The sequence below is a fragment of the Pseudomonas sp. PDM26 genome (assembly GCF_019219185.1).
Taxonomy (GTDB): domain Bacteria; phylum Pseudomonadota; class Gammaproteobacteria; order Pseudomonadales; family Pseudomonadaceae; genus Aquipseudomonas.
Map to the genome: position 1 here is coordinate 1 of NZ_JAHUWC010000022.1, position 57,671 is coordinate 57,671.

Below are 57,671 nucleotides of genomic sequence, written 5' to 3' on the forward strand. Positions count from 1 at the left end.
GATCAAACTCTTCAGTTCAAACATCTTTGGGTTTTGAGAAAACCCTAAACTTGGCTCAGCAATCGTTGGTTACATCTTTGATTTCTCGCGGAGTAACTTGTGATGCTGATAATCTGTTGACTAGCAGTCTGACTCCACAAGCACCCACACGAATTGCTTGATTCAGTTGTTAAAGAGCGGTTGGTTAAGAGCTTTCGTCTCAACCGAGGCGCGCATTCTACAGCAGCCTCATTTGCTGTCAAGTGATTATTTTCTGAAGTTTTCCAAGTTTCCTTTTCAACTTCAACCACTTGCGCTTCAGATCTCTCTTCAGCGGGAGGCGAATTCTACAGCGTTACACGCTGCTGTCAACACCTCTTTTTCAACTTCCTTTTGGCTTCGATGACCTGAAGCAACCTGCTGTCAAAACTGCGTAACTCGTTGTTTACCAAGGAGTTTTCCGTTTCGACTGCGCCGGAAGTGGGGCGAATTATAGACATCTATAATCTGCCGTCAAGCACTGATTCGGGTTTTCTATCAACAACCTGCAAATCGCCCCAAAGGACGCCTATATAGAAGGACCAGAACGCCCTTCTATATAGAAGAGCTTCCTCATAGGCAGCCACAGCCCATGTCATAGCCAAAAAACAAAAAAGCACCCAAGGTGCTTTTTTGTTATCGCTATCAGCTGTACAAAGCCGCCACCCTCGCCCGCGCCATGTGCAGCTTCTTGTAGCTGTCGATCAGACGAAGGTGCCTGTCGAGCCCTTCCAGTTTCATGCTCGTCGGCGTCAGACCGTAGAAACGTACGCTGCCATCCACGGACCCTATCGCTGCGTCCATCCGCTCGTTACCGAACATCCGGCGGAAGTTGACCTCGTAGTCGCTCAGTTCCAGATCGTCGTCCAGCTGCATTTCCAGCACGACGTTCACGGCTTGATAAAACAAGCCGCGTTCGACGGTGTTGTCGTTGTATTGCAAGAAGGCTTCCACCAGATCCTTGGCCTGATCAAACTTCTGCAAGGCGAGATAAATCAGCAGCCTCAGCTCCAGGATCGTCAACTTGCCCCAAGGCGTGTTGTCGTCGAACTCGATGCCGATCAAGGTGGTGATGTCGGTGTAATCATCCAGCTCGCTGTTTTCCAGACCCTGGGCCAGCGTTCTCAGGCCGACCTTGCTCAGACTGTGCAGATTGAGGATGTCGGCGCGGAACTGCAGCGCTTTGTTGGTGTTATCCCAGATCAAATCTTCTACCGGATAAATTTCCGAGTAATCCGGCACCAGAATGCGGCAGGCCTTGGCGCCGATGTGCTCATAGACCGCCATGTACACTTCTTTGCCCATGTCTTCGAGAATGCCGAACAAGGTCGCGGCCTCTTCGGCATTGGAGTTTTCGCCTTGACCGGAGAAATCCCACTCAACGAATTCGAAATCCGGTTTGGCACTGAAGAAGCGCCACGAGACCACACCGCTGGAATCGATGAAGTGCTCGACGAAGTTGTTCGGCTCAGTCACCGCCTGACCTTCGAAGGTCGGCTGGGGCAGATCGTTCAGTCCTTCGAAACTGCGCCCTTGCAGCAGTTCCGTCAGGCTGCGCTCCAGCGCCACTTCCAGGCTTGGGTGCGCGCCGAACGAGGCAAACACGCCACCGGTACGCGGGTTCATCAAGGTGACACACATCACCGGGAACTCCCCGCCCAGCGATGCATCCTTGACCAGCACCGGGAAGCCCTGCTCTTCCAGGGCCTGGATACCCGCCAGAATGCCCGGGTATTTCGCCAGCACTTGCTGCGGCACATCCGGCAGGGCCATTTCGCCTTCGAGGATTTCGCGCTTGACCGCTCGCTCGAAAATCTCGGACAGGCATTGCACCTGAGCTTCGGCCAGCGTGTTACCGGCGCTCATCCCGTTACTCAGGAACAGGTTTTCGATCAGGTTGGACGGGAAGTACACCACCTCATTGTCCGACTGGCGCACAAACGGCAGTGAACAAATGCCACGCTGGGTGTTGCCGGAGTTCGTGTCGTACAGATGCGAGCCACGCAACTCGCCATCCCGGTCGTAAACCTTCAGGCAGTACTCGTCGAGGATTTCAGTCGGCAGTTCATCCTTCGAGCCAGGCTTGAACCAGCGCTCGTCCGGGTAATGCACAAACGCCGCATTGGCGATGTCTTCGCCCCAGAACTGATCGTTGTAGAAGAAGTTGCAGTTGAGCCGCTCGATAAACTCGCCCAGCGCCGATGCCAGCGCGCCTTCCTTGGTCGCGCCCTTGCCGTTGGTAAAACACATTGGCGAGTGTGCATCGCGGATGTGCAGCGACCACACATGGGGGACGATATTGCGCCACGAAGCGATTTCAATCTTCATGCCCAGGTCGGCCAGGATGCCCGACATGTTGGCGATGGTTTGTTCCAGCGGCAGGTCCTTGCCCACAATGTAGGTGCCCGCTTCGCCAGTCGAATGCGGCATCAGCAACGCCTGGGCATCGGCGTCGAGGTTTTCGACCTCTTCAATCACGAACTCAGGCCCGGTTTGCACCACCTTCTTTACCGTACAGCGGTCGATGGAGCGCAAGATCCCCTGTCGGTCCTTGGCGGAGATGTCCGCCGGCAATTCGACCTGAATCTTGAAAATCTGGTTGTAGCGGTTTTCCGGATCAACAATGTTGTTCTGCGACAGGCGGATATTTTCGGTGGGGATATTGCGAGTCTCGCAATACAACTTCACGAAGTACGCCGCGCACAACGCTGACGAAGCCAGGAAGTAATCGAACGGCCCCGGTGCCGAGCCATCGCCCTTGTAGCGAATGGGTTGATCGGCAATCACCGTGAAGTCGTCGAACTTGGCCTCAAGTCGAAGGTTGTCGAGAAAGTTGACCTTGATTTCCATGCGTGCTTACCAGAATAACGAGCTAAACGATTTGGCCGCCATTATCCGGTTTTTCAGCGCAGACCGTTAACTTTCCACTATTTTTCGACCAACACCACCCCACGCTCCTCAAGCAAACGCACAAACATCGTCAGGCTCTGCGACACCGTCCCCCTGCGCCACACCAGCCAGGTGCGCAGATAGCGGAACGACTCCGACAACGGCCAGACGCTGACCGTCGTGCATCCAGGCATGCTTTCGAGCATGCTGCGGGGCATCAGCGCCAGGCCGGCACCGGCGCTGACGCAGGCCAGCATGCCGTGATAGGACTCCATTTCGAAAATCTTGCCGGGCACCGCCGCGCCATTGGCGAACCAGCTTTCGAAATGATGGCGATAGGAGCAGTTGGAGCGAAAGGCATAGATGTTTTCGCCATTCACATCCTTGGCCTGATGAATCGGCTCATGGTTGAGCGGTGCGATCAGGACCATTTCCTCTTCGAATGCCGGCACGCCCTCCAGTGCCGGATGCAACACCGGGCCATCGACAAATGCCGCGGCCAGCCGCCCTGACAGCACCCCATCGATCATCGTCCCGGAGGGGCCGGTGGACAGGTCCAGCTCGACCTTTGCGTGCTTCTGGTTATAGGCGGCCAATAGCTCTGGAATGCGTACCGCTGCAGTACTTTCCAGCGAGCCCAGGGCGAAGGCTCCTTGCGGTTCTTCACCTGCCACGGTGGCCCGCGCCTCCTGAACCAGGTCGAGAATACGCCGAGCGTAATCCAGAAAGCTCCAGCCAGCCGGCGACAGGCGCAGACGACTCTTCTCGCGGATAAACAGGTCCACCCCCAAGTCCAGCTCGAGCTGCTTGATCCGGGTCGTGAGATTCGATGGCACCCGGTGGATATGCTGGGCGGCCACGCTGATGCTGCCGTGCTCGGCGACAGCCTTGAAAATTTCGAGCTGAACCAGATCCAATTCATTCTCCAAACGTGAACGTTATGCTCAGTATTATTCAGTTTCCATAAAACATATACCCCCATAACCTGAGCACATTCCCACCCCGCAGGACGGTGCCATGACCAACGTTTCCAGCCTCACCCATGCCATTTCGATCAACCCGACCACCGGCGAGCAGATCGGCCATTACCCTTTCGAATCCGATTCGGCATTACAGGCCGCGCTGACGCGGGCCGCTACCGGGTTTCGTGCCTGGCGCAGCAAGCCGGTTGAGCAGCGCGCGCAGCTGTTGATCAACCTCGGCCAGGCCTTGCGCAACAATGCGCAGGCCATGGCGAACATGATCACCCAGGAAATGGGCAAGCCGATTACTCAGGCCCGCGGTGAAATTGAAAAATGTGCGCAGCTCTGCGAGTGGTACGCCGAACACGGCCCCGCCATGCTGAGTTCAGAACCGACCTTGGTTGAAGGCGACAAGGCACGCATTGAATATCGCCCGCTCGGCCCGATTCTCGCCGTCATGCCGTGGAACTTCCCCATCTGGCAAGTCCTGCGCGGCGCGGTCCCCGCCTTGCTCGCCGGCAACACCTACGTGCTCAAACACGCGCCAAACGTCATGGGTAGCGCCTACCTGCTGCTGGAAGCCTTCCAGCAAGCGGACTTTCCTGAAGGTGTTTTCGAGGTCATCAATGTCACGCCGGAGGGTGTATCCAGGGCGATCGCCGATCCACGTATCGCGGCAGTCACCCTCACCGGTAGCGTCCGTGCAGGCATGGCCATCGGCGCTCAGGCCGGAGCCGCACTGAAGAAGTGTGTATTGGAACTGGGCGGCTCCGACCCATTCATTGTGCTCGACGACGCAGACCTCGATGAGGCGGTAAAAGCCGCGGTGATCGGGCGCTTTCAAAACACCGGACAAGTCTGCGCCGCCGCCAAACGCCTGATTGTCGAGCAAGGCATCGTCGAGGAATTTACCCGCAAGTTCGTCGAGGCCACCCAGCAACTGGTCGGCGGTGATCCACTCGCCACCAACACCTACATCGGCCCGATGGCTCGCTTCGATCTGCGCGACGAGCTGGATCAACAGGTGCGCGACACACTGGAAGAAGGCGCGACGCTGCTGATGGGTGGAAAGAAGGCTGAAGGCCCCGGCAACTACTATGAGCCCACGGTACTCGGCGACGTGACCGATCAGATGACATCGTTCAAACAGGAGTTGTTTGGTCCTGTGGCCTCAATCATCACGGCCCGAGACGCAGCCCATGCGCTGGAGCTGGCCAATGACAGCGAGTTCGGCCTCACCGCCACTATCTTCACGCGCAATGTCGAACTCGCCCGGCAGATGGCCGGCGAACTTGAAACCGGCGGCGTGTTCATCAACGGCTATAGCGCCAGCGATCCCCGTGTCAGTTTTGGTGGCGTGAAGAAGAGTGGCTTTGGCCGTGAGCTCTCGCACTTCGGGGTGCGCGAGTTCTGTAATGCGCAAACGGTTTGGCTGGATCGACGCTAAGGACAGCGCAGTACTGCGAACTGGCTCAGTTTCCGACTGCGCAAAAACCTTGATACCGGAATAAAAAAACGGGCGCCTTATCGGCGCCCGTTTTTTTTGCTCAAAGGATTGATGACACAGGTGAGGTCAGTCCACCAGTGCCCTGCGTGCAGCCTTGCTCTGATATGCTTATTTTCATTAAGTTGATTTGTGAATTATTTTATGTCATTTATACCCTCGCAAATCATCAGGACAGTCCACCTCGCCAGACCGGACGGTAACCCCGTATCACCCCAACGCCCCATCCAAGGAGTCAACAATATGTACAAGACAGAACTTCTAGGTGCTCTGGCACTGTGCGCCGCAAGCTTGCTGGCACACGCCGACGACGACAGCCTGCGTATCGGTATCGAAGCCGCCTACCCGCCCTTCTCCTTCAAGACGCCAGAGGGCAACGTCAGTGGTTTCGATTACGACATTGGCAACGCGCTGTGCGAAGAGATGAAGGTCAAATGCGAGTGGGTCATCCAGGAATTCGACGGCATGATCCCGTCGCTGAAAGTGCGCAAGATCGATGCTGTGCTGTCGTCGATGTCGATCACTGAAGACCGTATGAAGTCGGTCGATTTCAGCAAAAAGTACTACCACACGCCGGGCAAGTTCGCGATGAAGACCGGTAGCGTGATCAACGACCCGCTGGTCGATCTCAAAGGCAAGAAACTGGGCGTGCAACGCTCCTCGACCTATGACCGTTTCGCCACCGAGCAGCTTGAGAAAGCCGGCGCCCTGGTGGTGCGCTACTCCTCGCAAAATGAAGCCTTCCTCGATTTGGCAGCGGGTCGCCTGGACGCCACGCTTGCAGACATCGTCAACACCGATGAGAGCTTTATCAAAACACCATTGGGCAAGGGTTTCGCACTGACAGGGCCGGACATCAACGACCCGAAATACTTCGGCAGAGGCGCCGGGATCGCGGTGCGCAAAGGCGACAGCGCGAACGTCGCCCGCCTGAGTGCAGCAATTGACGCGATCCGCGCCAATGGCAAGTACCAGCAAGTGATGGGCAAGTACTTCGCCTTCGATATCTACGGCGAATAAGCCTTTATCCGAAACCCTGGCGCCGGCCCCTTGCGGGCGCCGCTTTTGGCTTGTCTTGCGCGCCTCCCGGCGCTCGCTTGAGGAATTTCATCATGCTTCACGGCTACGGATCGAGCATTCTCGATGGCGCCTGGCTGACCATCAATCTGGCCCTGACCTCCATGACCATGGCCATTTCCCTGGGCCTGATCGGCGCAGCCTTTCGTTTATCGCCGTTCAAATGGCTGGCGGTGCTGGGCGAAGGTTACACAACCCTGATTCGCGGTATTCCTGACCTGGTGTTGATCCTGCTGATCTTCTACGGCGGCCAGGATCTGATGAACCGCATTGCCCTCGCACTCGGTTACACCCGGTACATCGACATCAATCCCTTCATCGCCGGTGTCTGCACCATGGGCTTAATTTTCGGTGCCTATCTCTCGGAGACCTTTCGTGGCGCCTTCATGGCGATCCCTAAAGGTCAGGGTGAGGCTGGCGCGGCCTACGGCATGAGTGGCACTCAGGTGTTCTGGCGGATTCTGGTGCCGCAGATGATTCGTTTCGCCATTCCCGGGTTCACCAACAACTGGTTGGTACTGACCAAATCCACCGCGCTGATCTCGGTGATCGGTTTGCAGGACATGATGTTCAAAGCCAAAAACGCAGCGGACGCCACCCATGAGCCGTTCACGTTTTTCCTCGCGGTTGCCGCGCTCTACTTGATGCTGACCAGCGTGTCATTGCTGGTGCTGCGCTATCTGGAAAAACACTACTCGGTCGGCATCAAAGCCGCCGAACTGTGACTGGGAGCCCCCCATGATTCTCGACTACAACCTGATCTTGGAAAACCTGCCGCTGTATTTCAACGGCGCTTTGGTGACCCTGAAAGTGCTGCTGATTTCCCTGGCCGTTGGCCTGGTGCTTGCGGTTCCGATAGCGCTGATGCGCGTCTCCCGATCACCGCTGATCAACCTCCCGGCCTGGCTCTACACCTACGTGATTCGCGGCACCCCGATGCTGGTGCAATTGTTCCTGATCTACTACGGGTTGGCGCAGTTCGAAGCGGTACGTCAAAGCGCGCTCTGGCCTTACCTGTCCAGCGCGACCTTTTGTGCCTGCCTGGCCTTCGCAATCAATACCAGCGCCTATAGCGCGGAACTCCTGGCCGGCAGTTTGAAGGCCACGGCCCACGGCGAGATCGAAGCCGCCAAGGCAGTGGGCATGTCGCGCCTGACCTTGTACCGCCGCATCCTCCTGCCGTCGGCCTTGCGCCGGGCGCTGCCGCAGTACAGCAACGAAGTGCTGATGATGCTGCAGACCACCAGCCTGGCGTCCATCGTCACGCTGGTGGATATCACCGGTGCCGCGCGAACCGTCAGTTCGCGCTTTTATCTGCCGTTCGAGGCATTCATCACTGCCGGCCTCATCTACCTGGCCCTGACCTTCCTCCTGGTTCGTCTGTTCAAGCTGGCCGAGCGCCGCTGGCTGGCCTATCTGGCACCGCGCAAGCACTAAGGAGCGTTATGAAGCACATTCAATACCTTTTGCCGTGGAGTGCCTCGGGCACAGAACGAAAGTTGTCGCTGTTTCGTTTTGGCAGCGGGCCGCGCAAGGCCTACATCCAGGCCTCCCTGCATGCCGACGAGCTGCCGGGGATGCGCGTTGCCGTCGAACTCAAGCGCCGTCTGCAAGAACTGGAAGATCAAGGTCGCCTGACCGGGGTGATCGAACTGGTGCCGATGGCCAATCCGATTGGTATCGCACAGATGTTCCAGGCCACCCATCAGGGGCGCTTTGAGTTCTCCAGCGGGAAGAACTTCAATCGCGACTTCCCGGAACTCGCCGAAGCCGTGGCGCAGCAACTGGAAGGTCAACTGGGCAACGATGCCAGCGTCAACATCACACTGATCCGCCGCGCCATGGGCGATGCCCTGACCAACATGCCGGCACCGACATCGGAACTCGATGGCTTGCGGCGCCTGTTGCTGCAGCATGCTTGTGATGCCGATGTGGTGCTGGACCTGCACTGCGACTTCGAGTCGATCATGCTGCTGTATGCCATGCCGCAAAACTGGTCCCGCTTGTGCTCATTGGCCGCCCGCCTCGGCGCTGGCGTGGCCCTGCTGGCCGAGGCGGCGGGAGGCAACGCCTTCGATGAAGCCTGCGCAATTCCCTGGCTACGCCTGGCCGAGCGCTTTCCTGAAGCGAATATTCCGCTGGCGTGCGTGGCCACCACGATTGAATTGCGTGGCATGGCTGACACCGAGCCCGAGCAATGTGTCGACAGTGCCCAGGCCATTCTCGGCTATCTCGCCGAGCAAGGCCTGATCAGCGGTGACTGGCCTGTAGCGCCGCCGAGTCGTTGTGAAGCGATGCCTTTCGCTGGCGCGCAGTATGCCTATGCGCCGCACCCGGGGGTGGTGAGTTATCTGCAACCGTTGGGTGCCCACGTCAAGGTCGGCGATCCGCTCTTCGAAGTGATTGATCCACTGACCGATCACCACAGCGTGGTGCACGCCAGCACCGACGGCATCCTGTATGCCCGTGAACGCCTGCGCTTTGCCCAGCCCGGTTTGTGGTTGGCCAAAGTGGCCGGTAACGCCCCTATTCGCCAAGGCCGTTTGCTCAGCGACTGATTCCAGAGAGTTGAAACCATGTACAAACTTGAAATTCAGGATCTTCACAAAAGCTACGGCGCCCACGAAGTGCTCAAGGGCGTGTCCCTGGAAGCGAAAGCCGGTGACGTCATCAGCATTATCGGCTCCAGCGGCTCCGGCAAAAGCACCTTCCTGCGTTGCATCAACCTGCTGGAGCAACCCAACGCCGGCAACATCGTGCTCAATGGCGAACAGCTCAAGCTGGTGACCAATAAACTCGGCGGGCTCAAGGCTGCCGAACCCAGGCAGTTGCAGCGCATGCGTTCGCGGCTATCGATGGTGTTTCAGCACTTCAATCTCTGGTCGCACATGAGTGCCCTTGAAAACGTCATGGAAGCTCCGGTGCATGTGCTTGGCATGAACAAGCGAGAAGCCCGGGAAAAAGCCGAACACTACCTGAACAAAGTCGGCGTGGCACACCGCATGGACGCCTGGCCGGCGCATATGTCCGGTGGAGAGCAACAGCGCGTGGCGATTGCCCGTGCACTGGCCATGGAACCTGAAGTGATGCTGTTCGATGAACCGACTTCGGCACTCGACCCCGAGCTGGTCGGCGAAGTACTTAAAGTCATGCAGGATCTCGCACTCGAAGGACGCACCATGGTGGTCGTGACCCACGAAATGGGCTTTGCCCGCGAGGTTTCCAATCAACTGGTGTTCCTGCACAAGGGGCGGGTCGAAGAGCGCGGCAATCCGCGTGAAGTGCTGGCCAATCCACGGTCCGAGCGTCTGCGGCAATTTCTGTCCGGGAGTTTGAAGTAAGACCGCCGCCCACCCATCCACTGCTCGGCGCTGCCCTGACAGGGTTGGCTTCGGATACACTCCAGCCAATCTTGTCAGGGCATCAGGCACAGCCCTTCTCTCACCTTCAGGAAATGTTGAGCTGGATATGCCAACCCCATCGAAAGACACCACTGTCTATGCCGCACCGGTCATGCGCAAACTGACGGAAATCGTTTCCGAACTGCCGCCGTCACTGCGCAAGGTGGCGGACTTTATCCTGCGTCACCCGCTCAAAGCCGCGACGCTGACCATTGAGGAGATGGCACACGAGACATTGACCTCTCCCGCCGCCGTCAACCGTCTGGCCAAAGCGCTGAACCTCGGTGGTTACACCGGCATGAAGGCCGAGCTGGTGGCGACTTTGCAGCAGATGGTGTCGCCGGTCGACAAGCTTCGCAATGAACTGGCGCATCGACCGGGTGGCGCATTTGGCCTGCATGAGCAAATCCAGAGCGCCACCAGCAACCTCGCCACGGCAGCGACCAACAACCATGAAGATGCCTTTGAAGCGTTCGTCACCCGCCTGACCGAGGCACGTAAAATCTACATCCTCGGCTTTGGCAACAGCGTCTACTTCGCCGGTCTGGCCGCCTCGACCCTGATGCCCTTCTGTGCGGACGCCACCGCCATCAGCATGGAAGGCGGCAACGAAAACGCCGCTTACCGCCTGGCCGCCATCACCGATCAGGACGTACTGCTGGCGATCTCCCTGCCGCGTTATTCCCTCGACACCCTGCAACTCGCGCGTTTTGCCAATGAGCGCGGCGCCTCGGTGCTGGCAATCACCGACTCACCCGCATCGCCTCTCACCAGCATTGCCGAACACGTGCTATTTGCCCCCGCCGACCATCCGGTCATGACCAGCTCCAACATCGCCGTGCTCGCCTTGATCGAAGGATTGGTGGCGGGTGTGATGGCCCGCAATAAAGAAGCCGTCAAGTTGGCGACAGAGCTGACCGAAAGCGTAATGTCTTACCTGCATATTCCTTCCAGCAGTAAATCGCCGAAAAAGTGATGGTTCTTGGGGGTAGATGTCCCTGCAGTTGGGCGGAAACTGACGGGGCGAACGATCAACGTTAGCCGAACGGCATCTCCCGCCCCTCCCACTTATTTTTATTTGTTTCATAATTGACCTGCCAGCCTGCCGGTGAACGGCAAGCGGAGGACTTTGCATGCTCCAGACGACCGAGGTATCGCGCGTGAAGCGCTTCGCCGCAAACACGGCGGGTCGGGATTTCGCTGTCGGCGATATTCACGGACACTTCACCCGACTGCAGTCTGCGCTAGACAAGGCCGGCTTCGAACCGTCGGCAGACCGACTGTTCAGCGTCGGAGACCTGATTGACCGAGGCCCTGAATCTCTGGACGTCGATGAATGGCTTTTACGCAAGCCCTGGTTTCATGCTGTGCGCGGCAATCATGAGCAGATGAGCGTCGATTCGTACGCCGCTGGCTGCACCGGCGCTCAAAGCTACATGCACTTGATCAATGGTGGAGCTTGGTTCTACGGCCTCTCCAGCATTGAGCAGGACTGCTACGCGAACATTCTCCAGGACTTGCCGCTGGTGATCGAGGTCGAGACGGCGCAAGGCCTGATAGGCATCGTGCACGCCGATGTACCTCAGGGCAGCTGGGGAGAAATGATCTGTGCACTATCCGGATCGGAATTCGAAGCGGATCACATAGCCGCAACGCTCCTGTGGTCGCGCAAGCGGATCACTGAAGAAAACCCATCAGGCGTGGAGGGTATTCGGGCAGTGATCGTGGGCCACACGCGTCTGAGTCAGCCTGCCGTACTCGGGAACGTGTATCACATCGACACTGGCGGCTGGATGGATGGCCACTTCACGCTGCTGGATCTCGCCACCTTGCAATGCATCCCACCCATCAACCCAAAGCTCAGTCACGACTGGGATTAACCACCTTCTGCCGCCACGAACGGCATGGAACATCACAATCGATGACCTGATCGGTGAGATCATCAGCTTTCAAGGCGAATTCAGCGAAGACCTCATGGCCGATCCAGCGCCCCCTGGTCGCGGCGCTGCGAGGCCGAACCTGCCTGGATACGCAGCGTTCAGTCCAGCGCCGGGGCATCAGCTGGGCTACAACGAGTTGAAGACGCTGGAAGTGCATGAGCTGATCATGGCCTTGGCCGGACACGGGCAAGCCGGCACTGATTTCGAGCAAGCCCTGGAAGTGGAGCGACTGGCGGCGGCGGTTCGATTGGCGGCACGGGAACAGCGCTGGGTCAACATCAGCGAGGTTTGATCGCGGATAACGCCGCCAATCGGCGGCAATGACGCTATTGCCCTCGGACATACTGTCGATGGGGCCGCCGGCGTGTTCAAACCGGACCTCTAACAGGTGATAAAAGAACAGGCATCTACGAGACCAGCGAAAAGGTCTCGTGAGCATTTAAGGATAAGAGCTTGGCGCAGTTAAAGCGCGATCCCGGAAACCTACCGAGCGATACTCGGTGATTGTTTTGTCCAGAGGAGGTTTATGGCATCTGTTTCAAGCCTCAGGTTGTTACCGACCCTGAGCCAGAACAGTACGTCGTTAGGCGTCAATACGCTGAAAAAGATCCAGTGCCCCGAGCCGTCAGCCTTTTCCTCTACGTCTGCAACGTACAACGCGACCTCGCTTTCGCTAAGTTCCAAGGCATCGGAGATTTCTCGCTGTGTCGGCTTTCTTACGCTGCTCATAGTGAAATCCATTTCTTGAACAAAGTGCTGAAAGCATAGCTGAACACCGAAACCTGGAATCTCCACCTGTCGCTTCCGGTCACGCAATGGCAGGAGACTGCGTCAACGCTCCTGATCACCCTCGCCACGGTGCCGGCCGAAGAGTCCGCCCGCATTGCGAGCATGTCGCGACCTGAAATCGCAGTTACGGAAAAGTAATCGCGACAGTTTGAAGCGTTTGCCAGAACGGGTATTGAAACCTGAAACTTCAATTACTGCGGGGGCATGGTGTCCAATGCCTGCGCATGAGCATCAATCATCACCTGAAGGGCGTTTGACACATGCGGATGCCCAACCCAGCGGTACGAAGCACTTCCAAGTAAGCCGGCTGCCGCGTTGTCCATCAGGCTTTTGACATCAAACCCGCTGGCGATGGCCTCTCCAATAATTGCTACAAGGGCCTGCTCAAGTGCAATTTCGCGATCAGTGACCATTTCATCTCCTTGAACCGGCTCCATGCCGGCCATAGAGATAAATAGCTCAAAAGAAATCAAAATGCCACTACCTCTGTCGCATCCAGTCACGGAGGGCGGCGCATGCAATGGGGGCATCAGGGCATCGCTTTGGGTGGATGCCCAAGACCTGCTCGGGGCGGTGACTTCATGATTATCTTACTGATGGCAGCGCTGCTCTACATGCCCTGGCTCATCTACAAGGGACCACGACGCCAAGGGTTCACCCCGCCAGTCACCTCAGGGGAGAGTGTGTGTAACGCGACTGGCGAGGCGAACGATTGAACGTTAGCTGAATGTCTCAGCCTGTCGCCTGCACCTTGTCTGAATGGGTGCCCACCCTGACCAGTTGCTGGCCATTCAGTAATCCGTCTGAAACACACCAGGCCGGGCGAGCGAGCGATCATGACTTTACCCAGCGCAGCGCCAAGTGTCCCGAACACAACCCTGAACAAAATTAACATTGAGCCTGCCGGTGAACGGCGGGCCAGGAATCGCCATGTCCGTTTTTCAAATGGGTCGCTTGATAAGGCGTGTTGATGTTCAGTCGCTGTAGCCAGACGGGAAGTTTCTTTGCGATTTTACGTTGCCCGACATCCGCGACACCCGGCGCCTTATCCGCACAAGTATATTTTGAAGTCGCCACTACTCCTTCAGATACATCAGTCAACTTCTTTAAATATATAACCCGGCATCAAACCATCGAAGGCGATCAATACTCGCCTCCCATCGCGCTAATATACCCATTACCTACCATCACATTACACCGCATTGAACAGTAATTATTGGGCGCATTCCAATACGTATACTTCCCACGAATAACGCAACGCTTTGATAAAAGCTCAGCCCAACACCAACAAGCCTCACTGACTTCTTATAACATTCATTGACACCAGGACGCAGGCACCCTAGATTAGTGGCACTCTGCCAACATCCAGACTACGCATCAACTTTGTCAAGTTAATGGAATGCTGAGTTCCTGAGCTATTTCATTCCTGGTACAACGCATGAAATATGTAGACGACATTACGAAACTCTTTACACGTTTTGGCGCCAATGCGGAAAGCTACCAGGAAATACAACCGAACTATAAAGACTTCAAAGAAGACCCGGTTACACCTGCGCTGACTGAGCCAGAGCCGTCAGTGGCATTGCCTCCCCCAACACCAACGCCCCCCGTGTTTCTACTGGACGAGCCACAGCCTGCTTTATTGATTGGCGCGCCGGTCGAGCCCGTGAAGAATGCTGCCCTCTCGCTACCTTCGCCAAAATCCTCTTTCCTGACCGAGCCACCTGCGAGTTCTGCTACAGGTGACCGTCAGCGATTGAGCGACCTGTTGCGTGAACTCAAACAGGTTCGTCGAGACGGTCTGCCAGAAACGACTCGCAAGCGAACCAGGGCGAAGGTCATCGCTATCGTTTCGGCGAATGGTGGGGTGGGTAAAAGCACCGTCGCCGCCGGCCTCGCGAAAACACTTCGGCGCCCTGGCGGGCGAACCATCGCAATTGATCTGGACCCTCAGAACGCGCTGTCCAGCCACTTGGGTGTCACCAGGCAGGTTCCCGGGCTGATCCAGCTCAAAGAGCAGGGCGCAGACTGGAGCGCTCATCGCCAGCCGGGCTTTGGCGACAGCGAGTGCCTGCCCTTCGGCACTGGCGAGGTGAACGATCGCCGATTGCTCAAGCAATTGATGCTTGAAGATTCTGACTGGTTGAATCAGCACCTTGCGTCAATGGACCTCAGCGAAAACGATACCGTGATCCTGGACACGCCTTCGGGTGCGACCGTGTATTCGCAACAGGCACTCGATGCAGCCGATCTGGTGCTGGTGATGACGGTGGCCGACGCGGCTTCCTACCTGGCGCTGGATACCATGACCCAGTGGCTGGAAACCAGTCGGCGACGCGCGCAGCGACAACGGTATGTACTCAACCAACGGGATGACTCGCGTTCGTTCTGCAGGGACATGGGCGTGCTGTTTCGGCGGCGACTCGGTGCCAACCTGATCGGGACGATTCGCCTCGATCACCAGTTCAACGAGTCGCTGGCCTATGGTCGGGACCTGTTGCAGTACGCACCTGAGAGCATTGGCTGTCAGGACATTCTTTCGTTGTCAGGCGCGGTCCATGCCCTGCTTTGGGCGGATGCTTCAAGTCAGCAGGACACGCCATGACCGCCCGGCTCAATCAGCTGCCTGCAAAGACATGGTGGTTGCAGCAGCTACTGGATTCTTTCCAGGCTCGCGTCAGTCGCTGGCCCCTGCGTTGGCGCCAAGGCCTGAAGATCTCGGCCGGGCTGATCGCTGCAATGTTGGTGCTGGGTATCCTCACTGCGCCGCTGAACCTGTATTCCCAGGCCGCGTTTGCCGCCGTCTGTTTTGCCGCCAGCCTGATCATCCGCAAGCAAGCCGGGCGTCTGGCGATCCTGACCCTGATCACCCTCTCGCTGATCGCTTCGCTGCGCTACATGTACTGGCGCCTGACCGACACCCTGGGCTTCGACAACTGGCAGGATGCCGTATTTGGCTACGGGCTGGTGCTGGCCGAACTGTATGCCTTGCTCGTCCTCGTCTTCGGCTATGTACAGACCGCCTGGCCGCTGCACCGCACACCGCAGTTTCTGCAACAACCGCCCGCTGAATGGCCGACGGTAGATGTCTTCATCCCCACCTACAACGAAGCGTTGGGCATCGTCAAACTGGTAGTGCTTGCGGCTCAGGCCATCGACTGGCCCGAGGGCAAACTGCGGGTGCACATGCTCGATGACGGACGCCGGGAGGAATTCAAGGTTTTCTGTGAGCAGATTGGTGTCAACTACATCACCCGCGACAACAATCAACATGCCAAGGCCGGCAACCTCAACGAGGCACTCAAGGTCACCGATGGCGAATTCATCGCCATATTCGACGCCGACCACGTGCCCACCCGCTCCTTCCTGCAGATCACCATGGGCTGGTTCTTAAAGGACCCGAACCTGGCGTTGCTGCAAACGCCGCACTTTTTCTATTCACCGGATCCGTTCGAAAAGAACCTCGATACCTTTCGCTCGGTACCCAACGAAGGTGAACTGTTCTACGGCCTGGTGCAAGACGGCAACGACCTGTGGAACGCAGCATTCTTCTGTGGCTCCTGCGCGGTCATCCGGCGCACTCACTTGCTGGAAGTCGGCGGCATCGCCACCGAAACCGTGACGGAGGATGCGCACACGGCGCTCAAGCTCAATCGCCGTGGTTTCAACACCGCCTACCTCGCCATTCCACAAGCGGCGGGCCTGGCCACCGAAAGCCTTTCCCGGCACATCAGCCAGCGCATACGCTGGGCACGGGGCATGGCGCAGATTTTTCGCACCGACAATCCGCTGTTTGGCAAAGGTCTGAACCTGGGGCAGCGCATCTGCTACCTCAACGCCATGATGCACTTTTTCTACAGCCTGCCTCGCCTGGTGTTCTTGACCGCACCCCTGGCCTACCTGATGTTCGACGCGCAGATTTTCCATGCCTCGGCGCTGATGGTCACGGTCTATGTGCTGCCGCATATTTTCCATTCCAGCCTGACCAACTCCGCCATCCAGGGGCGCTTCCGCCATTCCTTCTGGAACGAAGTCTATGAGTCGGTGTTGGCCTGGTACATCATGCGACCGGTACTGTTGGCCCTGATCAGCCCTTCGCTGGGCAAGTTCAACGTGACCGACAAGGGCGGCACCATCGAAAAGGACTATTTCGACTGGAAGCTCGCGCGGCCTTACATCGTCCTGCTGACCTTGAACATGATCGGTCTGGTGATCGGCGTGGTGAAACTGATCGGGAGTGATTCGGCCCAGGTCACGACCCTGCTGATCAACCTGGCCTGGACGGTGTACAACATCATCATCGTCAGCACCGCCGTGGCGGTGGCCACCGAGTCCTCTCAGGTGCGTACCGAACCCAGGGTGCCCGCAGATCTGCCTGTGCGCGTCTATCGCGAAGACGGCACCTCGTTCGATTGCAGAACCCAGGACTTCTCACAAAACGGCGTGGGCCTGGCACTGCCACCGCAGGTTCAGCTCAGCGTCGATGAGAAAGTGCGGCTGTGCATTCTGCGCACACCGCCCTCAAGCCTCTTTCCCGCCACAACGATCTTCAGCAACGACAACGTGACGGGCGTGCAATTCGAGGCGTTGACCCTGCGCCAGCAAAGTGAACTGGTGCGACTGACCTTTTCACGGGCCGACACCTGGGCCAACACCTGGGGTAACGGCCGCCTGGACGCGCCCATGTCGGCATTGCGCGAGGTCAGCAGCATTGGCTTGCGCGCCATCCTGCGCCTGTTCGTTGCGACCCTGAAGGACAGCCACGCGCTACTGCGCAAACACCCGGTCGCTCCATCACCTATCGACTCCACCGCGGACACGCAACGATCTTGAAGCCTTCCACTCGCCGGACCTTTCTTCCTCGCCGCACACTCATGCTGATCGCCTGCTCGCTAGTGGGCTGGACCGGTTATGCCTTGAGTGCTGCCGCCCCAATCAGCGCCACGGACACGGCGGTGATGCCGGTCACGTCGTTGCCCGGGACCGATGCCCCGGGCAACAGCTATACCCGCACCCTCAAGGAGCTGGGCAAAAGCTATTCGATGACCCTTAAAGGCGTGGAGGCTACCGACAGTGTGAATTTCGATGTGCGCGCCGATGAAGTCGTCACGGCTGCGCAGGTCACGCTGCAGTACAGCTACTCACCGGCGCTGCTGGCCGATCTTTCGCAAATCAACGTGCTGATCAACGATCAAGTGGCCGCCAGCCTGCCCCTCCCGAAGGAAGAGGCCGGTAAAGTGCAGACCCGGACCGTGCAGATTCCGCCGCAGACCATCACCGAATTCAACCGGCTCAGCCTGCAGTTCATCGGTCATTACACGATGCAATGTGAAGACCCTTTGCACTCCAGCCTGTGGGCCAGGATCGGCAACGAGAGCCAGCTGAGCCTCCAGGTGTCCTCGATTAAGCAGCCCAACGACCTGTCCGCTCTGCCGCAGCCTCTGTTCGATCGTCGAGACGCCTCGCCCCTGAAGCTGCCCTTCGTGTTCGCCGCGCGCCCAAGCGGTCCGGAGCTTGAAGCCGCCGGCATCCTGTCTTCCTGGTTCGGCGCACTGGCCAGCTACCGCGGCGCCACCTTTCCAGCCAGCCTCAGCAGCCTGCCGGCCAAAGGCAACGCGGTGGTGTTTATCAGCGCCAGCGAGTCAACGACCTTGAGTGGTTTGCCGATCAAAGAGGCCACCGGGCCGACATTGACCCTCGTGAGCAACCCCAATGATGCTCAGGGCAAACTGTTGATCGTCTCCGGGCGCGATGGCGCCGATCTCAAAGTCGCCGCGACAGCGCTGGTCCTCGGCGGCTCGGCCTTTTCCGGGCAGAGCGTGGTGATCGACCGGATCGATTCGCTCAAGCCACGCCAACCGTACGACGCGCCAAACTGGTTGCCCTCCGATCGCCCGGTTCGTCTGGGTGAACTGGCGAAACCCGCAGAACTCAATGTGTCGGGTTATAACCCGGGACAAATGACCGTTGCCCTGCGCTTGCCACCCGATCTGTTCAACTGGCGTGAGCCCGGTGCGCAACTTGACCTGAAATACCGCTATACGCCGCAACCGGTCTCCACCAACTCTTCGTTGCTGATCAGTTTCAACGACACCTTCATCAAGTCGATCGACCTGCCTTCGATCGAGAAACTCGGCAGCAGCGACAGCCTGCTGTCGATGCTCAAAACCGACGACAGCCTGGCCCGCACGTCGCGCATGCTGTTGCCGCTCAATTCAGTCGCGCTGCAATCGCGCCTGCAATTTCGTTTCATGTATGACTACATCAAACAGGGCGAATGCCGCGACATCATCATCGACAACATGCGCGGTGTGATCGACCCGGACTCGACCCTGGACCTCAGCCAATACGAACATTTCATGGCGATGCCCAACCTCGGGGTGTTCAAGGACAGTGGCTTCCCGTTCACCCGCATGGCCGACTTGTCTGAAACATCGGTGATCCTGCCCAACGAGCCAGGCCCGGCCGATCTGAGCGCCTATCTGACCCTGCTGGGCCGCTTCGGCGATTCCACCGGTTATCCGGCCACCGGTGTGAAGGTGGTCCACGCCGACCAGATGGCCGAGCAAAGCGACCGGGATTTGCTGGTGCTCGCCTCGGGTAACAATCAGCCGCTGCTGGATCAATGGCAGCACCTTCTGCCGGCCAGGGGCGAAGACGCTGCTCAGTACTTTGAACTGTCTGACCTGCCCTTGCGTCTGCGCAACTGGATCAGCCCGGATACGCAAACCAATCGGCGTGAAGCGCGCAGCAGCTTCAGGTTCAGCGCCGAGGACGGCAGTGCTTATCTGACCGGATTCGAATCGCCGCTCAAGAGTGGGCGCAGCGTGGTGTTTATCGCCGGCACAAGGCCCGGCGGCCTGGCCGACGTGACCAGTGCCCTGCTCAGCAGCGAAGAAAATGCCCGGCAATTGCAAGGCAGTCTGGTCGTGGTCAAGGGCAAGCAGGTCGAATCGCTGGTTGCCGAGCAGGATTACTACGTCGGGCGCCTGGGTCCGTTGCGTTATCTGCAGTGGTACCTCTCGCAGAACGTCATTGCGCTCATGCTGTTCACGCTTCTCGGGGTCCTGCTGCTTGCGTCCATGGCCTACCTGGCCCTGCGCTTACGGGCCAAACGTCGTCTTGGCCAATGAGCCGCGCGGGCCAGTGTCGTTCATGCCTGTGCCGTCCATGAGCAGCCGGGGTGCTTCACTTCGCCAGGGCCTGCGCGGTAACGCGCGCAGGTTGAGCGCTGTGCTCGCGCTCGCCCTGTTGGCGCCGGCGATGGCGGCCGCAAGCTCCTGCGAGCCGCCGGCCTGGCCACTTTGGCAAACCTATGCAACACGCTTCGTCCAGGCCGACGGCCGGGTTCTGGAATCGAGCCTTGAGAACAATCACAGCACCTCTGAAGGGCAGTCCTACGGCATGCTCTTCGCACTGATCGGCAACGATCAGCCACGCTTTGACAAACTCTGGCGCTGGACCTCGGCCAACCTCGCAGGCGCAGACACCGCCACACGCCTGCCGGGCTGGTTATGGGGGCAAGGCAAAGACGGTCAGTGGCGCCTGCAAGACGTCAATTCGGCCGCCGACGCCGACCTGTGGATCGCCTACGCCCTGCTCGAAGCCGCGCGCCTGTGGCATCGGCCGGACTATCACCGGGACGCCCTGCAGCTGATGGCGACGATCGAAGCGCAATTGGTCGTCAATTTGCCCGGGCTGGGCCCAATGGTTTTGCCTGGACCACAGGGCTTCGTCCAGCCGGACGCGCTCTGGCGCCTGAACCCCAGCTACCTGCCACTGCCGCTGTTACGGCGGCTGGCCAAGGAAGCACCCTCCGGGCCCTGGCAAGCGATTGCCGATAACACCGCGACGATGATTGCCCAATCCAGCCGCCACGGTTTCATCGCGGACTGGGTCGGTTATCAAGGCACTTCAGCACAATCGGGGGTCTTCGTGAGCGACCCGGTCAACGGCGACACGGGCAGCTACGACGCCATTCGCGTGTACCTCTGGCTGGGCATGAGTGATACCTCCGAACCGCTGGCAGCGCTGCTGCTCAAACGGCTGGACGGTATGGCCCGCAGCACTGTCGCGACGGGCTCCCCCCCGGAAACGGTCCAGGTTCTGCACGGCAGTGTCCAGGGTCAGAGCCCTTTCGGCTTCCGGGCTGCACTGATTCCCTACCTTCAGGCCAAGGGGCAACCCAGGTTGGCCGATCAGCAACGAGACCGCGTGGAAGTCGCCTTGCGCGAAGCGCTGGCGAGGCCCAATACCGACGCCGGTCCGCCGCGTTACTACAACTTCATGCTCAGCCTGTTCGCGCTCGGCTGGGCAGATAAACATTATCGATTCCGGGAAGACGGAACGCTGAAACTCTCCTGGGAGACCGCATGCACGCGCACCACCGCACGCTAGCCATCGCCGTCATGAGCGCATGGACGGCCGCTGCTGCCCACGCTCAAAGTCCGACGCCACAGACATTGCTCGTCGAGCAAGGGCAGTACTGGCAGTCGCACAAAAACCCTCAACGCGCGGCGGAAGTCTGGCTGAAAGTCCTGTTGCTGGACCCGGTCCAGGTTGACGCCCTGTATGGACTGGGCTTGATCGGCGTGCAACAGGACAAGCCACAACAGGCGCAGCAATACCTCGCCCGCTTGCAGGCCATCGAGCCTTTGCCTCGGCAGGCACTGCAATTGGCGCAGGACATCGCCCTGGCACAACCGCAGAACCAGCAGCGCCTGGAAGAGGCTCGGCGCCTCGTCGATGCCGGTGAGCGTGACAAGGCGACCGTGGTGTTTCGCTCGCTGTTCGATGGCCGTCCACCTCAAGGTACGATCGGCCGCGAGTATTACAACAACCTTGCCTTCAATCAGGCTGACTGGGTTGAAGCGCGTGGCGGATTTCAGCGCCTGCAACGTGAAATGCCCAACGACTCGATCGTCGCGCTGTTTTACGCCAAGCATCTGGTGCGCCATGAGGACAGCCGTGCCGAGGGCATCCGCGCCCTGGCCGCGCTGACCCAACGTACCGACATTGCCGGTGATGCCGACGAAAGCTGGCGCCTGGCGCTGACCTGGATCGGTCAGCCCGATCCGGCACAAGTGCCGTTGTTCGAGGCGTACCTCAAGACGCATCCGGATGACGTGGAAATCCGCGCGCAGATGAACAAGGGCAAGCAACAGGCAGCGACGACGGCCAGCAAGGAATGGCAACCGCCCGCCGAAGTCGCGCGCGGCCTGAAGGCGCTCAAGGAAGGCGATCAGGCCACCGCAGAACAGGCTTTTCAGGCGCGCTTGAAAACCCGGCCCGACGATGCCGACGCGCTGGGTGGCCTTGGGGTTGTTCGCCAGCAGCAACACCGACTGGACGAAGCGCAAAAGCTCCTGGGTCAGGCCACGCGACAACAAGGCGGCAGCCACTGGCAAGTTGCGCTGAACGAAGTGCGCTACTGGTCTGCGTTGCAACAGGCCCGCGACGCCCAGGCCAAAGGCCAGACAGCCCAGGCACAGGACTTGGTCAACCAGGCGCTGCGGCTCAACCCAAACGGGTTGGACGCTCGCCTCGCCCTGGCGGACATTCAGACCGGCGCGGGCCAGTTCGATGACGCCCAGCGCAACTATCGCCAGGTGCTCAGCCTGCGCCGCGACGACCCTCAAGCACAGGAAGGCCTGGTCAACGTGCTGCTCAAGAGCGGCAAGAACGATCAAGCCCTGCAACTGATCAACAGCCTGCCCGCCACCGGACAGGCAAAGATCGGCCAGTCCGCACGCCTGCAAGCCTTGCGCGCGACGCAACTGGCCGCCCTCGCCGAACAACGCAACGACTTGCCCGCTGCGCGTAACGCCTTGCAAGACGCGCTGCGCGTTGAGCCGGACAACATCTGGACGCGTTTCGCCCTGGCCCGCCTTAATCTGGCGATGGGCGAACCCCAGAAGGCTCGGGACCTGATCAATGCCATGCTCCAGGCCCACCCCGACAATGCCGATGCGCTTTACGTCAGCGCCTTGCTGTCGGTCCAGATGGGTGAGTGGAAAGCCGCCCAGACAACCTTGGGACGCTTGCGCCCCAACCAGCGCACCCCGGACATGCAAGCGCTGGCCGCTGACGTCAGCCTCAACCTGCAACTCAACCAGGTGATCGAGTTGGGCAAGCGCGGACAGCGCCAGGAAGCCCTGACCTTGCTCGAGCGCATTCAGCCGACGGCCAACGACAGTCCAGACCGCACGGCCAGCCTGGCCTCGGCCTACGTCGACATCGGCGAGCCGGGCCGTGCGCTGGCCCTCATGCGCGGCCGGTTGCAACAGACCACAGCGCCCTCGGCGGACTTCATCCTGCAATACGCCGCTGTCCTGCTTAAAACCGGAGAAGACACGCAGGTCAACCAGATTCTGCGCGACCTTCAGAACAAGCCCTTGAACGCGCCGGCCCGCAAGCGATTCGACGACCTGCTCTATCTCTATCGCATCCGCCAGGCGGACCAGCTGCGTGAGCGAGGCGATCTGGCCAACGCCTATGACACGCTGGCGCCCGCACTGGCGCAACGTCCCGGTGACAGCGCGGCCATCGCGGCCCTGGCGCGGATGTACTCGGCAAACGGCGATACGGCAAAAGCCCTCGAACTCTACAAACCGCTGTTACAGCGCCAGCCAAACGACCCGCAACTGCTGCTGGGTGCTGCCGACGCGGCGGTGCTGGCACATGACGCGACCTTTGCCGAACAGGCGCTGCAACAGCTGCTCAAGACCGAATCCGGTAACCCTCAAACGCTGACCGAGGCCGCGCGCCTCTACCAGAACATGGGCAAGACCGGCACGGCGGCTGATCTGCTGCGCAAAGCCGTGGCCATCGAACAGAGCGAGAAACGCAGAAGCCAAGGCGGCCAACTGGCCGGTTCTACGATGGCGCCCAACCCTTTTGCCGGGGTGTCGGGTTCACGTAACGAAGTCAGTCGCGACACCTTGCTGGCAGCCATCCCGCCACCGGTTCAGGAGATGCCGGGCAGCGCCCCTTTTGCCATCGACGCCCCGCCAAGGCCGCAGCAGGCGAGCAACCCATTCGAGTCGCAGTTGCCCCGTGCAGCACTGGTGAGCGAGGACATCAGCCCCGCGCAATTGGCGCTCAATAAAATCCTTCAGGAGCGCAGTGCCTACGTCACCCAGGGCGTGAGCATTCGCAGCAACAACAGTGAAAAGGGACTGAGCAAACTCACCGATATTGAAACACCGCTGGAAATCAATATCCCGCTGGATGAGAGCCGCGTTGCGCTACGCGTGACGCCCGTCTCGCTGAACGCCGGCAGTGCCAACAGCGAGGCGCTGTCGCGTTTTGGCAACGGTGCGCAGAGCGGCAGCGTCGGTTCGCAGAAAGCCGAGGGCGTCGGCCTTTCCGTCGCCCTTCAACGGCCCGCGGATGGGCTCAAAGCCGATCTCGGTACCACCCCGCTCGGTTTCAAATACACCACTGCCACGGGCGGCATCAGCATTGATCGCCCCATCAGCGACACCTCTAATGTCCGCTACGGCGTGAGCGTTTCCCGGCGTCCGGTGACTGACAGCCTCACCTCGTTTGCCGGCACCACGGACAAACGCAGCGGGCAGTCCTGGGGCGGTGTGACCGCCAACGGCGGGCGTGGTCAGTTGAGCTTTGACGACAGCGAAGTCGGCGCCTATGGCTACGCCTCCTGGCACCAGCTATTGGGCAACCATGTCGAGTCCAACAGCCGCAGTGAATTGGGCAGCGGTGTGTACTGGTACCTGCAAAATGCAACGGACAGCAAACTGACCGTCGGCTTGAGCATGACCGGCATCAGCTACGCCAACAACCAGGACTTTTTCACCTACGGACACGGCGGCTATTTCAGCCCGCAGACGTTCTTCGCCCTGGGCATTCCGGTGACCTGGGCACAACGCACCGGGCGCTTGACGTATCAAGTCAAGGGCTCGGTCGGCGTGCAGCATTTCGAGCAGGACAGCGTCGACTATTTCCCCAACGACAAAGCCCTGCAAGCAGCCTCGGGCCTGCGCTACGAAGGGCAAAACAAAACCGGGATCGGCTACAGCGTCGCCGCGGCGGCTGAATACAAGGTCGCTGCGAACTTCCTGCTGGGCGCCAATCTGGGCCTGGACAACGCCCGCGACTACCAACAAATCAGCGGTGCCCTGTCCTTGCGCTACCAGTTCGAGGAGATCAGCGGCCCCATGAGCCTGCCGGTCAGCCCGTACACCTCGCCTTATTCCAACTGATCATTCTGGAGCTTTCGATGCCCACTTCTGCCCTTGCCGGTCTGACTCTCCTTGTCCTTGGGGAGAGCCATATGAGCCTCGCGGACCATTTGCTGGAGCCGCTGCACGACAACCTGACTCGCCAAGGCGCCCAGGTCCACTCCATCGGTGCCTGCGGCGCCAGCGCCGGTGACTGGCTGATCAGCAAGAAGGTCGACTGCGGCGCCGAGCGCAAAGGCAACGACAAGATCGTGATCAAGGGGCGCGAGGCAACCACCACACCGATCCAGGACCTGATCGCCGCCGACAAGCCCGACCTGGTGGTAGTGGTCATCGGCGACACCATGGCGTCCTATGACAAACCGGTGTTTCCGAAGGCCTGGGCATGGCAAAGCGTCACCGGCCTGGCCAAGGCCATTGCCGCTACCGGAACCCGCTGCGCCTGGGTGGGTCCGGCCTGGGGCAAAGCCGGTGGCATGTACCAGAAGAATGATGCCCGCACCCAATTGATGTCGCAGTTTCTGGCCGCGAACGTGGCGCCTTGCACCTACATCGATTCGCTGACGTTCTCCAAACCCGGGCAGTGGATCACCACCGATGGGCAGCACTTCACCGTCGCCGGTTATCAATCCTGGGGCAATGCGATTGGTGGCGCGTTGGCCAAACTGCCTGCCGACACTGTCAGCAGCACGGGAGCCGGCAAATGACCCGGTCCACCTGTGGCTGGGCGCTGTTCGTGCCCTTGATGCTGAGCCTGCACGCCCAGGCCGCCGACATTGCCCTGTACCCGACGGGCCCGGATCAGGACTCGGCCTTCCTGCGCTTTATCAACGCCGCCGACCAACCGCTGCAGCTGCTGGCCGAAGGCTCGCGCGCAAGCCTCAAACTGGAAGGCTCGAATGCCGTGTCCGACTACCTGCCCGTGCCCGCCAATCAGCCGATCAAGGGCACCCTGCAACGCAACGGCAAAAGCCAGCCGCTGGACATCCAGGTGGCAGCAGGCGAATTCGCCAGTGTGATCGCCTTGCCAGACAGCGCTCAAGGTATCCGCCAGGTCGTCATCCGTGAGCAACCCGACGACTTCAATAGCCTGAGAGCCTCGCTGGCGTTTATCAGCGCCGATCCAGCGTGCACCCAGGCCGGTTTGCGCGCGGCGGGGAAGAACGCCGACCTGTTCAAGGCGGTGGCCGACGGCAGCGTGCAACGCCGAGCGATCAACCCGGTCAACCTGTCGGTGCAATTGGTCTGCGCCCAAACCAACGTTGGTGCCCCGCTGGACCTGGGCCAGCTCAAGGCTGGCGAGCGCTATAGCGTTGTGCTGCTACCTGGCGCAAATGGCCCTCACCTGTTGCTCGCGACTGACGTCCTGGCCCACTGATCGGATCGCGCCACCACCATGGTTTTTGCCTCTCTCGAGTTTCTGACGTTGTTCCTGTCGCTGTTCCTGGCGGCCTATGCCGTGTGCCCGGCCGCCTGGCGCAACGTCACGTTACTGATCGGCAGCTGGCTGTTCTATGGCTGGTTGAGCCCACGGTTCCTCGCGGTGCATGTGGTGCTGACGATCACGGCGTGGGTCGGCGGCTTGCTGATTGACGCCTTGCGCGAAGATGGCAAGGGCCGCGTGCGGCTACTCGCGACGCTGATCGTGCTCAACACGGCGGTGCTGTGCTGGTACAAGTACGCCAACATCGTTGCCGGCACCTTGATCGATACCTTCACCGGGTACGGCGCCATGCCCCCGGACTGGGAGCGGGTCATCATGCCGGCGGGGCTGTCGTTTATCGTCTTGCAGGCGATTTCCTATCTGGTGGATGTGCATCGCCGTACCGTGCCGGTTGAACGCAGCTTCACTCACTACGCCACCTATATTTCGATGTTCGGCCATTCGGTCGCCGGCCCCATCATTCGCTATGACTGGGTTCGGCGTGAGCTGAATCAACGTTACTTCAACCTGCAGAATTTCTCGCTGGGCGCACGCCGATTCATGGTCGGGATGTGCATGAAGGTCCTGGTGGCCGACACCCTGTCGCCGGTAGTCGACGTGGCGTTCAGTGTGCCGAACCCCAGCTTCTCCGACGCCTGGGTTGGCTGCCTTGCCTATTCCTTGCAACTGTTCTTCGACTTCGCCGGCTACAGTGCCATGGCCATCGGGCTGGGGCTGATGCTGGGATTTCACTTTCCCGAGAACTTCGATCGTCCGTATCTGGCCAACAGCATCCAGGACTTCTGGCGCCGCTGGCATCTGTCGCTGTCCAGCTGGTTACGCGACTATCTGTATATTTCGCTGGGCGGCAATCGCAACGGCACCTGGAAAACCTACCGCAACCTGTTCCTGATCATGGCCATCGCCGGCCTCTGGCACGGTGGCGATAGCTGGAATTATCTGCTGTGGGGCAGCGCCCATGGCATTGCGTTGTGTGTGAATCGTGCCTGGAACAGCTCTTCCCTGCCCGCGGTGCCACCGGTGCTTTCCCATGGCCTGACACTGCTGTTCGTGTGCCTGGCCTGGACACTGTTCCGCGCCCCCGACTTTCATAGCGCGCTGAGCTTGTATGCCGGACAGTTCGGTCTGCAGGGCATCGCCCTCGGTGACGAACTGTCCACGACCCTGCGCCCGGTGCACGGCCTTGCGGGTTTGCTCGGAGTGTTCGGTGTCGTCGCACCGCTGCTGCGCCCTTACTGTGAGAAACAACTGGGCGGCCTTTCGCTCTACACCGCCGCCCTTTGGCCCATCGCCGGTTTCATGCTGTCGTTCGCATTGATCGCCAGTCGCGAAACCGTACCCTTCCTGTATTTCCAATTCTGATGACGAGCTTAAAGCACACCCCGCCCCCCACTCAGCCAGATGATCTGGCGACACGCAGCAGTCGGTTGGCCGGCGTGGCGCTGCTGATATTCCTGGTCGTCGGCCTGCTGTCCTCTGGCCGTCTGATCGTTTCAGGGCAGATCTCGCTGCTACCCGATAAAGTGCTGACCGCGCAGATTCTCGATGGCGATATCACCCATCGGATCGCCAAGGAACTGTCCAACGCTTACCTCCCCACGACCTTCGCCGAGCTGGAGCGCGGTGTCAGTTGGCTGCTCCTGCGCGACACGGGGCCGAGGGTTCGCTCGGGTTGTCCTGACTGGTTGTTTTTGGCCGATGAACTCAAGGTCAATCATCAGGCACAGCGCAATGCCGATGCCAAAGTCCAGGCAGTGATTGATCTGAAGCAGCAGCTCTCCCAACGTGACATCGGCCTGCTGGTGGTCATCGTTCCAGACAAGAGCCGCATCGCTGCCGGGCAGCGTTGCGCACTGCACCGCCCGGCCGCTTTCGAAGGGCGCATCCTGGCCTGGACCTCGAAGCTGGATGCGGGGGGCGTGTCGAATCTGGACCTCACCGGTGCGCTGATGCCGCTGGGGGCCAGTGCCTGGTTGCGCACCGATACGCACTGGAGCGAATCCGGTGCGAAGGCGGCGGCCGAGGCCATCGCGCAGCGCCTGAAGACCCTGGGCATCAGCGCAACGCCACGCAGGTCGTTCAACGAAAGTCATGCCCCGCTCGCGGTGCGACCTGGCGACCTGGTCCATCTGGCGGGCATCGACTGGCTGCCGCTCAAATGGCAACCCACACCCGAAATGCTCGCCGAGACCCGCACCCACGAACTTCCCGTTGCGTCAGCCGCCAGCCCTGATACTGAGGCAGACCTGTTTGGCGATGCCGACCTCCCCAATACCGTGCTCATCGGCACTTCATTCTCACGCAACTCCAACTTCGCAGGGTTTCTGCAACAGGCACTGGGCGCCCCCATAGGTAACTTCGCCAAAGACGGCGGAGCGTTCTCTGGTGCTGCAAACAGCTACCTCAACAACCCGGCCTCCAAAGAAACGCCGCCAAGGCAAATCATCTGGGAGATCCCGGAGCGCGACCTGCAGTCGGCTTACATCGACCCCATTGCCTATCGCTCGTTGCGGTAGGCCAATCGCAGCCGGTCGAACCGCCGTCGGGTACGAGAAGCCCCTACCCAAAGCGGTCGGTGAAAAAGGGCCGCGGCTATCTCCATAAATGGGGCATTTCACCCACCCTACCGGGCGTTTACCACCTGATTTGAGGAATATTCCCCCCTTCCCCTTTTCTCTCGCGTCAAACACTCAGAGCCTGTTCATTCATTTTAATTTTTCCTTTGCGCTATTGAAGTGGCTCATTAGTTGCAGCCCCCCTGGTACCCGCAACAGCTGTCGTCCCGGACATCATGGAGACGGCGGGCCCGGCATGATGCGAGGAGTGAAAAATGAATCGTGCGACACCACCATGCAACGCCATCGCCTTGCTGCTCAGGTCAAGCCCGCCCTGTGCGATGCGCCTTACCCTGACTACCGCCAACGCCGTGCCGCTGGATGATTTCGGCCCGCCATCCGTCAGCCTGCGGGCGGCGGCATCACCGGCCACCCGTCGGCTGTCCGCCCTGATCGGCGCGCAGTTCATCCTGCCGGTGATCCTGCTGTACTCCTTCTGGAGCGATAACGTATTGGGCGGAAAAGGGAGAACGGGTGATGGCTTCCTCTAATAAATCAATTGCACGAGTCACGAAAAGGCCGATTGCCCTTTATAAGCAGGTCGCCGAGTTGAGCCTGATGTTTATCGCGTTGCTGATTATGCTGGCGTTGTCCGCTGTACTGGCGATGGAGTTGACCTTTGGAACGCTCTGACGAGTCCGGTAAAAAACAAATCATCCTTCGCTTCCAAAGCTAGCTGAACGGCATGGAAGGACACACTGCAACGGACACTGGATTTCAGAACTCTTAAGGTTTGCTTAAGGACTTTAAATGTCTCCGGCGGACAGACTTTCCTGAACGATCAGGAGAGCCGCCATGAACCCGCAATCGGTGATTTCAAACCATCCATGCACCCTTGCCCGGCCGCTGGGTGCCCTGTCCGGCTGGCAGGAGCGCCGCGCCAAGGAGCTGATGCTGCGTGACATGGGCAGTTGCGTTCGCATCAGCGAGATTGCCGAACACTGCAACCTGTCCCGTAGCCATTTTTCCCGGGCGTTCAAAAAGGTTACCGGCCACTCGCCGCAAGGCTGGCTAGTGATGATGAAAATCGAAAAAGCCAAAAGCCTGCTGATCACCTCGATGCCGATCACCGATGTCGTCTATGAATGCGGTTTCGCAGACCACTCGCATTTCACCCGCACCTTCAGCCGCCTGGAAGGGATGACACCCAAGGCATGGCGACGGGCCTTTGATCATGAAGCGAGCCACCCTGGCCAGCCACCCGTGATTGATCGGGACATACCCGAATGGAGAATTCGCGAAAGCCTGGTCGACGGCGTGGGACAGTCGCGCGCGCAAGAGCTGCACGCGTGAACTGATCGAGATCGACAAAACGAACTCCTCCCCTTTGGCCGCTCATGCGGCCCTTTTTTAGGTTCTTCACGCAATCCCGGGGGAACACCGATACCTGTAGAAACGGGCTTGCCAGCGATGGCGGCCTGATAGCCGACCAATTTCTTTCGAATGTACCCAGCCCAACTGTAGGAGCTGCCGAAGGCTGCGATCTTTTGATCTTGTTTGTCAGTAATAAAGCCAAAAGATCGCAGCCTCGTTGCACTCGACAGCTCCTACGGGGAAATGCGCACGCATGAAGAACCAGGCCGGCCAACCGACCTGATTTCGCGGATGTATCACGCCGTAGGAGCTGCCGAAGGCTGCGATCTTTTGATCTTGCTTTTGCGATCTGGGGATTGCTGAAGATCAAGATCAAAAAGATCGTCCGAACGCGGCCCGAACCTTCGGCAGCCCCTACAGATATTTTGTTATATGTGTTCCCCCGGAATTCCGTGAAGAGCCTTTTTTTATCCGGCGCCGGCCGGTGCCAGTGGCAGGTAGAAGCAAATCCGGGCGCCCTGCTCGCTATCCTCGACCACCAGCGTCCCGCCGTGCGCGCCGATCACCGACCTGCAGATGGCCAGGCCCATTCCCATGCCGCTGCCTTTGGTGGTGTAGAACGCATCGAAGATCTGCTCGCGCTGGTGCGCGTCAATTCCGGGGCCGTTGTCCTGGAAGCAGACCTGAACATGAGCGTCCTTCACCGCTGAGCCAATGATGATGCATCCATTGGGCAACCCTGCTCCGGCGATGGCCTCCAGCGCATTGGTGATCAGGTTGAACACCACCTGCTGGATCTGTACCGCGTCGACCGACACCGGGCATTGCGCATCGAGCCGGGTTTCCAGGCTCACGTTGCGGTTCGCAAGGTCAGTGGCGGTCAGGCGTACGACCTCACCGATCAAGTGATCGATTTGCACCGGCAACCGTTGCAACGGCACCTGTTTGGCGAGTACGCGAAGCGCCTGGACAATGTCGGCGGCGCGGGCGCTGTCCGAGCGAATGTCTTCCAGTCCCTGAATCGCCTCTTCCAGATCGGGTCGATCACGCTTGAGCCAGCGCAGGCTGGCCGAGGCATTGGACACGATGCCCAGTAGCGGTTGGCTGATTTCATGGGCAATCGAAGCAGAAAGCTCGCCCATGACCTTGAGGTGCGAGCTACGCGCCAGTTCCGCCCGGGAACTGCGCAAGTCCGCTTCCATCTGCGCGCGCAGCTGGTTGTCCTCGACCAGCTGTTCATACAGCTTGGCGGTTTGCAGTGACACCGCAGCTTGAGAGGCGAGAATTTCCAGCATGGTCAGGCGTTGGGCGCTGAACAATTTGGGGACCAGGCTGTTTTCCAGATACACAAGGCCAATCAACGTGCCTTGTTTGAGCAACGGCAGGCACAACACCGACCGAGCCTGACGCTGTTGCAGATCGGCGCTGTAGGCCTCGGGACAATCGGCCCGGGCATCGTCGAGCACCAGGGGCGTGCGCGTGCGCATCGTAGCGTTGAGCACCGAGGTCGGCGCCATCCGTTCGAGCGGTTGCCCGGCGTCCAGAGCGACCCGTACATTGCCGGCTTCGACCGAAGCCGTCGCCGCCAGTTGCAGTTCGGCGCCGCTGACGATCATCAGCACGCCATTGTCGGCGCCGGCCTGAATCATCAAGTGATTCATCAGGGTTTCGACCAGTCGGTCGAGCAGAACCTCCTGCGACAGTGCACGCGCCGCTTCGATCCCCACTTCAAGATCGAGGCGGACCTGGGTCACAGGCCGGACCGGCTCGAACGACGGCTGCGCACTCAGAAACGGGTGCAAGGTTTCCAATTGACGTGCCTTGCCTTCGGCACCCCACAGGTTGTAGCAGTCGCGCGCGACACGCAGGTGGTGGCTGGCACCCGACACCAGCCCGTTGGGTAGGCAGATACCGGCCAGCTGTTCATGGGCCAGCGCCTGCTCATGGATGAAACCGGCCGCTGCCGCCGCGATCTGCGACTGATCGAAACAGCGGATGGCTACCAGTTCCTGACCGCGCAAACGGGCGATGACGCCCTCGATCAGCAGCAATTTGTTGCGGAAGGTTATCGGGTTGAGTTCGACCCACGACAGGAACCGCTGGCGTTGCCGCTCGAGTTTTTCCAGTTTTTCCGCCACCTCGCCCGGCGCTTGCGCACTGCCCAGCGCCAGGCTGTAGAACAGGTAGTAATCGGCGAGATTGATATGCGCCGGAATGGACCAGGCCAGCGCGGCGGCTTCTTCGAAACGTCGCAATGCGTAAGGGATATCGCCGAAATAAAACGCCGACATACCGGAATACAGCCACGAACAGAACAGTGTCGGTTGTGACACGCTGCGGCGATCGATGGGGCCGAACCTGTCATGTTCCGTGCCGTCCAGTTCGGCCAATGGCCGATGCGGGCGCCCGTCGCGCAGGTCGGTGGCGAATGCCTGTTGCGCCAGCAGGATGCGCTCGATATCGATGTAATGAAATTGCCGCACCCACGCCAACCCATGCTCCAGTTCGTTCAACACTCCTTGCAAGGGTTCGCCCATGAACAGCAGATCGGATCCGATGTGGTTGCAGGCATAACAGGACATGCCCAGGTCGCCACCGGCCTGGCCGCATTCGAATGCGGCGAACGCCTTCTGTCGAGCGTAGGCCATCGGTCGGGTCCACGGGCTGACTTGATCGAGCGCTACCAGCGTGCCTGTGCGCCCTGCTTCATAGCCATGCTTGTCGGTGAGCTCAAGCGCTAATTCAGCAAAGGCTTGTCCGTCCACATATTCGCCATAGCGTTCGGCAATCATCACGCCATACCAGGCAAACCCGTAACCGCTGCCCGGCGTCGTGCCATGCAGCAGCGTAAGTTCAACCATTTTCGCCAGATGCAACAAACCAATATCGTCGTTGACGAAGAACGAGGACGTCAGCGTGCTGAGCAATTCCATGGCCGCTTCGACAGACGGGTCATTCGCTTTGGGTAAATGCACCAGATCAGCGATCTGACGTGTGCCGACGAGTGCGCGTACCTGGGAAAACGCCAGGGTCAACTGTTCCTGCGAAGGCTTGCGCTGCAGGGAAATATCCAGCAAGGCCAGACCGTTCAGCGCCTCGGTGATCGCCCCCTCGTAATCGGAGTGCAGCGTGCGCAAGGTGGCCCGTAACCGATAGGTCTTCGCGCGGTCGAGCACTGTGGTGGCGTGGGTCAGGCAATCGTCGAGGCGGCGCTGGGCGCCTTCCAGGTCGGCCATGAGCATGTCGCACTCGGCAGCCAGCCATTGGGTGGCAAACGTCTGGCTGTAGAGGCTCGACCAACCCGTCTGGCCGAGCAGACTCTCGGCCATGCGCAGATAGCCCACGGCCTGCTCGACAGCGGCGGTGCCCCGGGCGCGCTCGGCGGCTTCGACCAACAGCTCGACGAACGCGGCGCGGCGATGCGCCTCCAGTTCATCGGCGTCAATGCGCTGGATCTGACTGGCGATTTCGAACACACGCTCATGGATCTGCTCGCCCCAATGATCAAGCATGGCGCCAGCGATACGCGCATGCTCGGCGGCGCGTCCCGCTGGCGCCGCAAGCTGACAGGCCGCCTCAAGCACACGGTCATGGGGAAACACCAGCTGCTCGCGCTCACGCAGCAGAAAACCTGCATCGACCAGGCTTTGCACATCATGGATGATTTGTTGCGGCTCACACGGCAACAGCCGATGCAGCAGTGATTCATCACAGCGCCCGCCGACATAGCCGGCCGTGCGCAGCACTTCGCGCTCCATCGGTGACAGGCGTTCGAGTCGCAGTACCATCAAGTCCGCGACGTTGTCGGCGTAGCGATAACCATCCACCTCCTGTTGATTCCAGATCCAGCGGCGACCCTGCACGTCAAAGCACACCAGACATTCATCGATCAATGCGCGCAACACCTGGCTGACAAACAGAGGATTGCCGGCCGTCTTGTAATGCACGACTTGCGCGAGCGCCTCAATCTCCTTGGGGTCGGCGTCCAGTTCAGCGGCGATCAGCTGCGCGACCGCGGGCACCGACAATGGCCCCAGCATGACGCTTGCACAAGGCAACGATTGCTCGCGGCCCAGCACCTCCAGCACTCCCCCCTCGCGCTCGAGGGCCTGCGACTCGGCCTCGCGATACGCCAGGATCAGCGCCAGATGCCGAGGCCGCCGGGCGACGAAGGCCTGCAAAAACGACAGCGTCGAATCGTCCGCCCATTGCACGTCATCTACGAACAGCACCAGGGGGCGTCCCGGCTGAGCGAAGACTTCCAGTACATCGAGCAGGGTCCGGTTGGCGTGATCGAGCGCATGTCGGGCCGGCATGTTCGGCAGCTCAGGTGTGACCCCGATGACCAGCTCGGCCTCGGGCGCCAACTCCACCAGAAGCCTGCCCCGCCCCTTGAGCCGTTCGACCAGTTGCTCGCCCAGCGTCTGCAACTCCAGAGCCGGCTTGCCCAGCAACTGGGTCATCAGCGACTTGAAGATTTCTGCCAAGGGTGCAAATGGAATTTCCTGCTGCAACAGATTGCTCTTGCCACTGGCCCAGTAGCCGGACGCCAGGGGCCGGACACCCTGATGGATCAGCGTCGACTTGCCGGCACCCGGCGCGCCACCGACCAGCAGAACCCGGGCAATGCCATCGCTGCCCACCTGATGCATCAGCTCGACCAACTGCGTACGTTCGGCCTCTCGACCAAACAGCACATCGCTGCGGGCCAAGGAAGGCAACGCATCGAAAGCGCCCAGGCGGAACGCGTCGATACGCTCATGTTCCAGCCACTGCCGTTGGCACCAGGCCAGATCCGCGGCCATTGATTCGGCACTCTGGTAGCGCGCACCCGGTTCTTTCGCCAGGCCTTTGAGCAGCACTCGGCAAATGCCTTCCGGCAGATCGGCGATATGAATCGCCGGTGATTGCGGCTGGACAGCGGCGTGCACATGCAGCCATTGGGACGGGTCGCGGGCGGTGAGCGGCAGTCGGCCGGACAGTGCCTGATAAAGAATCGCGGACAGCGCGTAGACATCGCTGCGCGCATCAAAACTGGCGGCATCGCGTCGTACCTGCTCGGGGGCCAGATAAGGCCATTGCTCCAGGCCGGGCAGTTCAACGGCGGGCGCTTCCCCGGCATGGCGGTGAAAATTCAGTAGTCTGACCGAGTCAGCCATATCCACCACCAAGTGGTGGGGTAGCAGGCTGGCATGTCGTACACCCATCTTCTGGGCGCTCGCCAGCGCGTTAGCCGCGGCTACGGCGATGGCCAGCAAGCGCGCCAGTGGCAGCCCTGTGTCACTGATCAAATCAGTCAGCGGCACCCCGGACACGGGATAGATCAACAGAGGCCCCTCGGCCGAGCGGATGAACGCGACAGGGGCAATCGCCCAGGCCGGATCCAGCCTCAGGTGAAAATCGCGCTCCAGCCGCTGGCATAGAGCAGGCCGTTGAATCGGCGCCCGGGCGGCGAGCCAGCGTGTGCCCGATGCCCGATCCTGGAGCGTGAACCAGGTCAGGTCGTTTTCCCGGCGCAGTATGGTGAAGGTGCAACGCTCCAGCCAGGCTTCATCGTGTACGACATCAAGACTGTGGGAACCGGATGCTGAGAGAGGGCTGCTGGGCATGAACAATCACCGCTGAAGATTCGTTTCGGGCTGAGCCTGAGAGTATACGCAAGGCTCTGGCCCGGGGGCTGCACTCAAGCAATCCTGTCCGTCTTCGGCACCAGAATGGCCGTTGAGGGCCCCCGCCGCCTGTGGTTTTTGCGCTCTGAAATCACCGCGTGTTATCCCTCGGGATAATTGCATTATGCGAGGCCGTCCCCTAGCGTGTAGCCCTGATGAAACGACGTTCCGGCGTCACGCCCCGTCAACGCAGAGCAGAGGAACGTATGATCCGACTCGGCCAAGCCACTATTTCCCTGGAACGGCGCGAAGCCTTTCTGGATGGACGGCCGTTGCGTGTCGGGGGCCGGGCGTTCGAAATCCTCTCGGTGCTGATGCAGGCCGATGGCCGAATCGTCAGCAAAGATGAATTGATCACACAGGTCTGGCCTGACACCGTCGTCGAGGAAAACAATCTGCAGGTGCAGATTTCCTCGCTGCGCAAGTTGCTCGGAGAAAAAGAGCTCATCCAGACGGTCCCGCGCCGAGGTTACCGATTATTGAAAGAACGTGAACCACCCCTGCCCCTGTTCCATCCTGCGGCCCCGGGGCCCTTGGCGTCCGAGGATCAGCAGAGGATCGATCCTGACAGTGTGCCGGTGTTCATCGTGGACGATGACGCCTGCGTGCGCACAGCGCTCAGCCGACTGCTGCGGGCCGAAGGCATCGCGCACCGGATATTCGCCTCGGCCGAAGAATTGCTCAGCGCTGACCTCGACATCGGCCCCGCTTGCCTGTTGCTGGACGTCAGCCTGCCCGAGGCGACAGGCCTGGAACTGCAATCCACACTCGGGCGGCGCGGACTTCCGTGGCCGGTGATTTTCATGACCGGTTTCGGTACCATCCCGATGTCGGTGCAGGCCATGAAAGCGGGAGCGGTCGAGTTCCTGACCAAGCCTTTCAACGACGACCAGTTGCTGGACGTCCTGCGCACCACCCGTCAGCGCGCAGCGACGACGTTCGAGCAATGGCAACGCACTCAGAGTGCCCGTCAAAGGGCCGCCCTGTTGACCCCCCGTGAGCGCGAAGTGCTGCCACTGATCGTGGAGGGTCTGACCAACAAACACATCGCCAACCGGCTGGGCACCAGCGAAATCACCGCCAAGGTCCACCGCAAACACATCATGGAGAAGATGCAGACGCGCTCGCTGGTGAGTCTGGTCAGCCTGTATGGCTTGATTAGCTCAGAGCCGACGTTTGGCGTGCAGAGTCCTACATGACTACCAACAATGACTGCGCCGCGCCCGGGTCATCCGTCAGCGCCATGATCATCGTCTGCATCGTGGACGACGATGCGTCCGTGCGCAAAAGCCTGGCCAACCTGCTTCGGTCGGCCGGATACCGCGCCCGGGTATTCGCCTCGGGCGAGGAATTCCTGGCCCTGGAAAACTTCAATGACATCGCCTGCCTGTTGCTGGATTTGAAAATGAACGGCCTGTCAGGGATAGACGTCATGCACGCACTGACGCTCAAGGACAGAAAATTCCCGGTGATTTGCATGTCGGCACATTGGGATGAAGCGACACTGGCCGAATCCAGTCGCTATAAACCCATCGAATGCCTGCGTAAGCCCTTCAGCAGCGATGCTTTGCTGAGCGCTATCGAGTTTGCGCTTCAAAGTGAGTAATGCCGACCCGCCAGCTACACTCATTCGATACATTTGCGCACAGAGACTTCCGCCATGGCGACCAAAACCGCAATCGTATTCGCTGGCGGTGGCAGTTTGGGGGCGGTGCAGGTGGGAATGTTGCGGGCCCTGGTCGAAGCCAATGTTCGATTCGACATGGTGGTTGGTGCTTCGGTAGGCGCTATCAATGGTGCCTACTTTGCCGCAAGACCCGATTCCGATGGCGTCGAGGCGCTCGCCGGATTCTGGCGCGGGCTGAGTAAAACTGACATCTTCCCCCTCTCCTGGTTCGATACCTGTAGAGGATTGATCAAACGGCGTGGCTATCTGTTGCAGCCGTCGGCCTTGAATCGGCTGCTGGGTCAGGCACTGCCCATTCACCGCATTGAGGATGCGGTGCTACCCCTATACATCGTCACCACCAACCTGCTCAGTGGTGCCGAGACGGTTCTGTCCAGTGGCGAACTCGAGCAGGCGTTGCTGGCCAGCGCTGCCATTCCGCTGGTGTTCCCCTGCGTACAAATCGCCGATCAGTTCCTGGTTGACGGCGGCGTGGCAAGCAATACACCTATTTCGACTGCCGTAGACTTGGGAGCCACCAACGTCGTGGTAATCCCCACCGGAATGAGTTGCGACCTGACGCAACCTCCCCGAGGACTGGTCGCCTTGGCCCTGCACACCGTCAATCTGATGAGCATGCGCCAACTGGTGAGCGACATCGAACACTTCCGCACTTTCACCAGTCTGCACATCGTCCCGCCTTTGTGCCCGGTGGATGTCTCGGTTTTCAACTTTGACCAGACCGAGTCTTTGCTGCAGCGTGCCTATGAGCAGACCCTCCGGTGGCTGGAACGTGGGGGACTCGAACGCACCAAGGTACCTGGTGCCCTCACGATCCATTCACATGCCCATGAGCATTGAGGGATGTGAATCACCAAAAAAGAGGCCCGCACCAGCGAACCTTCAGGCCGGAGCAGCCAGAACGATGCCTGTTTTTCAAGATCAACCCGAATCAGCTCGCCCTACCCGCCCTGAATGCCGCCATATTGGAGTTCACACTTCGGGTTGCCCATGAGGTGGCGGCAATGCATCGTGAAAGAACGCAATCGGCCTCTCACACAGCTCTTCATATTTGTCCCCCCGCTGCGCGCTCATCAACTGCCAGAGGTGTGACGTCCCGACGGAGCAGTTGATTAACGACGAAAGGGAAACTTTCAGGAAGGCTCGCAAAAATGGACTCTATTAAAAATTGAGTCCTGTCGATTAGTACCGATAGGTTGCCTGCACTGAAAATCCATTCGTACTATTTTCGTAGTTGGCACTGTATTCCGGCTGAAGACAGAAGTTGTTCGACTGCTTCACTGAGACTTTGGAATCCCAGAGATAACCATAAGCAAAGTCTATCGTCAGATCGGAATTCGGCGAATAAGCACCGCCCAAAGTCACGGCCTGGCGATTCCCAACCGGAACGCGCACGCTACGATCGGCATTTCTAATGGGCGACGGATCATAGGCGTAGCCTGCGTGCAGCAGCCATTGCTGGTTCAATTGAAAGGACGCGCCAACTGCGGTGGCCCAAGGCCAAGGCCGCGAACACGTGAAGCGAATTGCCGACATGCTCTGCGAGCACCAAATGCCGCGCGCGACGGCCATCGCCCGGTTGGCGCGAGCCACCGACATCAAGTGCTGCGACCGCTGTATGACGTTTTGTCAGTCAATCTGTATCTAACGTTCTCCCTTTGGCCGCCCTACTATCGTCCGCACCATCCAGGTCCATACCTCAGAGATCGCGAAAGCCGTTCTATACGGATTTAGCGCAGCTTCAATTCGTTATCTCTTCCTTCAGGAGTTACGCCATGCCCGAACTGTCCAACCTGCTTGCCTACGGCCTGATTTCACTCGGCATGGTGCTGACTCCCGGCCCGAACATGATCTATCTCATCTCGCGTTCGATCTGCCAGGGACGAATGGCCGGACTGATTTCCCTGGGTGGCGTGGCGTTGGGTTTCGTCGTTTATATGTTGTGCGCCGCCTTGGGCATCACAGCCCTGGTCCTGGCGGTTCCCTATGCGTATGACGCCCTGCGACTCGGCGGCGCGCTCTATCTGCTCTACCTGGCCTGGCAAGCGGTCAAGCCCGGCGGCCGCTCTCCGTTCCAGGTGCGCGACCTGCCCAAGGACAGCCCGCGCAAGCTGTTTATGATGGGGTTTGTCACCAACCTGCTGAATCCCAAAGTCGCGGTCATGTATCTGTCGTTGCTGCCCCAGTTCATCGACCCCGCCGGCCACGGCAGCGTGCTGGCGCAATCCATCGTGCTTGGATTTACGCAGATCGTCATTAGCGTGAGCGTCAACGCCCTGATTGCCGTCATGGCTGGCTCCATTGCGGCAATCCTCGCAAGCAGGCCCGTGTGGCAGACCGTGCAGCGCTGGCTGATGGGGACGGTCCTCGCGGGCCTGGCCATGCGCATGACCGTCGAAGGGTGACGCTAAACCGGGGCTGTTTGCGGTTGGCGCATCGGGCGCGCTGGAGGATCGTCGCAAGGTATCCGTCCGGCCAAGTCATCTGCCCAGCCCCGCAAGGCCCGGACATGGTGCGCACTTAAATTCAAGTGGGCACCAGTTCTAGCCTTTCAAGCGGGTATTTTCATGCAGCCACAACGCCGTTCCTACTCCAAGTCCTTCAAGGCCCAGGTCATTCAAGCGTGTGCCCAGCCCGGCGCTTCGATTGCCAGCATCGCGCTCAGCCATAGTCTCAACGCGAACCTCGTACACAAATGGATTCGGGTTCTGTATCGGTGCTGGCAGACCAGGACGCCCTACGATGAAACCACCTATTTGAATGCCTTGAGGAAGCGTGGTTCACCGCTCCTGAAGAACCTCGATTTAGGTTGACTGACTTCCTCAGGGCGTGAAGCGGACGGTCGCCTTAGCCAGCGTTCAGATTGAATAAACCGGCCGCTCACCCAAACGCTCTACCAACCTTACGAGATAGCCATCGGGATCCTGGACGATGAATTCGCGCTGGCGCGGGTCTACCCACGCAACGTGTGTTGGCGGCCGGAGGCTATGTGGAACTCATCTCCAGCAGGTCGCAACGAATGGGGCGGCCCCTCTATTCTTATCGTTTTTTGCACTGAATCCATCGATGTCACCCTCGTCGCGAATACTTCGAGGTTTGGCCATGGTGCAAGATCAAGTCCGATGCGACGCGCCCAACTCAGCATTACGAATAGATAAGCGTCCGGCGCTGTAAAAGTCTCACCCATCAGGAAGCAACGGCCTTCTAGGCAGCGGTCAACATAGGCGAGGCGCGGTGATACGTGAACTTGGGTCACCGCTTGCCCCTCGACCGTCTTCGACAGAAAGTTGGCGGCTACGCCGCCGTGACGCTCAGGCGTGATGAAATTCTTGTGCAGCTCGGTTGCGATAAAACTGAGCCATTCCATTTCATGGTAACGCCGGACATCGTCTGGTGACGCAAGCAATGTTTTTGCGGGGGCAAGGTCAGCAATATAGGTGAGAATGACTAGGCATTCCGTCAGCATGTCACCGTCCTCTAGACGCAGGGCTGGGACGTAAGACTTCGGGTTGATCAGGTTGTAATCGCCGTCAGTCCACGTTTTGGATGCCAGATCGACCCGTTCGGCTCGAAACGGCACGCCAGCCTCATGAAGCAGAATATGCGGCGCCATGGAACTCGCGCCAGCAGCATAGAATAAGGTCAACATCGTAGATCGCTCCTAAGTAATGACGATGTCATCTTCTCAAGCATCAAGAGCCGATAAAATGCGTGAAATCACAGGCGAAGCGTGCGGAAACACACCTATATGCTGAATTGGCAGGATCTCCAGTATTTTTTGGCTGTGGCGCGTCACGGCTCTCTGTCCGGTGCGGCGAATGAGTTGCGGGTTGACCATACGACAGTAGGCCGTCGCGTCTCGCATCTTGAAACTGCTACAGGACTCAAGCTTATTGATAGATTGCCTCGGACAACGCGATTGACCGAACAAGGTCGGTCTCTTGCTGACGTTGCGGCCTCAATGGAGGGTATTGCTCAGGATGTTCAACGCCATGTGCGTGGGCAAAGCTCGGACGTTTCGGGAACGGTTGTCATCAGTGCCTTGCCGGTTCTTACTTCATTCGTCATCGCGCCTAGCTTGGCAAGCCTACGTTCGAATTACCCAGAACTGCATGTCGTCCTGAGTGCGACATCAGCAGTTGTGTCACTCGAACGTGGTGAGGCGGATATATCGTTAGGCTTTGTGCGACCAGATACGCAAAGTCGTATCGTCCGAAAAGTGGGGATGCTGCCGCTGGCCCTTTATGCCCATGCTGCAACTGAAAATACGTTGCCCGACACTTGGTCCTTCATCTGTTTTGAAACCAGCCTCGACCACATCCCCCAGCAGCGCTGGCTTCAGGACTTCGCTGGCGTGCGTCCTTTTGTGCTGCGGACGAACGACGTACTGACGCAATATCAGGCTGCGAGATCGGGCCTCGGCCTTAGCCTGCTACCTTGCCTGCTCGGCGACGCGGATGCGGAACTGGTCAAAGTATCCGTGGATGCCCCCCCTTCACCACGTCCCCTATGGATGTCGGTACACGCCGACATTCGCAAGTCTCCTGCGGTGCGGGTGGTGATGGATCACCTGGTTGCTACGTTTGCCGAGTTGCTGTCTGCCAGATAAGTGGACACCCGCGCAATTATGCAAGGTGCGACGGACGCTTCCTCCAGGTCGCACGCTACAACGCGTTCGGGGGGCCTGCACCTGCAACCCTAACCGGGCTTCTATACTTCCCCGCTGCCCTTGAGATAGTAGGTCATGGATGAAGGTCTTCAAGCACGCTACAAAGGCATGACCTCAAGAGAGCTGGGTAGCGACGTCAGCGCCGCCGATGAGGTCATGCAGCAAGCCATCGATACCTTGCGCCGATACCACGAAGCGCTTTCCTGCGCATCGTTAGGAGAACTCGAACGGCTGAAGGCAGATGCTGAGGCAAAATTCGCCAGTGTCAGCTTGTGCCAACAGCGCATCCTGTCCGGGCTCACCAAGCGGCTGCATTGAGTCCAATGACCCTTCTGGTTTAACAATAACCATGACTGCTTCGTGGGCGAAGGCGCCGGCTTCGCTTTTCGCCTCAATCCGTCCTTGACGGCAGCGAGCCGATCGGCTGTTCTCTAAGCCAAATGGCCCGTAACGGCGGCGAGTAAATGTTACGGAACTGAATCTGACCTGCATCTCGTATTCATCGTGGCGAAAAAAACGTACAAATAACGGGGAGTTGGTGTCCGGTTTTGTAGGGGTAAGTCCATTTATTGTGATCTACACTCCCTGGGCGTGTGAGTTGGCGCTTCGCCACAGGATTTACTCATTCGCTAAATAAAAGAGACAGACCTGAATTTCCGTTGGGTCGCGATCTGGAAAGGGGCATGTCAGTCGATCAGCAAAACCCTTGTCTGGCAATCGTGTATCAGGCGAGTTCGACAACGCCTGGATTGAAGCCCTGATCGCCAACATGACTTGGCGCTATTGAAAAAAGTCGGGAGGGCTTCAGGCATTCAGATTATTTCACCGTGGTCATGAATACTCACGGTGCCAGCTTGCTCAAAACCAACGAGGTGAAAATGAACAGGAAGTCTAACCGGGGCTGGACAATGGCTGCGGCACTCGTCGTCGCAGGTTCAACGCTTTTCACGGGGTGTGCGGGCAAGAACGATCCGATCGCGCAGGCAGACAAGGCGGATGTGGCCAAGGGCGTGGCCGCGCCGAGTCTGGAGCAGACCAAGGCGATCGCCGAGGAAGGCTTTATCTACGGCTTGCCGCTGGTCATGAACTACGCCGTGATGAACGAATATGCCGTGGACAAGGGCGGCCCGCAATACAAGGCGCCGTTCAATCAGATCAAGAGTGAGCCTCGCGTCTTCACCTACCAAGACACAGCGATCATCACTCCGAACAGCGACACCCCGTACTCGTTTGTCTGGCTGGACTTGCGCGCGGAGCCGATGGTGATCTCGGTGCCGGCGGTGGACAAGCGGCGTTACTACTCGGTGCAGCTAATCGACGGCAACACCTACAACTACGGTTACATCGGCAGCCGTGCCACCGGCAGCGAGCCAGGCCACTACATGGTGGTCGGTCCCGACTGGAAAGGCGCGCCCCCTCCCGGTATCAAGAAAGTCTTCACCTCGACCACTCCCTTCGCCTTGAGCGGCATTCGGACTCAGCTCTTCAATGCCAAGGACATGCCGAACGTCGAGAAGGTGCAGGCGGGCTACAAGGTCCAGCCGCTGTCCGCCTTCCTCCATCAACCCGCGCCGCCCGCTGCGCCGAAGATTGCTTTCGTGCCGGCCACCACGGAGGGCATCAAGGCCAACTTCTTCGAGTACCTGTCGGCCGCTCTGGAGTATGTGCCGCCATCGGCTGAGGACCAGGCGATCCGGGCGAAGCTGGCCAGCATCGGCGTAGGCCCCGGTCGCAGCTTCGAATTCAAGGACCTCTCGCTCGAGCACAAGGCCGTGGTCCTGCTCGGGATGAAGGCCGGTGACGAGAAGGTCGACAAGTTCCTCGCGAGCGGGACGAAGAACATCAACGGCTGGAACGTCGGCGCGTACTTCGGCGACCAAACGTTCTACAAGGCCGACTGGCTGAAGCGTGCCGGTGCCGCGAAGGGCGGCCTCTATGGCAACGACGCCGTCGAGGCAATGTATCCCAACACGCGCACCGACGGCACCGGCCAGACGTTGAATACCGGCAAGCACAAGTACACGCTCACCTTCCCGGCCGGCAAACTGCCGCCCGTCAATGCCTTCTGGTCGGTGACCATGTACGACGGCAAGAGCCAGCTGCTGATCAAGAATCCGCTCAACCGTTACCTGATCAACTCGCCGATGCTGTCGGCGATGAAGAAGAACGCGGATGGCTCACTGACCCTGTACATACAGAAGGATTCGCCGGGCAAGGCCAAGGAGTCCAACTGGTTGCCGGCGCCTGACGACACGGCCTATCTGGTGATGCGCCTCTATTGGCCGAAGACCACGCAACCTTCGATTCTTCCTGCTGGCGCCGGCAGCTGGCAGCCGCCGGCAGTGGTGGCATCGAAGTAACGCGACGCTCGCGGCCCATTGCTGACACTCGCCGTAGGTCGGTGTCGGCCAGCGCTTCCTTTGTGCCAATAGCAGCCGATCATGACGGGCTGCTATTGGCCGTTCTCTGCCGGTCATGGCCACGAAGCAAGTTGGTCAGGGTGATCGCGGTATTCGGCGCGGCTAAGCCGCACTGTGCTTATCTGTTCGCCAACCGGCGCTCTACTCGTATGAAAGTTCTGGTGCATGACGGTTTCGGCTATCAGCAGAGCACTGGATTACAGCCTGAAACGCTGGGCAGCACTATCGCGCTATGTTGATGACGGGGCGGTTCCCATTGACAACAATTGGGCCGACAACCAGATCCGACCATGGGCTCCTGGACGCAAGAACTGGCTCTTTGCAGGATCTCTACGCAGCGGAAAACGGGCGGTGGCGATCATGAGTTTGATCCAGTCTGCACGGCTCAATGGCCATGATCCGTACGTGTATCAGCCCGCTTTTTTTCCATCGATTTGCTGCTTGAATGCTTCAAGTGCCGAAACGATCAGTGGGCGGATCGTTGGATCATTTGCGATAGTCTCTGCACTCAATTGCGTGGAAAGCAAATTTACGGATATCGATGCTTGCTCCACGATACAAGCCGACATTGTTTCCAGAACCAGCCGCAGTGCCGCCTGCGCGTGCGAAGCCCGAGGTGAAGCGTTGAAAAGAGCAACGGGTTTACCTGGGAACTCCTCAGAGCTAACGAGCCAGTCCAGCATATTCTTGAATGAGCCGGGAATTCCGCGAGCGTACTCAGGGCAAGAGATCAGAACGCCGTCCGCGTGGGCGATACTCAAGCGTAAGCCCATGATGGATTCAGGAGGATTTTCCGTGAAATCCGGGTTGAAATGAGGTAACTGGCCAACGTCGTGATAATGCGCTATCGACAGCCCTTCGGGACAGAGAACCTCAGCTGCACGCAACAGCACTGAGTTGGAGGAGGCCTCACGAAGACTCCCTGAAACTGCAAGCAAACGCACCATGTCAACACGCTCCCTGATTTGTAGGGCGGGGAGTGTCGCATGAGGGTCACTTACTGCACCATCATTGGCCCTGCCACTGGAGTCAATCCCGTGCCTTGGTTTCTGGGCGATGACCAGATGGCTTTGCCAGACGCTTGTGTCGCAAGGTCACCCTGCCCCCCCCGGGATTAGCTATCAGGTAGGCAACGATGCGGAGGGACACCGCACGTTCACCACCAGCGGTGCAAGGTGTTCGTCATGGATCAAGCCAGGGCGACAGCGATGCAATCAGTGCGATCCGAATCGAATTACCCCTTGTGGCGGTGAATTCTCAATACCGGTATCCCGCTTTTCTTCATACGCCGGATCGGGATGGGATGAGGACGACTAAATCTGTATCACCTATGTCGACACCAGCCTGTGAAAGCAGCGTAGTAACCTGGCCACGGTGATGGGTCTGATGGTTGAAGAAATGCATCACCAGGCCGTAAAAGTCCTTGTCGGACACGACACCCTTGAAGCTGGCGTAATGCAGGGTGTGATCCAGATCGGACTCTGTAATAGAGCTGGCCCATTCGACGATGATCTGATCAAGCCTCTCTCGATACTCTGAGAGTTCTCGAATAGTTGAGAACAACGCCTGGTCAAGGTTTTTCGGATCAGAAAGTCGCCTCACCGGCTCCAACGCCGAGTGGTTCGCCGGATGTTTGGCGAATCGCTTTAGCCACACGGTGTCTCCGGCTGCCACGTGGTTCAGCGTCCCGAGAATCGACCTGAAGAACGCTTTTCTATCAGCTGAGAGCTCATCATCGGACAGGCACCTGGCCGCTCCATAGATCTTTTCGTTCATCCATTTGTTATAGGTCGCCATCAGGCAGATATGGCCGGTACGGCTCATGTGCTCATCCTTTGAGTGGGTATTTGACAAGCGCTCCACGCTCACCGCAAAACCCAGTCTATTGCACGGTGCCCCGTACGCGGTAGAGATCGTTATTGCTCCGATACTCGCCGGTCACCCCCCAAGAGATAACCTTCGACATTTTCCATGGACAGGGCTTCGAGTAGCACCTGCTCCAGGATGGCAAAAAAACATTTGATGTGGGCCTGCTTCAATGCCTGCGGCCGGGTCACCAGATAGACCTCCATATCTGGAAGGTGAAGATCGGGGAACAACCCGATCAGATCCTTCGCCAGTATGCGGGGCAGTACGGCCACCCCCATACCCCGCCTCACCGACTCGAGCTGCACGGCGAACGAATTCACGCTGATCTGCGCGCGGTCCAGACCACCGGCCTTTGCCGCACGCATTTGCGGCAACATGTCCAGCGGGGGAAGCAAGGCAACATTGACCGCAGTGGCCGGGGTCACCCCTGGAAACCGCTTCAGATAACCTGCATCAGCGAAGACACCGTAGGCGAGCCGGCCTATGGGTCGATAAATCAGCGACGGCTCACCCAGATGAGCTGTACGTACAGCAATGTCTGCCACGCCGCGGACGATCTTGTGAAAGTCGGCTGTGACCATCAGCTCCACCGAGCAACGCGGGTGCAGAGCAGTGAAGCGACTCGCGGCCTCCAGCACGCAAGACGAGAACCCCTCGCCTGCACTGACCAGGACACTGCCAGCCAGCTCTGTGTGCAGCTCGGAGATGCCTGCAGCGGTTTGACGCCTCAAGCCCGCTTCCGCAGCCAGGGCAACTTCCACGAGGGATTGGCCCCGCGAGGTCAACCAGCATCCTTCAACGCCCCGCTCAACGAGTGGCTCGCCCAGTGCGACCTCAAGTTGGGTCAGGCGGCGGGACACGGTAGACGCCGCGATACCCAGCAACTGGCCAGCTTGAAGGAAGCTGCCACGTCGCGAGACTGCCAACAGCAGACGAAGATCGTCCCAATTTGCTTGCAACGCCATGCGTCCTGTCCTCCCTGGTCTGCATATGTGCAAAGCCATTATGCAGTAGTCGCTGTTTTTCGGGGGAGGCCTCAAAGGTATATCTACAGGCCCTCGACACGAATGGAATGGACTGTAATGACGACTGGCCCCAACGACTATGCGGAACGCGCCTCAAGAGCCTTCAATCGCCGTGATGTGGAGGCGATGCTTGCGTTGGTTTGCGAAGACTTCATCTACCTCGACGGTTTGGGGACTCAAACCGGTCGCGACGCCATGCGCAAACGAGAGACTGCGCTGTTCGAAGCGTTCCCTGACGCCCAAGTGACCTTCACCCCATTCATGGTCGCTGACGATCGTTTGGCGCTGACTGCCTTACTGACCGGCACCTTCGCCGCACCCCTGGTGCTGCCAGGCCGGGTGATTGCACCCCATGGACGCCATATTACCGTGCACTTCGCCGCACACTTCACCTTCAGAAACGGGCTGGCCATCCGTGAAGAGGTCTTCTTCGACAGCGCGGTGTTGATGCCGTTAGCCGAACAGGGTGAGGGTTGAGTCATGCGCAGCGCATTTGTTACTGGAGCAACCGGCTTGCTGGGCAACAACCTGGTGCGTGAATTGGTCGCTCGTGGCTACACGGTCAAAGGCCTGGTCCGCTCAAGAGCCAAAGGTGAACAGCAGTTCAACAATCTGCCAGGTGTGGAACTGGTCGTGGGTGACATGGCCGATGTCGACGCATTCGCAGCATCGCTGCAAGGTTGCGATACGGTGTTTCACACCGCGGCGTTCTTTCGCGACAACTACAAGGGCGGCAGTCACTGGAAGGAACTCGAAAAGATCAATGTGTCTGGTACGCGGCGCCTGCTTAACCAGGCCTACCGCGCCGGTATACGACGATTCGTCCATACGTCTTCCATTGCCGTGCTCGACGGCGCACCTGGCTCGTCCATCGATGAGACATGCCTGCGGGCCGACGCCGACGCGGATGACTACTACCGCAGCAAGATCCTCGCCGACCGTGTCGTCTTGTCGTTCCTGGAAGCACATCCCGAGATGCATGCCTGCATGGTCCTGCCCGGTTGGATGTGGGGCCCTGCCGACATTGGCCCGACCTCCTCGGGACAATTGGTCAACGATGTCGTGAACGGCAAGTTGCCCGGGCTGATCCCTGGCAGCTTCTCCGTTGTCGATGCCCGTGATGTGGCATGGGCGCTGATTGCTGCCGCCAAACAGGGCCGACGAGGTGAGCGCTATCTCGCGGCGGGCCGACATATGACGATGCGTCAGCTGGTGCCTGTTCTAGGACGTATCGCTGGCGTAAAGACACCCGTTCGACAACTACCGCTGCCCCTTCTATACACCTTGGCGACTGTGCAGGAGATCTATGCGCGCCTGACCGGCAAGCCCATCCTGTTGAGCATGGCCACGTTGCGCCTGTTGATACGAGAGGAGTACCGCACCTGCTTCAACCACCGCAAGAGCGAGCAGGAGCTTGGCCTGAGTTTCCGGCCACTGGAGCTGACAATCACTGACACCGTGGCGTGGTACCGCGATCACGGCTGGTTTGAAAACCACAGTACGCGCGCCTCGAAGAAAAAAGGCTCATCCGTCATGGTCGACAACTGATTTTCGCAGACGGGATTACCGTCCAGTCCAAAAGCCGATAATCTCGAGCCTCATTGTGCGGTTTTATGCGGGTACGCGAGGCGTACCTTGAGCTTCCGAAACCGCACTTGCTGGTCATTTACCACACACCGGAACAAGGACGTCAATTTGTGAACAGGGAAATAATCCTGATGCGTCACGGCCAGCCAAAACTGGCCACAACCGACAGGATCTCAGCGCTCGAGATGAAAGACTGGATCGAGCAATACGACCGATCCGAAATTACCCACCACCCGATCCCGCATGCCAGCATGCAACTCGCCGCAACCGCTACGGTGATTGTTTCAAGCAGCGCGCCTCGTGCGCTGACCTCCCTCCAGGCGCTCGGCCTGAAGCCTGCACTGGTCGACGCACTTTTCTGCGAAGCACAACTGCCTTGTGGTCATTGGAAACGGCCACGGCTATCGCCGTTTACCTGGGCATTTATCCTTCGAGTCTTATGGCTGTGCGGTTACTCACGCAACGTCGAATCCGCCGGCACTGCGAGGATCCGCGCCAGCACCGCAGCCAAACGATTGCAGTCCCTTGCCAGCGATGGACCGGTTCTGCTGCTCGGTCATGGCTTCATGAATCGAATGATCGCCAAGCAACTGGTAGCCGACGGATGGGCTCGCCAAAAAGGTAACGGCAGCCAGTATTGGAGTGCGACCGTGTATCGATATGGCGGTGTGTAAGAGGCGCCAACGGGTCGGCAGAGAGGCCTGCCAAATGCAGCACTGCGTTCATCGTCATCCGGGTAAACCGTCTTGGCGATGCAGCGGCAGCTGCATTAAGGGACGATTCATTCAAGGGAGAGAAGTCGTGTCAGCCGCATCTGGGAACAGCAACATTTTTCGACTGGCAACCGCCCAGGCATTGGCGGGTGGTAACTCAGTCATCGTCTATGCAACCGGCGCTATCGTGGGAGACATGCTTGCACCGGATAAAGCATTGGCGACGCTGCCTATCTCCATTTTTGTCGTGGGCATGGCGAGCTGCACGCTACCTGCCGGCGCCATTGCGCAGCGCTATGGGCGCAGTCTCGTATTTATGCTGGGAGCGTTGTGCGGCATCCTGATGGGAGTGCTGGCTGCGATTGGCATTTATTTGTCCTCCTTTTTCATTTTCTGTGCTGCGATGCTGTTTGGTGGCGCTTATGCCGCTGTGGTGCTGACGTTCCGTTTCGCCGCCGCAGAATGCGTTCCAGAAAACAGGCAGCCCTGGGCGCTTTCAATCGTCATGGCTGCCGGGCTAGTGGCGGGTGTATTAGGTCCACAGACGGTCACCTATACGATGAACCTATGGGAGTCACACCTGTTTATTGCCACTTACATTGCAGCCGCATTAATGGCAGTGGTTTCGGCGGCGGTGCTGTCAGGTGTCGATTTGCCACGCCATGAGGCCGCTGTTCGTACTCCAGGTCGCCCGCTTGCGGTGATTGTTCGGCAGCCTCGACTCATCAACGCCATGCTCTGTGGTGTCATCATTTACACCTTGATGAATTTCCTGATGACTTCGGCCCCACTGGCAATGAAGCATGAGGATCTTTCACTGGAATCATCAAATCTGGCATTGCAGTGGCACGTCATTGCAATGTACGCACCCAGTTTTTTCACTGGAAATCTGATCCGCCGTTTTGGAGCAAACCGCGTTGTGTTGCTGGGGTTGATGTTAACCGGCGCTTCTATTGCTGTCGGGCTTGCCGGTGTGCAGTCCTACCACTTTTATCTATGTTTGGTGCTTCTGGGGATTGGTTGGAATTTCGGTTTTGTCGGCGCCTCTGCGCTCGTCCTTCAGTGCCATAAAACAAGCGAAAGAAACAGTGTCCAGGCGTTCAATGATTTCATTGTCTTTGGCGCCGTGGTGCTCGGCTCGTTTGCATCGGGAGGCATATTGAATCGATACGGTTGGACCGTTATTTGTGCGCTTGCCTTTGTACCTGTGCTGGTTGCCATACCGACGTTGATATTGAGCGAGCATCGCGTCTGGCGTTCAATCCAGGAACGCACAAGCTAGGTGCCGTCGGCGAACCATTTAATGGTGGCGCAATAGCCTACGCAGCGGGACCCCATCTTTAAGTACTGGGGATTTAATGACGATGTAACTGAAGTACTTGGAGATACCGATATTCTTGTCCAGCAGCCCTTCGATCACTTCCTGATAATGCTGAATACTGCAGGTCATGAAGCGCACCAGGTAATCGTAACCACCGCTGACTAAATGGCACTCAAGCACCTCATCGACCAAACGAATATTGGACTCGAACTTGGCGAAGTCCTCCCGTTTATGGTCGCTGAGCGTGATTTCAGTAAATACCGTGACCGAGTCGGTGATCTTGGCAAGGTTTAGATGAGCTCTATACCCGGAAATATAGCCAGCCGATTCAAGCCGTTTGACCCGCTGCAAGCATGGACTGGATGACAGACCCACCGCATCGGCCAGACTGACGTTGGTCATTCGACCGTCTTTTTGAAGCTCAACCAGGATACTGATATCAATTCGGTCTAGTTTGATTAAACCTTCCATCGGGTACCTCTTGATTGCCGTTCAGATAGACAGTGGTTTTAGCAAACTCAACGTCGCAAAGATAGCTGATGCTGAGCCACCAGGTCGGCCATGCTGGTGATGTAAAAATCTGCGGAATATTCCTGAGTATAATTCTCATGACCACGGCGGATCAGGCACAAACCAGCCAATTTTGGCGGCTGCGCAGGAGGTCTGGAAATCTGCAGAATATTTTTGGGCTCCAGGTTGTTGGCCAGCAACCACTCGCTGTCCTCCAATGGATTACTGGCTCGGGAATGCAGGTCTTCGGGCACAATCCCCAAACGCTCACAGAGCTGTTCGCGATCCTCGGCATCTCGATCGCAGTACACCAGCAGCCGATAGAATTTGCGCAGATACAACATGGCACCGGGCGCGTCCTCGAACAGCGACCAGTTGCACGCCGAACGGGCGAAACTCATGCCCTCTTCCCAACTGGCCTTGAGCCCAAAACGCTCTGCCAGCTGACGATGGGCAAAGCACAATAAGCCACTGAAGCCCAGCTCGGAAAAACGTGGATAGAGCGTGTGCACCGCCTCGTCAAACTCAGCCAATACCTCTTCCCTGCCTGGCATGCCCGGATGGTTTTCGAGCAAAGGTTGCAGGGCCGTCCAGATACCGGAATCCCGATCGACCAGGACTTCGTCGCAATCGATCAGCAGTGCACGATAATCAGTCAGGTACATGGTGTGTAGCCTCCCATGATGCATTCATCAATCCATGTGCTCTAAATGCCCTCGGTCGGCGCATTGCTACATTGCGCCAACCGAGACCTGAGATTAATCCAACACGCGTAATAATGCCGCTTCAAGAATTGTCAGCGCTTCGTCGATCTGATTTTCTTCGGTTACCAGAGGAGCAAGGAAGCGCAGCACATTTCGGTACACCCCGCATTTGATCACCAGCAGCCCGCCAACCCTGGCCTGATCGATCAGTTGTTGGGTGAGCTCTGCATCGGGGCTGCGGGCCTCATCGTCTTTGATCAATTCGATTGCCAGCATGAAGCCGGTGCCGCGCACGTCACCAATACGAGGGTAACGTGCCTGCAAGCGCAGCAGGCCCTGACGCAGCCGCTCGCCCAATACCTCACCACGCTCGAGCAACTGATCCTGTTCGTAAGTTTCGATCACCGCCAACGCCGCTGCGCAAGCCAGGGCGTTACCGCCGTAAGTGCCACCGAGACCACCAGGTAACGGCGCATCCATGATGTGCGCACGACCCACCACGCCCGATATGGGCAAACCACCGGCGAGACTCTTGGCGACTGTGACCAGATCCGGCTGAATCCCGGCGTGCTGGAAGCCGAACCATTTGCCGGTACGGCCGAATCCGGTCTGAATCTCATCGAGAATGAGCACGATGCCATGTTGCTCGGTCAGAGCCCGCAGCGCCTGGAGAAATTCCGGCGGCGCGGACAGGAAGCCTCCGTCGCCCTGCACCGGCTCGATGATGATCGCAGCTACTCGATCCGGAGCGACTTGGGTCGCCAGCAATTCGTTAAGCGCTTGCAAGGCCATCTCGCTGCTGAAACCACGATAGGCGTTAGGGTATGGGGTATGGAAGACTTCGGGAGCGAAGGGCCCGAAGTTCTGTTTGTAGGGTTGGCTCATGCCCGTCAGGGTCGTACCCAGTAAAGTACGCCCATGGAAACCGCCACGAAAGGAGATAACGGCTGAACGATTGGTATGCGCGCGGGCGATCTTCACCGCGTTCTCCACAGCCTCTGCACCGGAAGTAAACAGCGCCGCCTTGTAGGCTTGTTGACCACCCACCAACTCGCACAAGCGCTGTACCAGGTCAATGTAGGGTTTGTAGGCCACCACCTGGAAGCAAGCATGGCTGATCTTTTGCAATTGGGTCTGCACTGCCGCGACCACCTTCGGGTGATTGTGACCGATGTTCAAAACGCCAATACCGCCGACGAAGTCCAGGTAGCGCGTCCCGTCCACGTCCCAGACTTCAGAACCCTGGGCCCGGTCGATGACCAGCGGGTGTGCCGTGACCAAACCCCGTGGCACGAATTGATCGCGCTGACGGAGCAAACTCGGGGTTTCTTCGACTTTACTGTTCATGGCATCTCCCATAGTGAACCTGGCAACCGGGAAACGGCTGCGATGTGTTCCAAAGGTTAAGCTTTCGACGCAATTGTCTAAGCCGAACTTGGCCTCTGAGAAATTCGGATCGACTGTTTTCACCCCGGTAAACAGCAGAATCCTTCAGCTGTAGCCAGCGCCCATGGAATCTGCCGACGTGCACCCCATACAACGCAACGTTATGCGTTTACGCAGATTCTTTCGACATATCCTGCTCTGCCACTCGGGCATGCTGGATACTCCCAATCTGAAGCGAGAAGTTACCCATGGCCCTGCTCTATAAAGCTGACCCGGTGCGCGGCGAACAATGGAAACGTCTATTCGCTGAGCACGCTCCGGATATCGAATGGCGTGCCTGGCCGGACATCGGCGATCCGAAGGATATTCGCTACCTGGCAGCCTGGCAGGCGCCGGACGATCTCGAAACATTGTTGCCAAACCTGCAGGTACTGTTCGCCTTGTCGGCCGGGGTCGACCAACTTGACCTTGACCGTCTGCCAACGACCCTGCCGGTGGTACGTTTACTCGACCCGAGCATCACCCGGGGCATGTGCGAGTACGCCAGTTTTGCGGTGCTCAGCCTGCACCGGGATATGCTCCGTTATCGCCAGCAACAAATGGCGCGGTGCTGGCAGGCTCACTTGCTGCAACCGGCAGCCAAACGTCGGGTAGGTGTCATGGGGCTCGGCACGCAGGCTCAACAGATTCTGGCCACCTTGCAGACCTTTGGGTTCGACTTATCGGGCTGGGCACGCAGCGAGCACCACATTGCCGGGGTGGACTGCTTTGCGGGTGCCGAGCAACTTCCGGCCTTCCTCGGCCGTTGCGACATCGTGGTTTGTGTCTTGCCATTGACCGAGCAGACTAAAGGGATTCTCAACCGACAGTTGTTCCAGCACCTGCCCAAAGGTGCAGCCTTGGTCAACATGGGCCGGGGTGGGCACCTGATAGAAGAGGATCTGCTTGAGGCTTTGGCCAGCGGCCAGCTCAGCGCGGCGGTGCTAGACGTACTGGAACAGGAGCCGGCGGCGCCGGACCATCCCTTCTGGCACCACCCGCAGATATTGCTGACACCGCATATCGCTGCGATGACTCAGCCAGAAAGCGCATTTAGCGTGTTGCTGGAGAACATCCGTCGGCATCAACGCGGTGAGTCAATGCTTGGCCAGGTTGATCGCGAGCGGAGTTACTGACCAACCGGCGCCAGATTTTTTACTTCTCTGAGGTAAATCTGGCGCTATACAAAACAGACCTGTTGCTCATCCAGATTTTCTGTTTCTACGCATACCAGCCCCAAAAAATCAGCCGACATTTGCTGCTGATCTCCCCTCCCGATTGAGTAGTAATTGCGGCCCGTCAAACCACAACTGATGCAATCTACCGAATTGACTGCCCCCCATTGTCAGGTCTCGTCGTAACTGCGATACAGCCACCGCTGCGGCCCCGGCTGCTGGTCAAGTCCACTGCAAAGCACTGATCAACAGGACTCTCCCGGGCTTACTTCGCAGTGATTTACCTGACCTGCCGCAAGAGCATCGCCTGCCGTGCAGATAACCAACACTAATAAGATCAATTGGGGTAAGCGATGAACATCGCAACACTAAGCTCTCTCTCCTTGGCTGTCATCGCCGCTACCACGCAACTGGCAATAGCGGGTCAGCAACAGCAAGCCAATGGCTTCATTGAAGACAGCAGCCTCGGCTTGCTCAACCGTAATTTCTATATGAATCGCGACTTCCGTAATGGCGGCAGCAATAGCCAAGGTACCAACGGCGCCAAGCCGGCCAGCGAGCGCAATGGCTATCGCGAGGAGTGGGCACAAGGGGCCATGCTCAACTTCGCCTCCGGTTTCACCCAGGGCACCATCGGTTTCGGCACCGATGCCTTCGCCTTCGGTGGCGTCAAGCTGGACACTGGCCGTGGCCGGGTCGGCAACGGCCTGCTGCCCATCAGTAACAACCGCACCGCCGAAGCCGAAGTGCCAGATAGCTATGGCGAGATCGGCGGCGCAGTGAAGATGCGCATTTCCTCCACCGTGCTGAAGTACGGAGAACAACGCCCGACCGCTCCGGTATTCGCCACCGGCGACAACCGCTTGCTGCCGGAAACCGCTACCGGCTTCCAACTGTCGAGCAAAGAGTTCGACGCCTTTTCTTTCGAGGCTGGCCACTTCACCGCATTCAACAATCGCAATTCGACCAACTCCGATGACAAACTGCTCACCACTTACGGAGGGACCGAAGCTGACAGTGTCGACTTCATTGGCGGCACCTATAAAGTCAACAACAACCTCAGCCTGATGGCGTACACCAGTGAGGCCGAGAATGTCTGGCGTCAGCACTTCGGCAGTGCCTCCTATACGATTCCTCTGGCTAACCAGCAGTCGCTGAGTTTTGGCTTGATAGCCTATAAGACCCAGGACCAAGGCGAAGCCCGTGCCGGCAAACTGGACACCACGAGCTGGTCGGCAAAGGCAGCCTATTCCTTGGGTGCCCACAAGCTCACCCTGGCTTATCAGAAGATCGATGGCGACGAGTATTTCGACTACATCGGTGTGGACTCGATCTGGCTGGCCAACTCGATTCAGTACTCCGACTTCAACGCCCCCAACGAGCGCTCCATCCAGGCTCGTTATGACCTGAACATGGCTCCATTCGGCATACCGGGGCTGAGCTTCATGGCCCGCTATGTCAAAGGTGATCAAATCGATGGCACCAAGGCCGATCCGAAGGGTGCCTATGCCAACAAGGCGGGTGACGACCAGAAGGAGTGGGAGCGTGACCTGGAAGCCAAATACGTGGTCCAGGTAGGGGCCGCCAAGGACCTGTCCTTCCGCCTGCGCCAGGCTACGCATCGCGCAACCTCGTTCGAGAGCGATATCGACGAGGTCCGCCTGATCATCGAGTATCCGCTGAGCATTCTGTAACGTTTGGTCCTGGCCGGGCGCCTTTTTTGGTTCTTCACGCAATCCCGGGAAACTGTAGGAGCCAGCTTGCTGGCGAGGGACTCAAGTACGCCGCGTTTATCCGGTTCACACGCGTTATCGTTATCGACCATCGCTGCGATGCGGCGACCCGACAAGTCGGATCGCCGCACCGCGGCTCCTGCAAGGGAGCGTGCCCACGCTTTTTTTTAAGCAATGTACCCATCGGCAGCGCCTTTGGCTTTGCCCTGCCTCCTGAAAACCGACCCGGTATTTGCTGCCGATCTTGCCTCTCATTTGAGCAGCAACTGTGGCCTGCAGCGCTGTCGCCTACAGAATCTGCCGAATCAATGGCCGCCTCTTGTCAGGCCTCACAGCAGGTGAGATACCAACACTTTCAACGGAGAAATCCGACCGGTCACGCTCCCTGTCTACGGAGATCTGTCATGTCCAACTCGCAACGCCCTGCGTATACCTATCGCCCCATGACCCCGGCCGATGTGCCGCTGGCCCACGCCTTGTCCGTACAGTTGAAATGGCCCCACCGCCTGGAGGAATGGGCCATGTTGCAGCGCATCGCGCAGGGTTTTGTCGTAGAAGATGGAGGTCGTCTGATCGGTACCGCGTTCACCTGTGCGCAGGGAGATTACGCCACTATCGGCCTGGTGATCGTCAGTGATGAGTACCAGGGCCAGGGTATCGGTCGCAAGCTGATGGAACTGGCACTTGAGGCTTGCGGTTCACGTACCGCCATGCTCAATGCGACGCTGGCCGGTGCCCCACTTTATGCCAGTCAGGGATTCATTGATTTCGGACATATTCAACAACATCAGGGGCATGCGCTGTCTCCAGTACCCAATGATCTGCCAGCCGGTGAGCGCTGCCGCCCGCTGACCGAAGCCGATCGAAGCGATCAAATCGAACTGGCCAACGCCGGCAGCGGCCTGAACAGACACGCCGTGCTCAACGATCTGTTCGATAGTGTCGAACACTCGGTCGGTATCGAGCGCGGGGGTCAGCTACGTGCCTTCGCCCTGCTGCGTCCATTCG

At 58.9% G+C, this 57,671-nt stretch carries 47 protein-coding genes and 4 pseudogenes (1 of these 51 running past the window's edge); 37 read left to right on the forward strand and 14 right to left on the reverse strand.

Going from position 1 to position 57,671, the window contains the following annotated elements:
• Positions 1-663 precede the first annotated feature (663 nt).
• Complete coding sequence (locus KW849_RS30125) at positions 664-2,868, reverse strand: OsmC domain/YcaO domain-containing protein (RefSeq protein WP_218433633.1); 2,205 nt, start codon at positions 2,866-2,868, stop codon at positions 664-666.
• A gap of 77 nt (positions 2,869-2,945) precedes the next feature.
• Entirely contained in the window at positions 2,946-3,824 is an 879-nt protein-coding gene (locus KW849_RS30130; RefSeq protein WP_218433642.1) for a LysR family transcriptional regulator, read from the reverse strand.
• Positions 3,825-3,924: 100 nt separating this feature from the next.
• Here KW849_RS30130 and KW849_RS30135 point away from each other — a divergent pair, with 100 nt between their 5' ends.
• From KW849_RS30135 to KW849_RS30175, 9 genes and pseudogenes are all read left to right on the forward strand, one after another.
• Positions 3,925-5,316, forward strand: coding sequence for an aldehyde dehydrogenase family protein (locus KW849_RS30135; protein WP_218433644.1), 1,392 nt, complete (start codon positions 3,925-3,927; stop codon positions 5,314-5,316).
• A 300-nt stretch (positions 5,317-5,616) separates the two neighbouring features.
• Complete coding sequence (locus tag KW849_RS30140) at positions 5,617-6,393, forward strand: ABC transporter substrate-binding protein (protein ID WP_108219308.1); 777 nt, start codon at positions 5,617-5,619, stop codon at positions 6,391-6,393.
• A gap of 92 nt (positions 6,394-6,485) precedes the next feature.
• Positions 6,486-7,175: an ABC transporter permease gene (locus tag KW849_RS30145; RefSeq protein ID WP_218433646.1), complete on the forward strand. Its 690-nt coding sequence runs from the start codon at positions 6,486-6,488 to the stop codon at positions 7,173-7,175.
• 13 nt (positions 7,176-7,188) lie between these two features.
• Positions 7,189-7,887, forward strand: a complete 699-nt coding sequence (locus KW849_RS30150; RefSeq protein WP_218433648.1) for an ABC transporter permease — start codon at positions 7,189-7,191, stop codon at positions 7,885-7,887.
• 8 nt (positions 7,888-7,895) lie between these two features.
• Entirely contained in the window at positions 7,896-9,008 is a 1,113-nt protein-coding gene (locus KW849_RS30155) for a succinylglutamate desuccinylase/aspartoacylase family protein (protein WP_218433652.1), read from the forward strand.
• Positions 9,009-9,026: 18 nt separating this feature from the next.
• On the forward strand, positions 9,027-9,791 hold the full coding sequence (locus KW849_RS30160) for an ABC transporter ATP-binding protein (protein WP_218433657.1): 765 nt from the start codon (positions 9,027-9,029) through the stop codon (positions 9,789-9,791).
• A gap of 127 nt (positions 9,792-9,918) precedes the next feature.
• Entirely contained in the window at positions 9,919-10,827 is a 909-nt protein-coding gene (locus tag KW849_RS30165) for a MurR/RpiR family transcriptional regulator (RefSeq protein WP_108219313.1), read from the forward strand.
• Positions 10,828-10,984: 157 nt separating this feature from the next.
• On the forward strand, positions 10,985-11,731 hold the full coding sequence (locus tag KW849_RS30170; protein ID WP_218433668.1) for a metallophosphoesterase: 747 nt from the start codon (positions 10,985-10,987) through the stop codon (positions 11,729-11,731).
• Positions 11,732-11,858: 127 nt separating this feature from the next.
• A pseudogene (locus KW849_RS30175) lies at positions 11,859-12,083 on the forward strand (gfo/Idh/MocA family oxidoreductase); the annotation flags it as partial.
• A 191-nt stretch (positions 12,084-12,274) separates the two neighbouring features.
• On the opposite strand, the gene KW849_RS30180 reads toward KW849_RS30175, so the two are convergent.
• Complete coding sequence (locus KW849_RS30180) at positions 12,275-12,520, reverse strand: hypothetical protein (protein WP_218433671.1); 246 nt, start codon at positions 12,518-12,520, stop codon at positions 12,275-12,277.
• A 251-nt stretch (positions 12,521-12,771) separates the two neighbouring features.
• Positions 12,772-13,053: a hypothetical protein gene (locus KW849_RS30185; RefSeq protein ID WP_218433673.1), complete on the reverse strand. Its 282-nt coding sequence runs from the start codon at positions 13,051-13,053 to the stop codon at positions 12,772-12,774.
• Positions 13,054-14,018: 965 nt separating this feature from the next.
• On the opposite strand from KW849_RS30185, the gene bcsQ reads away from it, so the two are divergent.
• The 12 genes from bcsQ to KW849_RS30245 all read left to right on the forward strand — a co-directional run bounded on the left by bcsQ (position 14,019) and on the right by KW849_RS30245 (position 30,135).
• Positions 14,019-15,185: a cellulose biosynthesis protein BcsQ gene (bcsQ, locus tag KW849_RS30190; RefSeq protein WP_218433683.1), complete on the forward strand. Its 1,167-nt coding sequence runs from the start codon at positions 14,019-14,021 to the stop codon at positions 15,183-15,185.
• A complete protein-coding gene (gene bcsA, locus KW849_RS30195) occupies positions 15,182-17,413 on the forward strand; it encodes a UDP-forming cellulose synthase catalytic subunit (protein ID WP_218433685.1) in 2,232 nt (743 codons plus the stop codon). The genes bcsQ and bcsA overlap by 4 nt, the downstream gene beginning before the upstream one ends.
• Positions 17,410-19,713, forward strand: coding sequence for a cellulose biosynthesis cyclic di-GMP-binding regulatory protein BcsB (bcsB, locus tag KW849_RS30200; RefSeq protein WP_256357457.1), 2,304 nt, complete (start codon positions 17,410-17,412; stop codon positions 19,711-19,713). Before bcsA ends, bcsB begins: the two co-directional genes overlap by 4 nt.
• Before the next feature lie 22 nt (positions 19,714-19,735).
• Entirely contained in the window at positions 19,736-20,977 is a 1,242-nt protein-coding gene (gene bcsZ, locus KW849_RS30205) for a cellulose synthase complex periplasmic endoglucanase BcsZ (RefSeq protein ID WP_256357458.1), read from the forward strand.
• The gene (locus KW849_RS30210) at positions 20,953-24,804 is read left to right on the forward strand and encodes a cellulose biosynthesis protein BcsC (RefSeq protein WP_218433687.1); all 3,852 of its coding nucleotides are present in this window, start codon (positions 20,953-20,955) and stop codon (positions 24,802-24,804) included. The genes bcsZ and KW849_RS30210 overlap by 25 nt, the downstream gene beginning before the upstream one ends.
• A gap of 17 nt (positions 24,805-24,821) precedes the next feature.
• Complete coding sequence (locus tag KW849_RS30215) at positions 24,822-25,490, forward strand: SGNH/GDSL hydrolase family protein (protein WP_218433695.1); 669 nt, start codon at positions 24,822-24,824, stop codon at positions 25,488-25,490.
• A complete protein-coding gene (locus tag KW849_RS30220; protein WP_218433697.1) occupies positions 25,487-26,161 on the forward strand; it encodes an alginate O-acetyltransferase AlgF in 675 nt (224 codons plus the stop codon). Before KW849_RS30215 ends, KW849_RS30220 begins: the two co-directional genes overlap by 4 nt.
• 18 nt (positions 26,162-26,179) lie before the next feature.
• Positions 26,180-27,589, forward strand: coding sequence for an MBOAT family protein (locus KW849_RS30225; RefSeq protein WP_218433699.1), 1,410 nt, complete (start codon positions 26,180-26,182; stop codon positions 27,587-27,589).
• Positions 27,589-28,743: a cell division protein FtsQ gene (locus KW849_RS30230; protein WP_218433701.1), complete on the forward strand. Its 1,155-nt coding sequence runs from the start codon at positions 27,589-27,591 to the stop codon at positions 28,741-28,743. The genes KW849_RS30225 and KW849_RS30230 overlap by 1 nt, the downstream gene beginning before the upstream one ends.
• Before the next feature lie 314 nt (positions 28,744-29,057).
• Positions 29,058-29,333, forward strand: coding sequence for a hypothetical protein (locus KW849_RS31620; protein WP_256357459.1), 276 nt, complete (start codon positions 29,058-29,060; stop codon positions 29,331-29,333).
• Positions 29,320-29,475 (forward strand): hypothetical protein, encoded by a 156-nt coding sequence (locus KW849_RS30240; protein WP_218433703.1) that lies wholly within the window; start codon positions 29,320-29,322, stop codon positions 29,473-29,475. The genes KW849_RS31620 and KW849_RS30240 overlap by 14 nt, the downstream gene beginning before the upstream one ends.
• Before the next feature lie 162 nt (positions 29,476-29,637).
• Positions 29,638-30,135, forward strand: coding sequence for a helix-turn-helix transcriptional regulator (locus KW849_RS30245; RefSeq protein ID WP_218433705.1), 498 nt, complete (start codon positions 29,638-29,640; stop codon positions 30,133-30,135).
• A gap of 488 nt (positions 30,136-30,623) precedes the next feature.
• Here KW849_RS30245 and KW849_RS30250 read toward each other — a convergent pair whose 3' ends face one another.
• Entirely contained in the window at positions 30,624-35,678 is a 5,055-nt protein-coding gene (locus tag KW849_RS30250) for an AAA family ATPase (protein ID WP_218433840.1), read from the reverse strand.
• 353 nt (positions 35,679-36,031) lie between these two features.
• On the opposite strand from KW849_RS30250, the gene KW849_RS30255 reads away from it, so the two are divergent.
• Genes KW849_RS30255 through KW849_RS30265 form a run of 3 tightly spaced genes read left to right on the forward strand, consistent with a single transcriptional unit; the run spans position 36,032 to position 38,352 of the window.
• Entirely contained in the window at positions 36,032-37,024 is a 993-nt protein-coding gene (locus KW849_RS30255) for a response regulator (protein ID WP_218433707.1), read from the forward strand.
• A 44-nt stretch (positions 37,025-37,068) separates the two neighbouring features.
• Positions 37,069-37,431: a response regulator transcription factor gene (locus tag KW849_RS30260; RefSeq protein WP_218433841.1), complete on the forward strand. Its 363-nt coding sequence runs from the start codon at positions 37,069-37,071 to the stop codon at positions 37,429-37,431.
• Between the two features lie 54 nt (positions 37,432-37,485).
• A complete protein-coding gene (locus tag KW849_RS30265; RefSeq protein ID WP_218433709.1) occupies positions 37,486-38,352 on the forward strand; it encodes a patatin-like phospholipase family protein in 867 nt (288 codons plus the stop codon).
• Positions 38,353-38,694: 342 nt separating this feature from the next.
• Here KW849_RS30265 and KW849_RS30270 read toward each other — a convergent pair.
• Positions 38,695-39,009: pseudogene (locus KW849_RS30270) on the reverse strand (outer membrane protein transport protein); the annotation flags it as partial.
• 278 nt (positions 39,010-39,287) lie between these two features.
• Here KW849_RS30270 and KW849_RS30275 point away from each other — a divergent pair.
• Positions 39,288-39,917 (forward strand): LysE family translocator, encoded by a 630-nt coding sequence (locus tag KW849_RS30275; RefSeq protein ID WP_218433711.1) that lies wholly within the window; start codon positions 39,288-39,290, stop codon positions 39,915-39,917.
• A gap of 162 nt (positions 39,918-40,079) precedes the next feature.
• The gene (locus KW849_RS30280) at positions 40,080-40,325 is read left to right on the forward strand and encodes a transposase (protein WP_218433713.1); all 246 of its coding nucleotides are present in this window, start codon (positions 40,080-40,082) and stop codon (positions 40,323-40,325) included.
• Positions 40,326-40,370: 45 nt separating this feature from the next.
• Here the strand turns inward: KW849_RS30280 and KW849_RS31630 are convergent.
• Both KW849_RS31630 and KW849_RS30285 read right to left on the reverse strand, forming a co-directional pair.
• Positions 40,371-40,469 (reverse strand): annotated as a pseudogene (locus KW849_RS31630) (VOC family protein); the annotation flags it as partial.
• A complete protein-coding gene (locus KW849_RS30285; protein ID WP_218433716.1) occupies positions 40,466-41,161 on the reverse strand; it encodes a glutathione S-transferase N-terminal domain-containing protein in 696 nt (231 codons plus the stop codon). The gene KW849_RS30285 and the pseudogene KW849_RS31630, both read right to left, overlap by 4 nt.
• Before the next feature lie 99 nt (positions 41,162-41,260).
• Here KW849_RS30285 and KW849_RS30290 point away from each other — a divergent pair, with 99 nt between their 5' ends.
• The 4 genes and pseudogenes from KW849_RS30290 to KW849_RS30305 form a co-directional block, all read left to right on the forward strand.
• Positions 41,261-42,121 carry a LysR family transcriptional regulator gene (locus tag KW849_RS30290; RefSeq protein WP_218433718.1) on the forward strand — a complete coding sequence of 287 codons (861 nt, stop codon included), beginning with the start codon at positions 41,261-41,263 and terminating at the stop codon, positions 42,119-42,121.
• A gap of 135 nt (positions 42,122-42,256) precedes the next feature.
• The gene (locus tag KW849_RS30295; RefSeq protein WP_256357461.1) at positions 42,257-42,499 is read left to right on the forward strand and encodes a hypothetical protein; all 243 of its coding nucleotides are present in this window, start codon (positions 42,257-42,259) and stop codon (positions 42,497-42,499) included.
• Between the two features lie 560 nt (positions 42,500-43,059).
• Positions 43,060-44,541: a DUF1254 domain-containing protein gene (locus KW849_RS30300; protein WP_371319196.1), complete on the forward strand. Its 1,482-nt coding sequence runs from the start codon at positions 43,060-43,062 to the stop codon at positions 44,539-44,541.
• 234 nt (positions 44,542-44,775) lie between these two features.
• Positions 44,776-45,012: pseudogene (locus KW849_RS30305) on the forward strand (transposase); the annotation flags it as partial.
• Here the strand turns inward: KW849_RS30305 and KW849_RS30310 are convergent.
• From KW849_RS30310 to KW849_RS30320, 3 genes are all read right to left on the reverse strand, one after another.
• On the reverse strand, positions 45,012-45,548 hold the full coding sequence (locus tag KW849_RS30310) for an NADPH-dependent FMN reductase (RefSeq protein ID WP_218433720.1): 537 nt from the start codon (positions 45,546-45,548) through the stop codon (positions 45,012-45,014). The pseudogene KW849_RS30305 and the gene KW849_RS30310 sit on opposite strands and share 1 nt — an antisense overlap.
• A 334-nt stretch (positions 45,549-45,882) precedes the next feature.
• Positions 45,883-46,425: a DinB family protein gene (locus tag KW849_RS30315; RefSeq protein ID WP_218433722.1), complete on the reverse strand. Its 543-nt coding sequence runs from the start codon at positions 46,423-46,425 to the stop codon at positions 45,883-45,885.
• Between the two features lie 92 nt (positions 46,426-46,517).
• A complete protein-coding gene (locus KW849_RS30320; protein ID WP_218433723.1) occupies positions 46,518-47,435 on the reverse strand; it encodes a LysR family transcriptional regulator in 918 nt (305 codons plus the stop codon).
• A gap of 117 nt (positions 47,436-47,552) precedes the next feature.
• Here KW849_RS30320 and KW849_RS30325 point away from each other — a divergent pair, with 117 nt between their 5' ends.
• The 4 genes from KW849_RS30325 to KW849_RS30340 all read left to right on the forward strand — a co-directional run bounded on the left by KW849_RS30325 (position 47,553) and on the right by KW849_RS30340 (position 51,077).
• Entirely contained in the window at positions 47,553-47,972 is a 420-nt protein-coding gene (locus KW849_RS30325) for an ester cyclase (protein ID WP_218433725.1), read from the forward strand.
• 3 nt (positions 47,973-47,975) lie between these two features.
• Entirely contained in the window at positions 47,976-49,043 is a 1,068-nt protein-coding gene (locus tag KW849_RS30330) for an SDR family oxidoreductase (protein ID WP_218433727.1), read from the forward strand.
• A 170-nt stretch (positions 49,044-49,213) separates the two neighbouring features.
• The gene (locus KW849_RS30335; RefSeq protein WP_218433844.1) at positions 49,214-49,756 is read left to right on the forward strand and encodes a histidine phosphatase family protein; all 543 of its coding nucleotides are present in this window, start codon (positions 49,214-49,216) and stop codon (positions 49,754-49,756) included.
• A gap of 127 nt (positions 49,757-49,883) precedes the next feature.
• A complete protein-coding gene (locus KW849_RS30340; RefSeq protein ID WP_218433729.1) occupies positions 49,884-51,077 on the forward strand; it encodes an MFS transporter in 1,194 nt (397 codons plus the stop codon).
• A gap of 18 nt (positions 51,078-51,095) precedes the next feature.
• Here KW849_RS30340 and KW849_RS30345 read toward each other — a convergent pair whose 3' ends face one another.
• The 3 genes from KW849_RS30345 to gabT all read right to left on the reverse strand — a co-directional run bounded on the left by KW849_RS30345 (position 51,096) and on the right by gabT (position 53,677).
• A complete protein-coding gene (locus KW849_RS30345; RefSeq protein ID WP_108219348.1) occupies positions 51,096-51,587 on the reverse strand; it encodes an Lrp/AsnC family transcriptional regulator in 492 nt (163 codons plus the stop codon).
• 47 nt (positions 51,588-51,634) lie between these two features.
• Positions 51,635-52,291 (reverse strand): 2-haloalkanoic acid dehalogenase, encoded by a 657-nt coding sequence (locus KW849_RS30350; protein ID WP_218433730.1) that lies wholly within the window; start codon positions 52,289-52,291, stop codon positions 51,635-51,637.
• 93 nt (positions 52,292-52,384) lie between these two features.
• Positions 52,385-53,677 carry a 4-aminobutyrate--2-oxoglutarate transaminase gene (gene gabT / locus KW849_RS30355; protein ID WP_218433732.1) on the reverse strand — a complete coding sequence of 431 codons (1,293 nt, stop codon included), beginning with the start codon at positions 53,675-53,677 and terminating at the stop codon, positions 52,385-52,387.
• Between the two features lie 287 nt (positions 53,678-53,964).
• Here gabT and KW849_RS30360 point away from each other — a divergent pair, with 287 nt between their 5' ends.
• The 3 genes from KW849_RS30360 to KW849_RS30370 form a co-directional block, all read left to right on the forward strand.
• Positions 53,965-54,891 (forward strand): glyoxylate/hydroxypyruvate reductase A, encoded by a 927-nt coding sequence (locus KW849_RS30360; protein WP_218433739.1) that lies wholly within the window; start codon positions 53,965-53,967, stop codon positions 54,889-54,891.
• Between the two features lie 392 nt (positions 54,892-55,283).
• Positions 55,284-56,624 (forward strand): OprD family porin, encoded by a 1,341-nt coding sequence (locus tag KW849_RS30365; RefSeq protein ID WP_218433741.1) that lies wholly within the window; start codon positions 55,284-55,286, stop codon positions 56,622-56,624.
• Between the two features lie 443 nt (positions 56,625-57,067).
• Positions 57,068-57,671, forward strand: the 5' portion of a protein-coding gene (locus KW849_RS30370; RefSeq protein ID WP_218433743.1) for a GNAT family N-acetyltransferase. It continues 254 nt past the right edge of the window; only the first 604 of its 858 coding nucleotides appear in the window; its start codon is at positions 57,068-57,070; its stop codon lies off the right edge, out of view.

Excerpts from the sequence above, each read along its gene's own strand:
- KW849_RS30125 (WP_218433633.1), bottom strand. The coding sequence starts at position 2,868 with ATGGAAATCAAGGTCAACTTTCTCGACAACCTTCGACTTGAGGCCAAG.
- KW849_RS30135 (WP_218433644.1), top strand. The coding sequence starts at position 3,925 with ATGACCAACGTTTCCAGCCTCACCCATGCCATTTCGATCAACCCGACC.
- KW849_RS30140 (WP_108219308.1), top strand. The coding sequence starts at position 5,617 with ATGTACAAGACAGAACTTCTAGGTGCTCTGGCACTGTGCGCCGCAAGC.
- KW849_RS30145 (WP_218433646.1), top strand. The coding sequence starts at position 6,486 with ATGCTTCACGGCTACGGATCGAGCATTCTCGATGGCGCCTGGCTGACC.
- KW849_RS30150 (WP_218433648.1), top strand. The coding sequence starts at position 7,189 with ATGATTCTCGACTACAACCTGATCTTGGAAAACCTGCCGCTGTATTTC.
- KW849_RS30155 (WP_218433652.1), top strand. The coding sequence starts at position 7,896 with ATGAAGCACATTCAATACCTTTTGCCGTGGAGTGCCTCGGGCACAGAA.
- KW849_RS30160 (WP_218433657.1), top strand. The coding sequence starts at position 9,027 with ATGTACAAACTTGAAATTCAGGATCTTCACAAAAGCTACGGCGCCCAC.
- KW849_RS30165 (WP_108219313.1), top strand. The coding sequence starts at position 9,919 with ATGCCAACCCCATCGAAAGACACCACTGTCTATGCCGCACCGGTCATG.
- KW849_RS30170 (WP_218433668.1), top strand. The coding sequence starts at position 10,985 with ATGCTCCAGACGACCGAGGTATCGCGCGTGAAGCGCTTCGCCGCAAAC.
- KW849_RS30180 (WP_218433671.1), bottom strand. The coding sequence starts at position 12,520 with ATGAGCAGCGTAAGAAAGCCGACACAGCGAGAAATCTCCGATGCCTTG.
- bcsQ (WP_218433683.1), top strand. The coding sequence starts at position 14,019 with ATGAAATATGTAGACGACATTACGAAACTCTTTACACGTTTTGGCGCC.
- bcsA (WP_218433685.1), top strand. The coding sequence starts at position 15,182 with ATGACCGCCCGGCTCAATCAGCTGCCTGCAAAGACATGGTGGTTGCAG.
- bcsZ (WP_256357458.1), top strand. The coding sequence starts at position 19,736 with ATGCCTGTGCCGTCCATGAGCAGCCGGGGTGCTTCACTTCGCCAGGGC.
- KW849_RS30210 (WP_218433687.1), top strand. The coding sequence starts at position 20,953 with ATGCACGCGCACCACCGCACGCTAGCCATCGCCGTCATGAGCGCATGG.
- KW849_RS30215 (WP_218433695.1), top strand. The coding sequence starts at position 24,822 with ATGCCCACTTCTGCCCTTGCCGGTCTGACTCTCCTTGTCCTTGGGGAG.
- KW849_RS30220 (WP_218433697.1), top strand. The coding sequence starts at position 25,487 with ATGACCCGGTCCACCTGTGGCTGGGCGCTGTTCGTGCCCTTGATGCTG.
- KW849_RS30225 (WP_218433699.1), top strand. The coding sequence starts at position 26,180 with ATGGTTTTTGCCTCTCTCGAGTTTCTGACGTTGTTCCTGTCGCTGTTC.
- KW849_RS30230 (WP_218433701.1), top strand. The coding sequence starts at position 27,589 with ATGACGAGCTTAAAGCACACCCCGCCCCCCACTCAGCCAGATGATCTG.
- KW849_RS31620 (WP_256357459.1), top strand. The coding sequence starts at position 29,058 with ATGAATCGTGCGACACCACCATGCAACGCCATCGCCTTGCTGCTCAGG.
- KW849_RS30240 (WP_218433703.1), top strand. The coding sequence starts at position 29,320 with ATGGCTTCCTCTAATAAATCAATTGCACGAGTCACGAAAAGGCCGATT.
- KW849_RS30245 (WP_218433705.1), top strand. The coding sequence starts at position 29,638 with ATGAACCCGCAATCGGTGATTTCAAACCATCCATGCACCCTTGCCCGG.
- KW849_RS30255 (WP_218433707.1), top strand. The coding sequence starts at position 36,032 with ATGATCCGACTCGGCCAAGCCACTATTTCCCTGGAACGGCGCGAAGCC.
- KW849_RS30260 (WP_218433841.1), top strand. The coding sequence starts at position 37,069 with ATGATCATCGTCTGCATCGTGGACGACGATGCGTCCGTGCGCAAAAGC.
- KW849_RS30265 (WP_218433709.1), top strand. The coding sequence starts at position 37,486 with ATGGCGACCAAAACCGCAATCGTATTCGCTGGCGGTGGCAGTTTGGGG.
- KW849_RS30275 (WP_218433711.1), top strand. The coding sequence starts at position 39,288 with ATGCCCGAACTGTCCAACCTGCTTGCCTACGGCCTGATTTCACTCGGC.
- KW849_RS30280 (WP_218433713.1), top strand. The coding sequence starts at position 40,080 with ATGCAGCCACAACGCCGTTCCTACTCCAAGTCCTTCAAGGCCCAGGTC.
- KW849_RS30285 (WP_218433716.1), bottom strand. The coding sequence starts at position 41,161 with ATGTTGACCTTATTCTATGCTGCTGGCGCGAGTTCCATGGCGCCGCAT.
- KW849_RS30290 (WP_218433718.1), top strand. The coding sequence starts at position 41,261 with ATGCTGAATTGGCAGGATCTCCAGTATTTTTTGGCTGTGGCGCGTCAC.
- KW849_RS30295 (WP_256357461.1), top strand. The coding sequence starts at position 42,257 with ATGGATGAAGGTCTTCAAGCACGCTACAAAGGCATGACCTCAAGAGAG.
- KW849_RS30300 (WP_371319196.1), top strand. The coding sequence starts at position 43,060 with ATGAACAGGAAGTCTAACCGGGGCTGGACAATGGCTGCGGCACTCGTC.
- KW849_RS30310 (WP_218433720.1), bottom strand. The coding sequence starts at position 45,548 with ATGGTGCGTTTGCTTGCAGTTTCAGGGAGTCTTCGTGAGGCCTCCTCC.
- KW849_RS30315 (WP_218433722.1), bottom strand. The coding sequence starts at position 46,425 with ATGAGCCGTACCGGCCATATCTGCCTGATGGCGACCTATAACAAATGG.
- KW849_RS30320 (WP_218433723.1), bottom strand. The coding sequence starts at position 47,435 with ATGGCGTTGCAAGCAAATTGGGACGATCTTCGTCTGCTGTTGGCAGTC.
- KW849_RS30325 (WP_218433725.1), top strand. The coding sequence starts at position 47,553 with ATGACGACTGGCCCCAACGACTATGCGGAACGCGCCTCAAGAGCCTTC.
- KW849_RS30330 (WP_218433727.1), top strand. The coding sequence starts at position 47,976 with ATGCGCAGCGCATTTGTTACTGGAGCAACCGGCTTGCTGGGCAACAAC.
- KW849_RS30335 (WP_218433844.1), top strand. The coding sequence starts at position 49,214 with ATGCGTCACGGCCAGCCAAAACTGGCCACAACCGACAGGATCTCAGCG.
- KW849_RS30345 (WP_108219348.1), bottom strand. The coding sequence starts at position 51,587 with ATGGAAGGTTTAATCAAACTAGACCGAATTGATATCAGTATCCTGGTT.
- KW849_RS30350 (WP_218433730.1), bottom strand. The coding sequence starts at position 52,291 with ATGTACCTGACTGATTATCGTGCACTGCTGATCGATTGCGACGAAGTC.
- gabT (WP_218433732.1), bottom strand. The coding sequence starts at position 53,677 with ATGAACAGTAAAGTCGAAGAAACCCCGAGTTTGCTCCGTCAGCGCGAT.
- KW849_RS30360 (WP_218433739.1), top strand. The coding sequence starts at position 53,965 with ATGGCCCTGCTCTATAAAGCTGACCCGGTGCGCGGCGAACAATGGAAA.
- KW849_RS30365 (WP_218433741.1), top strand. The coding sequence starts at position 55,284 with ATGAACATCGCAACACTAAGCTCTCTCTCCTTGGCTGTCATCGCCGCT.